Here is a 57671-nt window from a genome sequence, read left to right as displayed (position 1 = left end):
AGTTTTCGGCCTTTCCCGCCCGCTGAAGCCCGAGGTCACCGATGAAGTTCTGTTGTTGGACGCGATCCAACGCTGGCAGGAATGTCACCGCGACATGCAGGCCTTGATAGCGGGAACACCCTCGGTTCGCAGCACTATCAGTCAGATGATCCACGATCATTGGCAACTCAACGCGGAACTGACCGGCATAGAATTCATGGCCACGGCACTGCGCGGCACCTGCCGCATTTCCTTGATCGAAGCCTGCCTGTACATGCAACAACGCCCAGCCATGGACACGACACAGGTGCCCAAGGGCAGCGTGGTCGGCCTGCCGGAAAACCATGTGCTTTCGGGTTATACGCTGTCCATGCTGCTGGATGAGCTCAAGGGGATGGATCTGGAGCAAGCGCTCAAGGACGCATGGACCGGCTACTTCTGGCACACCCGGGCGCCCCTCCAGCCCCAGTCCTGTCGCGCCCGTGCGGCAGAGTTGTACCACATTCATTTCGAAGCCTCGGCCGAGGCCCAGCTTGCCCAAGGCACCCTCAGTGACGAGGCGGTCAAACTGATACGTGCCGTCATCGATCCACCCCAGGCAGGCCAGCAAGAACAAAAAGTCTGCGCTGAACAAATGTTCCTCACGGGCACCACAGCCGATACACGGGTGCTGCCCGGTGCCTGGGTCTTGACCCCGGATACCGATCAGCCGGTACAACAACTGTTGTACTTGCCAGCCCATCAACCGGCCTGGCGAACCTTCAGCAAACGCACGGACATGGAGCGCTGGTTGCTTGAACAGCAAAGGTTGCTGTTCTCTACCCCACAGGATGATCCTTTCGCGCAGATCGAATACCAGGTCAAGCAGCGGCCGCTGGAGACCGGCATCACGCTGTGGCTCGGCCAGTTGGCCGATGCGCAGTACCGCGCAACCATCCATGCCCTGCCCGCACTTGAAATTGAGGATGCCTACCAGGCGCGCCAGAAGGTCGAAGCATTCGACCAGCAGCGACGGGAGCAGTCACCGTTTGCCACGGCGCCCCTGCCGCCCACCTCGCGCGTGAAAGGCACAGGCACGCTTGCGCAGTTTGGCCATCTGCACCCTGGCCTCGGCCTCAGCGAGCGTCAGAGCGCAGTGCAACATCAACGCGACGCGCTTGACGCCCTGCTGACCCACGATACGACCACCACCAGCAGGGAGGCACGCCTGCGACCATTAAAGCAATTGATGGGTGAGCTGCGTGCGCAGCAACAGACCTGCGAGCGAGCGGCGCGGCAACTGCTGCAACGGCGCCCGCTGGATATCACCACCCTGAACACTCAATTCACCGCATTGTACCAGGCCAGGCTTGCGGGGCTGCGGCTGGAGGCAGGCATTCAACGGACGCTGAACCAGATCAGCACCGACGAGTTCAAGTTGATCGAGATTGCCCTGGCTGCCCCGCTGTCCGAAGACCGCAGCCTGGCCGTTTCCGTCTGTTCGATGACGCTGGCAGTGACCGAAAAAAACAACGCCACGAGCAGGATCACCACGAGCGAGCTCAAAGGTCCTTTGGTGATTACCGCATCGCCCAACCTTGAGGTGCCACCGACGAACAACGCCATCCATCTGGTCTACTGGCCGGGTCGCGACGGCGCCCTGCAACGCTTTGCTTCACGCGCTGCGCTGCAGGAAAGCCTGTTCCAGATCAGCGCCGAAGACACTGAGCTGGCTTTGCACCTCACCGAATTGACCGGCAATGCCTTTGAACACAGCCTCAGCCAGCAACAGCTTGATTGCGACGAGCAGATGGCCGAAACCCGCTCAAGGGGGTCGGCCGCTGCGTTGGAAGAACTGCGCGAAACCTTACTCCCAAGCCTGCTGCTGCCAGAGCACAGCGCCCGCGCGGCCGCCCTGCTGGAGATCGAAGAGCAAGACAACAGCAGCCGGATCGCGGAAAAACTGCCGGTCTGGCTGAATGGGCAAACCGCTGAGCAGCGCGAACAGTTCAAAAACCAGCTCAAGCGCTACATCCGAGCACTTGAGCGGGCCGAGGTCCTGAGCGATCAGTCACTGATGCCGCGCGATGAATTCGTGCGCCAACACCTGGATGCGCGCTTGCGCAAAGATTTTTCTCTGACCCAGGCTTTTACCGTGAAGCTGGACCTGCCGGTTTCGGTCAGATCAGAACAAAGGCCAGTACCGGGTGGCAGCGGTGTCGGCGGCACGCCAGTGAGGGTGCACTACACACCCAGCCAAGCGCGCAGCACGTTATCGCTGGATGAATTGGCGTTGAGCAATGTCGACGACGCAACCGACCTGCGCCTGCGATTCTTGAGCGTGGACGTGACGGCAGAGGACGCCGCCGAACAGGCAATCCTCAAGGCCGGCATTACCCGCGAATACCTGATCCGGACAGTGCGAGAGCTGAACCTGGCCGGCGCTTATGAGACAAGAATCTACCAGGCGTTCAAAGGAACCCCGGCAGAATCCATGTTCCAGGTGGATTACCGCCGGGAATGCCTGAGTGCGCCCCTGCGCCTGATGCTGGTGCTGCAAGGCGAAATGGCATTGCGTCAACACCATATCAGCGCCGACGAACACCACCTGTTGGACATCGCCATTCACGCCAACACCCGGGAAGGCTGGGAAACGGGCGACAAGCGCATCGTCTTGTTGCCGGCGATCCTGACCGTCGGTGACGCGGACACCACCACTGAAAGCCCAGTGACTCTGTCGGGCATTACGTTCATTCACGAACGAACCAGTGGCGTGACGTTGCTCTACCTGCCGGACGCGCCGGATGAACGCTACCTGCGGCGTTTCGACAGCCTTGAACAGGCGCGCCAGCGATTATTCGACCTGTGCAGCCTCGATACGATGATCAACTACGTGGCAGGACGCGCAATCACCGGCCCCCTCGACGGGCACATCAGCCGCATCGACCAAGCGGTTGTCAAACGCTATGACGCAATCATCGGCGTGGGTTCCGCCTGGCCCGCCACCACCTCGCTGACCGAGCACCTGCTCGACGCCCACATGGGCCGCTTGATCGAAGCCAACAGAACCGACGCACGCTCCAACGAAGACCTGGCCAGGGAGCGTTATGCATTGAGGAGCGGCCACCTGTTCAATGGCATCAGGATTGCCTTGAGCTTTGTCCCCTATATCGGCACTGCCATTTCGCTGGTCGATGGCGTCACCAGCCTGTACAGCGCCGTCGACGCCTTCAGGCACGGCGAGGTTCACCACGGCATCGAACAACTGGTCTCGGCATTCGACAGCCTGGTGTATGCCGGCATGGATGCCTTGGTGTTCGCCGCTCCGCCCGCGGGCAAAGCGGCCACCGCGCGCACGTTGACCCGCCAGCATCAACTCAGGCACCCCACGCGCCAAAGCTTCTGGCGTAACGTGAAATCTCGCCAGGCCGCGCCTTCTCAAAAGCGTTTCGCCGGTTACGAACACCCTCGCCCCCTGTCGGTCGGCAGTTTGCAAGCGGTGCACGCCGGTCCTTATCGGAATACGCTGCGCCATCGGTCCGGCGATCACTTCATCATCAACGAAGGCCGTTACTTCAAAGTAAAATTCGACCCCACGACCCACGAAATGCGGCTGATCACCCCAGGCAAGTCCTACATGCCAGCCATTGCACTTGATGAGGCCATGCAGTGGGATACCTACGCTGCGGTACATGGCGGCCACCTCACCGGCTATGGCGGCGGCAGTCGGCACAGGCAGCGCGCACGCCGAGGCAGCGATATGCCCGCTGCCGTAGAGCGGCAACTGCCGGCCCCCGTGTCACGGGTAAATGCACAACGCGACGCCCAGCTCGCGGAATATGACCAGTTGTGCAGGACGTTTGACGCTCAATTGGGCGTGACCATGGAGAAACTGGTCAGCTTCCAGCAAGAACATCTTATCTCGCGCAGGCCCCAGGACCGCGTCCGCAGGTACCGCGAGACAAAAGAACTGGATGCCCTGCTGGCCAGCGAAATCGCGGATTGCATTCGTCAACATGAAATGGCCGAAACCCTCGCGCAGCTTCCCGGTGAAACCCTGCGCCAACAGATCAAGCAAAACCAAGTGAGGGTGGCTCACATTATCTCGGAGCGATTGGTTCATCGTGCCAAGCACGCCCAAGCCATCGGCTTGGACTTGCTTGAGGAGATCACAGAAATCAAGGCGCGACTGGCCTCGACGCCACTCTGGAGCGCAGCACACGTTGCGTTGCTGGATGAGCTCAAGCGCGTGCGTCTGCAGTTTGTCAACGAGTGGGATCTGATAGGCACCTCGACCAAATCGTTGCGTACCTGGTACAAACGCGTGACCGAACCCGTCCGACGCAACCTGCTAAAAGAGGATGTGTTGCCACTGCTGGAGAAACACAGCGAGAACACCCTGTTGACCACTCGAATGGGACAACTGCTGGAGACCGTGGGAAGCCGCCCGAAACCCACCGACGTTACGTGGGTACTCCAGGAAAAACTGCTGCACGATCTGAGGATAAAACTGGATATCAGTCTGGCCTCTCAGTTGCAACTGCCCGACGCCAACATCAGTAAGGTCCAGCGCAATCAATTCCTGGAAAACCTGATCAAGGTCTACGAACAGGCTCATCGCGATTTGATCTCCTGGAACGTGCTCTCGCCTGACCATTTCGATCCGACCTGCCTCCAGCCATTGCTCGACGGCCTGACCCAATTGACCCACCAAGCCAGGCGCAGCCTGCGCAAATCCCACACACCGGCGCCTGCCGGACGTAGAACGGTGTTTGAAACCGAAGACGGGCAGTTGCGCCTTGGGGTACAGGAATCCCCCAGGCAGTTTCTCGTCAGTAACGAAAAAGGCGTGACGGTCGAGGTATGGGAGCAAATGTCGGACAGCCACCGCTATCGCTTGAACATCGAAAAAAGTCGGCCCGTGGATGTGCCACCGGCCTTACCCACCGACACCAAGATGCTGGTGGATGAAGCCCGCAAGCGCCTGGATGCCGTCGATGCGTTGGAAAACACTGTCAACAGCTACAAAACCATGGAGCCAGTCAACCTTGAGCACATGTTGGTCAGTGAAGCCCATGCTCTCGAATCCCGCGCCCGCATCGTGCAAAACCATGAGGCCGGTAACCCGCTGGTCGAGCAACTGCTCACCCGCGCCGACCGACTCAAGCGCGCGGGTGAAACCCTGCGCATCCAGCGCACCGTGGAAAGCCAGAAGCCCACGGAGGGCTACCTGGACTACCTGATGAGCAAAGGCCGGCTGGAGGTGCGCAAACTCGGAACACGCAAGAAACTCAGGGATAAACGCCCGGACGGACAGCCAGACTACTTGCAGGAATATGCCCTTCACGACACGACCACGCCGCAGGCGCCTGTGCTCTGGTACGCGCACTTTCACTACGTGGCGGAGCATTCGGCATTCGACAGTTTTGCCAAGGCGCATATCAAGCTCAGGGCCCAACAGTACCTGGGCATGAAATGGCAAACGGCTCAACGAGAGGGTGGCGCCACTTTCGCAGACACAAACATCTGGCGCGGCAACATCGACCTGCCAATCGCCAATCAGTATTTTCTGAGAGTCTGACCGACAGGCATCACCTGCGGGCCAACATGAATTGTCTTCAATGATTTATCATTAAAGACAAATTCTTCTCATGGAGGCGACCGTGCTGGAAATCCGTCATTTGAAAACCCTGCACGCCCTGCGCGAAGCCGACAGCCTGGTGGAAGCGGCCGAGCGCCTGCACCTCACGCAATCAGCGCTGTCCCACCAGTTCAAGGAACTGGAAGAACGCCTGGGCATGCCGCTGTTCGTGCGCAAGACCAAGCCGCTGCGTTTCACCAGCGCAGGGCTGCGCCTGCTGCAACTGGCCGACGCCACCCTGCCGCTGCTGCGCGGCGCCGAGCGGGATATTGCGCGCTTGGCCGGCGGCACCGCCGGGCGCCTGCACATGGCGATCGAGTGCCACAGTTGCTTCCAGTGGCTGATGCCGACCATCGACCAGTTCCGCGATGCCTGGCCGGAAGTCGAGCTGGACCTGGCCTCGGGTTTCGCCTTCGCCCCGCTGCCGGCCCTGGCCCGTGGCGACCTCGACCTGGTGGTCACCTCCGACCCGCTCGAGTTGCCCGGCATCACCTACGTGCCGCTGTTCACCTATGAAGCCATGCTGGCCGTGGCCAATCAGCACCCGTTGGCGAACAAGGCGTACATCGTGCCGGAGGACCTGCTGACCGAAACCCTGATCACCTACCCGGTGGAGCGTGACCGCCTGGACATCTTCACCCGCTTCCTGGAACCGGCCGACGTGGAACCGGCCCAGGTGCGCACCTCAGAACTGACGGTGATGATGATGCAACTGGTGGCCAGCGGCCGTGGCGTATGCGGCATGCCCCACTGGGCGCTGCATGAATACAGCTCGCGTGGTTATGTGAAAGCCAAGCGCCTCGGCGAGAAAGGCTTGTTCGCGACGTTGTATGCGGGGATTCGCGCCGACATGCTGGATGCACCGTACATGCGCGACTTCCTGCTGACGGCCAAGGACACCTCGTTCTCCACCCTGGATGGGGTCAGCGCGGTTCGCTGACCGCCCCCCATCAAGCGGACGTCGCGCAGCCGGCCAGCGATTCGCGGTAGAACGGCAGGATCAGGTCGCGGGTCAACGGCGCCAAGTGCAAGCCGCCGTCGCCCATGGGATCGATCCAGCGTATTTCTTCGATTTCAGCGGCAGGCGTCACCGGTACGTCGATCCGCACCTGGAACAGCTCGGCTTCCACGGTGAAACCCGGCTCGTTGGCGGCCGGCGCCGAGAAGTGCCCCAGGTACAAGGCCTGGCCTGGATCGATATGCAGGTTCAGCTCTTCGTGCAGCTCGCGGGCCAGGGCCTGGGCGGGTTGCTCACCGGCATCGATCTTGCCGCCCGGTTGCATGAAGGCCTGGGTGCCGCGCTTGCGGACCAGCAACGTGTGGCCATCACTGCCGATCAGGAGGGCGGCAGCAATGCGGATAATGGTGGACATGCAATAAACCTCAGGCGCAAAAGCGGCAAGGATCACATGGGCTTGCGTTGCAGGCAATCGCCCCCGGGCACGCGTTCACCCACACACATGCACCGCAACACGTGCAACCGCCAACCCTAGACTCCGAACTCTGATCCAGCCGTGCGCAGCAAGCGCCTTCCATACGAGTTCACCATGTACCAGTCATCGCTTCCCCCCTCAGATGCCCCGGAACCACTCTTGCCGGTCAACGGGCCTGCCAACCTCTCGCAACCCGTGACCCTGCCGGTGGTACCCGCCGCCAACCAGACCCGCGACACCCAGCAAGTGCTGCTTATCCAGGCACTCGGCAGGTTCAATACCCAGACCGACGAACTGCTCCAGCAACAGCCGAATCTTGAAACGGTGTATCAGCAACAGTTGGCTGCCTTGTTTCCTGAATTGCAGCGGCCCATCAATCCGAACCACATTTTCTACAGCCGCTATCGCGAGGACGTACCGGGCCAGAAACAATGGCTGGGCAGCGAACCCCTGGGATCACTGCTGGCCAGGTTACGCGGCCCCGACGCGCAGGCTTATCTGACGCAAGAGAGCGGTGCCTTCTACCGGGAAAGCGGTACCGTGGACGAGGGCAAACGCCTGTCTGCGGCCAGCCCGACCGCCACACTGGCGGGCGTGCTGGAAATCGCCTTCACGGTCAAGCTCAATGAATTCTGGAGAGATCGGGAAGGCAACCAACCGACCCTCGAGGAGCGACTGGTCGACCTGCGCCGGCAGGTCCTGGCCCACCAATTGGCCCTGCGCACGCTGGACGGCACATTGTCGGCCGCGTCACGGACACTGGCGGACACGGTATTGAAATACCCCACCGCCGCGGCGCGCAAAAAGGTGTTTCCCACAGGCCCCAGACCTGCCGTGTACCGGCTGGCGCTGGACAATGGCAGCGAGTTCGCCGCCGCATTCATCCTGAACGCCACCGGTGGCACACCGCCCGTTGGCAGCGTGCTGCTCTTCAGCCCTGGCGAAGGCTTCGAGGAATTTGAAAACCTGGCGCGGTTGAATGAAACCGTGGCGGCACGTCTGCGCGCCAGCGACCCCGCGGGCCAACGCCTGATTGCCAGCCTGCCGCTGGCCGCTCAAGCACACGCGAGTGACACGCCAATATTGGCGAGCGACCCGGCACGGATCGAGGCCGATGTGATCGCCGACCACGTCCGCTCCCTGCGGGTACGGCAGTACTTCAACACCCGGGCGGCTCTGCGCCAACAGACGTTGCCACTGGCCGGTGAGCTCGCTCTGGTTGCCGACCTGGCGCCACACCTGGATGTATCCGCGGCCCTCGCGGCACGCAACCTGCGCCTGGTCGCGCCGCACGACCCCGTCTGGCTGAGCACGGCCAGCCCGGCGGACCAGCAGTTGTACCGACAGCTGGAAACAACCCTGGTCGACAACAATGAGGCGCTGCGCCCACTGCTTGAACAGATTTCGACCCTGCCGGCATTCGCGGAGGATGAAACCCGCAAGGTGCTCAGCCGCCAGAAACCGGAATATGCCAATGTGGACCTGGACGTCCACAAGAGCCTGGTACGACTGCGTGTGAGCACGTCAATGCCAGTCAAGGTCACGGGTTATCGAGACGACGAATCCGAAACGGTCTACATCTGCGAAGACCCACAGCTCGATATTCCCCTGGTGTTGACGGAGCAGACACTGACCTTCGGCACCTGGAACGCCAAAGAAGTCGTGGACCTGCGCACCCTGGGAAGCTACGCCCGGCGCAACGTCGATGCGTGGTCGCCCCATGAATTGCACAGAACGATCACCGCCACTGCCGACCTTTTCGACACGCGAGGAGAAAAAGTCGGCAGGCTCGACAACGCAGACCTGCGCGCCCTTGCCCTACAGGCCGACATTGGCCAGCAGTACGCGGCGTACCTCAGGGCGGCGTTCGCGCCAGACGGTGAAGGCCGCGCTTTCGCCAGCGCCTGGCAGCGCGCGAATGCGGCAAGGATGCGCAAGGACGCCTTGGAGAGCCGGCTCAATCCTGCTGTCAACGACCTGTTTATTTTCAAGACACCCGGCGGTGGACTGGACTGGGTGCAGGCGGTTGCGCAGCATCCCGACCCCACCATCCGGCCCAAGGTCGGCCAGTTCGATATCGAGGTCAATCTCCTGGTCATGGGAGGCGGGCTTGAAGGGGGCCAGGGAGGCCAGGTGATCAACGGCGTGCTGGTCATTCAGCGCAAGGGCACCAGGCCCGGCGGCGTGTGCGTGCTCTACACACCGGAGGCCCCCGATGATGCGCCCTTCAGGGAATTGGTGCTGGGCCTGGCGGAACTCGACACGCTCAAGGCCAAACCCGAATGGCGTGCCTATTTCAGCCAACGGATGGCCACGCACGATGTGCGCGAACTCTCCCGGGTGTTCAATGACACTCGCAGCGTGCACCGTTATGCCCTGCCCCCCGTCACCGCCGAGCTGCATGCCTATTTGTATTCGGCACAACTGGGCTTTCAGCTTTCCCATGCCGATTACCGTTCGCGGACCAACGCGGAAATTGCCCTCGAATCGGCAGTCAACGGCTTTCTATTTTCCGTCGAAGTGGCTGACTTCCTCCTCGGACTGTCCCTGTTCAAGGCCCTGCGGCGCCTGGCCCATCGCTACATCGTCCGAGGGGTGCGCAACGCGCAGAAGTTGGGGCGCAGCATCCCGGGCCTGATCCGCAAAATCGGCGAAGACAAAAAAGCCTCCATCGTTCTCGCCAAACCCGCGATCCGCCCGCTGGACCCGGCCTGGGTCGATGTCGCAGAGTACCGACTGCCCCACTCGATCGACGCTCTTTTTGACGTCGAAGCGTTTGCCCAAACCCACCATTTTCGACTGTCTCGCGCGATGGGCGCGCCCAGTTTCATGGACAGTCGCAATCAGCAATTTGTCGCGATGATGGGCAACGACGGTCGCTATTACCTGTATGCGTCCCATGTGGAAGAAGGTGCGCGCTTTATCAAGCACCCGACGGGGAGTAAGCCGGATTTCATGGTCGTGCCGGGCGATGCAAAAAGCTGGAAGCCACGCTTTGAGCGTACGACACGCGGGGGCGGGTCGGTGTTGGGCGTTCTCGGGGGGCGTACCGCCGAACAGCAAGTGCACGATGACCTGATCGCAGCGATGCGCATCTACTCCTCTGCTACCCATGGCGAAGCGATGCTCAAGGAGGTGACCGCGTCACAGAAACGTCGACTGCTGGACAACGCGCTGGAGCGCCTGGGTGTTGATGAGGCCGCTTTTCGCCGCATTGTCTGGGGGCAGCGGGGGATTCCCGCGCCGCGACTGCGCGAGACGTTATTGAACATTGAATTCGAAGCGAACCTTTATACACACCTGAACAAGACCACCTACTTCCTGTCCGGACAATTCACCCGTTCCAGCGAGGAGATGGAAAATCTGTTTATTAAAATCAAACGAATCGTTGGCCGGAACGACGACTTCTCAAAACACATCAGGGCATCGATCAGTATTATCGACCACGATACCGGCGCCACTTTCGTCGGTTATGCGTTCACCCAGAAACAGCTGAACAGCCTGACCAAGTTCGATAATAAGTTTCACTTGTCCACCTGGCGCCAGGAAACCCTCGAGGCGTTTGTGAGAGAAAAAGGACGCATGAAGATCGTCCAGGACATCGCCACACAACACAACATCAGCTTTAACGAGGCCTTGAAGAAATGGCTCGAGGCCCCGGGTATCCAGGAAGCCTTGAAAACGTTCAGGATCGAACGGCGCCGTGAGCTTTTTGTGAAGCTCGGCGTCGATTCATTTTCAGACGATTTCAAAAAAGCCGGCATTCCCTACATTGCCTTGTCCCACGGCGAAAGGACCGGAGCAGTCTCCAGTTTCAAGGCGGTGGACAGCGTGACGGTCGCGGAATTTGAAAGAACCATTCCCAAATTCTCAACGCCTTTGGAATTTCAACCCGCACACCCGCCACTTCCTCGCGGTGAAAGGCTGCCTCAAAGGCCACAATCCCCTGTGCCACCGAGCGCCGTCACCCCCTCGGGCGACGGGGCGGCCCACATCGTCAGGTTCGACGAGCTGATGGAAACCCAACTGTCTCTGCTGCCAGCCAACGCCAAAAGCAAAATCGACGAAATCGTTCAGGACATTCAAGGAGGACGGGTCAGCGGCAAGAAAATCGGCAGCTACAGCTACGTGGATCTGCCGCAACTGGACCCAGGCGCCGGGCGCGGTCGATGGCGAGTGGCGCTCGAGAAAACCGGGAAAGACGGTGAGAAAGACGTGTACGTACTCAGGGGCATCATCGACTATCACGGCAGCCGGCGTAAAACCTGGGGCCTGTAGGCAAGCCGGGCCCCGTACGGAGCGCACTAGGGGAGTTGCGCCTGCTCCTCGGGCGTCTTGATGAACACGCTGTACTTGGCGCCCTCCATCGCTTCGAACGCAATCAACTTGTCGACCAGCGGCAGGTTCAACACCTTGCCGGCGTTCAACAACAACATGCCGTTGTCGGCATTGAGGTTGCGGGCCAGGACCATGCCGGCCTCCAGCTCTCGAGTGGTGAGGACTTTTACCGTGGGGTCGCCCAGGGTCACGTCGCTCAGGAAGGTTGCGCAGGCCTGCACGAAATCTTCCACCAGGTCCGGATCGTAGAGGCGCCCGGCATATTTGCGGATAAACAGCAGGGCTTCATCGCTGTTCAAGTTGCGCTCGAGGATCAAGCCTTTCTGCAACTCGATGAAGTCCACCGCCAATTTCAACAGCCGTGAACCGGGAGGAATCGACTCGCCCTTGAGGTGGTCGGGAAAGCCCGTACCGTCCCAGCGCTCCTGATGATGGCGAATGATCCGCGCCGCGTCTTTCATCGGTTCAAGGGTCATCAACAGCGATTCACTCTGGGCCGGGTACTCGCGGTAGAGCGTGCGGTCGGTGCTGTGCAATTTGTCCGACGGCGACACCATCATGCTGTCGGTCCAGCTCAGCTTGCCGATGTTGTACAGCGCGGCGGCCATGGTCAGGTCGCGGGTGCTGGCTTCATCCATGGCCTGGGCGGCGCAGTACACGCGGATCAGTTCGATCAGCGCGCGGTTGGTCTGCTTGTCCCTGGGCAGACGCAGGTTGGCCAACAGCGAAAACACCTCGGTGCCGGTCACGTAGCTGCGCTTGAGTTCTTCGTAGGCCAGGTCGAGCATGTCGGCGGTTTGCTGCAACTCGGCGGTGCGCGACGCGACGCGCTTTTCCAGGGTGGCATTGAGCGCCTTGAGCTGGTCGTTCTGCACCTGGGTCAGCCGTTCAAGCCGCTGATGTTCAAGCGCCTGCTGCAGGATCAGCTTGAGTTCATCGTCATTCCACGGCTTGGCGATATAACGGTGGATCTGCCCTTCGTTGATCGCCTTGATGATGGTCGGCACGTCAGCGTAGCCGGTCAGCAGGATACGACTGGTGGCCGGGTACAGCCGGTGGACTTCGGCCAGTAACTGCGCGCCATCCATGCCGGGCATGCGCGCATCGCTCATGATCAGGTCGATGGGCTGTGCCGCCATGATCTCCAGAGCCTGGGCGCCGCTGCCGGCCAGCACTACATCGAAGGCTTGACTGCGCAACAGCCGGCGCAGGCTATTGAGAATCGACTCTTCATCATCGACCAGTAAAACAGTGGGTTTCTCATCCATGGTGACCGCGCCTTCAAATCAAACAAAATTGAGCTAAATTGAACCCTTGTGCCCGGCCAGCTTCCTTCGCCTGAGGCGCGGGGTTGATTTGACGCCAACTGGCCGTCGATATCAAGCGACCTCGACTATGCTGACAGAACAGGTTGGCGCCCCGCTCCGAGGCGAAATCAGGGAAGGAATCGTTATGCCGTCAAACCTTTTGTCGTCACGGAGCAGGCCATGACTGCTGATTCCGCCAGGGCCAACCGGCGCATTCTGATCGTCGATGACACGGCCTCGATCCACCAGGACTTCCGCAAGATTCTCTGCGCCGATGCCAATGGCGAGCCTTCGTTGGAGAACCTTGAAGAAACGCTGTTCGGCACCGCCCCTAAAGTACGCCAGGCCTTCAAGCTGGACTCCGCCTACCAGGGTGAGGAAGCCCTGGAACTGGTCAACCGGGCCCTGGCCGCCAACGCGCCCTATGCCCTGGTGTTCATCGACATGCGCATGCCGCCGGGTTGGGATGGCCTGCAGACCATCGAACAGCTGTGGAACGTTGACCCCAACCTGCAGATCGCCCTGTGCACGGCTTATTCCGACTATTCCTTCGAAGCCATCGAGGCGCGACTGAAGTACAACGACCAACTGCTGATCCTGAAAAAACCCTTCGATCATCTGGAGATCCGCCAGATGGCAAGCGCCCTGACCTGGAAATGGCAGCTTGCCCAGGACATAGCGCTAAAGGTGATCGGCCTGGAGCGCACTATCGAAGAACGTGTGCAGGAGCTGCTCAAAGTCTCGCACCTGCTGCAATACGACACCCTCACCGAATTGCCCAACAGCACGCTGCTGGGCGACCGGCTCACGCAGGCGATTGCGTTGGGCCACCGGCATGACACGCAACTGGCGGTGATGTTTATCGGGCTGGACCGCTTCAAGCGCGTCAACAATGCCTTGGGCTACCCGGTGGGCGATGAGGTACTGCAACAGGTCAGCCACAGCCTGGTGGCGAGCGTGCGTGCATCGGATTCGGTGTTTCGCTACGGCGCGGACGAATTTGTGGTTGTGCTCAGCGATATCGAGCATCCGCAGCAAACCCAGCATATCGCACAAAAAATCCTCACGGCCGTGAGTGCCACCCGACATGTCGCAGGGCACGACCTGAGCGTCACCGCCAGCCTGGGCATCGCGATCTACCCCGATGACAGCGGCAATGCCGTGGAACTGATCAAACACGCCGAGACCGCCATGCGCACCCGCAAGGAACAGGGCCCGGATGGCTTCAGCTTTTACACCGAAGACATGAACCGGCGCGCCCGACACCAGCAAAACCTGGAAAGCGCGATTCGCCAGGCGCTGGACCGCGAAGAGTTTGTGCTGCACTACCAGCCGAAGCTGGACCTGAAATCCGGCAAGATCGTCGGCGCCGAAGCGCTGATCCGCTGGTTCCAGCCACGCTCGGGCTGGGTCAACCCCGGCGATTTCATCCCCGTGGCCGAAGACAGCGGGCTGATCGTGCCCCTGACCCAATGGGTGCTGCGCCAGGCCTGCGAGCAAGTGCAGGCCTGGCGTGCGATGGGCCTGCCACCGCTGTGCATCTCGGTGAACATCTCGGCCATCGACTTCCGTCAACGCGACTTCGTCGACAACCTCGTCGCAATCTTGAAGCAGACCGATATGCAGCCACATCTGCTTGAACTGGAAATCACCGAAAGCGTGCTGATGCAGAATGTCGAAGAAACCGTCAAGACCCTGCACACCATCAAGGCCATGGGCGTGCGCCTGGCCCTGGACGACTTCGGCACCGGTTACTCCAGCCTCAGCTACCTGAGACGCTTCCCCATCGACGTGTTGAAGATCGACCAGTCCTTCGTGCGCGGCCTGAACGTAAATAACCAGGACGAGCAACTGATCAGCGCTATCATCGGCATGGGCAGGAGCCTGGAACTGACCATCATCGCCGAAGGGGTCGAAACCCTCGATCAGCTGAGTTTCCTGCAAGCCCAGCTGTGTGAAGAAGGCCAGGGCTTTTTATTCAGCAAGGCCGTGCCTGCCAAAGACTTCGCCCAGTTGCTGCAAGTGGGCTGCGCGACATTGATGCCCACCCCATAGCCCTATGCTTGCAAGGAGTGCTCGCTTGAGCGATGTCTCAACTTACCGTCTTGGCCTGATGCTCATGCTGGGCCTGGCGGCACCGCTGCTGGCCGCACCACTGGATGAAGCGCTCAAACCGCTGCCTGCGGTTCCGGCGCTGGACCCGGCCAGGGTCGAGCTGGGTCGCCAGCTGTTCAACGAACCGCGCCTGTCGGTCAACGGCACCCTCTCCTGCGCCAGTTGTCATCGACTGGCGTCCGGCGGTGCCGACGACAAGCCGTTTTCCCTTGGCTTCGACGGCAAGCCGGTCGCGATCAACACGCCGTCGGTATTCAACGCCAGCCTGAACTTCAAGCAGTTCTGGAATGGCCGGGTGGATACCCTGGAAGCCCAGGTCGAACAGGTGGTGATCAGCCCGGTGGAAATGGGCAGTGACTGGAAAACCGTGGTGCAGAACCTGTCCGCCATGCCTGCCTACCAGACCGCGTTCAGCCAGGCCTACCCCGACGGCGTCACCGCCGCCAATGTGCAAAACGCACTGGCCACCTATGAACGCACCCTGCTGACACCCAACTCGCGATTCGACCAGTACCTGCTGGGCAACACCGAGATCCTCACGACCCAGGAAAAGTACGGCTACCAACGCTTCAAGGACTACGGCTGCATTGCTTGCCACCAGGGGGTCAATATCGGCGGCAACATGTTCCAGAAATTCGGCGTGATGGGCGACTATTTCAAGGCACGGGGCAATCCGGTGGAGTCGGACCTTGGGCGCTACCTGCTGACCCAGGACGAAGAGGACCGCCATGTGTTCAAGGTGCCCAGCCTGCGCAATGTAGCCATCACCGCCCCGTACTTTCACGACGCCTCGGCCAGGACCCTGGAAGAAGCGGTCGATGTGATGTTCAAGTATCAACTGGGGCGCAACCCGTCCCAGGAAGACAAGGACCTGATCCTTCAATTCCTCAAGACCCTGACGGGCGAATGGGCGGGCAAACCACTATGACCCTGTCCAGACGCCGTACCAGCCAACTGCTGCTCGGCCTGATCACCGTGCTGCTGGCCTCGACGCTGGTCTTTCTGTACTTCAAGTCAGGCCGTGACCAGACAGCCAGTTACACTCACTCGCGGGACCTGATCCGGCAACTCCAGCAACTCAATGCCCAATGGGACAGTGAGGTGCTCAAGGCCAGGATATCTATTACCCATAACTACGACCCCCTGGTCGCGCCACTGCTGGAAATGACCCGACTCTGGACCGAGCTGAAAAGCCGCGGTTCCTACCACGAGGCCACCGACCTGCCCCGCTGGCAGGCCGATCAACAAGCCTATGAGGCGGCCATCCAGGAAAAGGCCCGGTTGGTGGACCAGTTCAAATCCCACAACGCGGTGCTGCGCAACTCGCTGGCCTTCCTCCCGACTGCCGAGGACGATATCCAGGCCCAATTCAACCGGGTGGACGATGAGGGCAAGGCGCAACTGCAAAGCGTGGCCACCGACACCTACGACCTGCTGCTCAGCAGCCTGGAGTTCGCCCAGGTCACCAGCGATGATCGAGCCGCCGACATTCTCGTCGGCCTGGGCAAGCTGGCCGTCAACAAAGAGTTGCTGCCTGTCGAGTTCCAGGCGCCGGTCGATATTCTCAGCAATCATATTTCGCTGATCCTGCGCGAACAGCCTTTGGTCAATAGCCTGCTCGAACGAATCGCGGCGGTGCCCGTGGCCGAACGCCTGGATGACCTGACCACCCATCTCAACCAGGACCAGCAGACGGCCGACCTGGTCGACCATCAATACCACCGTTACCTGCTGATTTTCTCGACCTTGCTGGTGGTGCTGTTGCTCTATCTGGCCGTGCGCCTGTTGCGCAGTTTCGCCGAGATCAACCGGGTCAACCGCGCCTTGCAGGCGGCCAATGAAACCCTGGAGCAACGCGTGGAGCGGCGTACGCGGCAGCTCAAGGATGCCCAGAGTGAACTGATGGACAGCGCCCGCCAGGCCGGCATGGCCGAGATCGCCACCAACGTGCTGCACAACGTCGGCAATGTGCTCAACAGCGTGAACATTTCCGCCGACCTGGTCAGCCGCAAATTGCGTAGCAGCAAGGCCCTGGGCCTGGGCAAAGCCATGCAGTTGATCAACGAACGCCAGGCTGACCTGGGCACGTTCCTTACCGAAGATGAAAAGGGCAAACTGTTGCCCGGCTACTTGAACCAGTTGGTGGAGGCCATCGCCGCCGAACAGCAGGGCATGACCGAGGAACTGGCGCAGTTGAGCAAAAGCGTCGACCACATCAAGGACATCGTCGCCACCCAACAATCCTACGCCGGTGCGTCCACGCTGCTGGAGCCGGTCAACATCAGTGCCTTGATGGAAGATGCCTTGCGCATGAATGCCGGTGCCCTGAGCCGTCACCACGTCACGGTGGTCAAGGAGTACGCACGGGTGCCGGAAATCCTCGGGGATAAGCACCGGCTGTTGCTGATCATGGTCAACCTGATCAGCAACGCCAAGTACGCCATGTCCAACCTCACCGACCGGCCACGACAAATGACCCTGGTTGTCCAGCCGGGTGCCGATGATACCTTGCAAATCAGCGTGAAAGACGAGGGCGAAGGCATTCCGCCCGAGAATATGACCCGGATCTTCACCCACGGCTTCACCACCCGCAAGGAAGGCCACGGCTTCGGCCTGCACAGCTGCGCCCTGGCCGCCGTGGAAATGAACGGCCAGCTCAGCGCACACAGCGATGGGCCTGGCCTGGGTGCGGTGTTTACCTTGACGATTCCTCTCACTCTTGCCGGAAGCCCCCCATGAACCAGCCTCCCAACCGGCGCATTTTGTTGATCGATGACACGCCGTCGATCCATGACGACTTTCGCAAAATCCTGATGCCTGCCGTCGAATCCAACCAGGCGCTGGATGACATGGAGTCGGCCCTGTTCGGCGACACAGCCAAAGCCCAGGCCCAGGTGTTCGAGTTGCATTCGGCATACGGTGGAGAGGAAGGCCTGCAACTACTCGTCACGGCCATGGCGAACAAACAACCCTATGCCCTGGCCTTTGTCGACATGCGCATGCCCCAGGGCTGGGATGGCGCGAAAACCATCGAGGAACTCTGGAAAGTCGCGCCCGACCTGCAGGTGGTGGTGTGCACCGCTTACTCGGACTATTCCTGGGAAGACCTGCTGGAGCGCCTGCACGCCCATGATCGCCTGCTGATCCTGAAAAAGCCTTTCGACAATATCGAAGTCCAGCAAATGGCCAACACCCTGGCCAACAAATGGGACATGGCCCGGCGTGCCTCCCTGCAAACCGCGCACCTGGAACAGTTGGTGGAACAGCGCACCCAGGCGTTGCAACTGGAGATCGACGAGCGCAAGCACCTGGAAAGCCAATTGGTGCAGTCGGAAAAACTCGCGTCGCTGGGGCAACTGGCGGCGGGCGTGGCCCATGAGATCAACAACCCGGTGGGGTTTATCTCCTCCAACCTCAGCACCCTGGATGGCTATTTCAACCAGCTGCAACAGATGTTGGATGCCTACCGGACGGTCGAGCAAACCCTTGCGCCGGGAACACAGCGCGATCAACTCAAGGCGATGCGCGACGAGGTGGAACTGGACTTCCTCAAGGAAGACATTCCGATCCTGATCAGGGAATCCAAGGAAGGTATCAGCCGTGTGATACAGATCGTGAAGGACCTGAAGAACTTCTCCCGGGTGGACAACGACCAGACCTGGCAATTTGCCAACCTGCAACAGGGCATCGACTCCACGCTCAACATCGTCGCCAGCGAACTCAAGTACAAGGCCGATGTGGTCAAGCACTATGCCCCGCTACCGGAAATCGAGTGCCTGGCATCCCAGCTCAACCAGGTGGTGATGAACCTGGTGATCAATGCTGCGCAAGCCATGGGACCCGAGCGCGGCACCATCACCATCAGCAATGGCGTGGAAGGCGAGCATGTATGGCTGGAAGTGGCCGATAACGGCTGTGGGATTGCGCCTGAGACCGTGCAGAAAATCTTCGACCCGTTCTTCACCACCAAACCGGTGGGTGAAGGCACAGGGCTGGGCCTGTCGCTGTCCTACGGCATCGTCAAGAAACACCGGGGCGATATTTCCGTCAGCAGCGAACTGGGCAAAGGTACGAAATTTAGAGTGGTCTTGCCGATCCGGCAGACGGCGGCGTAGGACACGCCGCCATCATGTCGCTCAGGCCTCGGCTTTTTTCGGGCTAGAGCCAAACGACGCGAACCGCTTGTTGAACCCGGCAATGCGGCCTTCGGCCTGGGTCTTGCGCTGTTGGCCGGTGTAGATCGGGTGCGAGGCGCTGGACACGTCCAACGGAATATACGGGTAAGTGTTGCCGTCACTGTGTTTATGGGTGCGGTCGCTGTCGGCGGTGGAGCCGATCAGGAAAAACACGTCGGCGGCGGTGTCGTGGAACAGCACGGTGCGGTAGTCGGGATGGATACCAGCTTTCATAAGGCCTCCGGGGCGTTTGAGTGCATTCGATGCGTTATACAGTAACACAATCCACACACCCAAACGAGAACAGATTGCAATAAGCATATACCTGTCAGAACTCACAGCAGACGTTGTTGGTTGCTAACCAGACACTCCAGGCAAGCGAGTTGCCTCAATTGAGCAGCACGCGCCTCGGCTCCAGCCAGCCCTTGACTGTAACGACCAGCGTCACCAATACCGGCCCACGCGCAGGCGACGAAATTGTTCAGCTTTACCTGCGGGACGCTGTCGCCAGCGTCACCCGCCCGGTACGCCAGTTACGCGGCTTTCGCAAAGTGCATTTAGCAGCCGGCCAAACCCGGGAAGTGGTTTTCACACTCGATGAAAATGACTTTGCCTTACTGGGTGCGGATTTGGCGCCAGTGGTGGAGGCCGGCACCTTTACTGTTTTTGTCGGGGGTGACTCAACCACCGACAACCAGGCCCACGTCGAAGTCACTGATAGCCGCAAGCTCTCTATATCGGGCCAGTCCGTCTCACCCAGCGTGCCAAATTGAATATTCCCACAGGTTGTCTAGGGTTTCCTTACAGGCGCAGAATGCCGTACCGACCAAAAGAGTCTGAACCCAAGGAAACCGTATGAGCCTGTCGTTGTTAAGCCGTTACGCCTTCTTTGCCGTGTGCGTCCTGTTCACCCTTGCCAGCTTGCCCTTTATCGAACACGAATGGCTGTGGCCCATCACGGTGGTCACCGGCGTGTTGAGCCTGATCGGTCTGTTCGACCTGCTGCAAAGCCCCCACGCCGTGCGCCGCAACTACCCGATCCTGGGCAATATCCGTTACCTGGTGGAAGCCATCCGCCCGGAAATCCGCCAGTACCTGCTCGAATCCGACAGCGATGCCCTGCCCTTCTCCCGCGCCCAGCGCTCGCTGGTCTACTCGCGGGCGAAGAACGAAACCGCCGACAAACCCTTCGGCACCCTGATCGACGTGTACCAGTCGGGCTTCGAATTCATCGGCCACTCCATGCGCCCGGCGCCGCTCAGCGACCCCAGCGCATTTCGCGTGATGGTCGGCGGCCCGCAGTGCACGCAGCCGTATTCGGCATCGGTGTTCAATATCTCGGCGATGAGCTTTGGCTCGCTGAGCGCCAACGCGATTCGTGCGCTGAACCAGGGCGCCAAGCTCGGCAACTTCGCCCACGACACCGGCGAAGGCAGCATCAGCCCTTACCATCGCGAAAACGGCGGCGACCTGACCTGGGAACTCGGCAGCGGTTACTTCGGTTGCCGCACCAGCGATGGCCGCTTCGACCCTGAGCGCTTCGCCGTGCAGGCGCAGAACCCGCAAGTGCGCATGATCGAAATCAAGATGAGCCAGGGCGCCAAACCCGGCCACGGCGGGATCCTGCCCAAGCACAAGGTCACCCAGGAAATCGCCGACACGCGTGGCATCCTGATGGGCGAAGACTGCATCTCGCCGTCGCGTCACAGCGCGTTCTCCACACCGATCGAATTGATGCAGTTCATCGCGCAACTGCGTGAACTGTCCGGCGGCAAACCGGTAGGCTTCAAGTTCTGCCTGGGCCACCCGTGGGAATTCATGGGCATCGCCAAGGCCATGCTCGAAACCGGCATCCTCCCGGACTTTATCGTGGTCGATGGCAAGGAAGGTGGCACCGGGGCCGCGCCGGTGGAGTTCACCGACCACATCGGCGTGCCACTGCGTGAAGGCCTGCTGTTCGTGCACAACACCCTGGTGGGCCTGAACCTGCGCGACAAGATCAAGCTCGGCGCCAGCGGCAAGATCGTCAGCGCGTTCGATATCGCCAGCGTACTGGCCATCGGTGCCGACTGGGCCAACTCGGCGCGCGGCTTCATGTTTGCCATTGGCTGCATTCAGTCCCAGTCGTGCCACACCAACAAATGCCCGACCGGCGTGGCGACTCAAGACCCGCTGCGCCAGCGCGCCCTGGTGGTACCGGACAAGGCCCAGCGCGTGTTCAACTTCCACCGCAACACCCTCAAGGCCCTGGCGGAAATGCTCGCGGCGGCGGGCCTGGAGCATCCGTCGCAACTGTCGGCCAAGCACCTGGTGCGACGCATGTCGGCGACCGAGATCAAATTGTTCTCGCAGTTGCATGTGTTCCTCAAGCCGGGCGAATTGTTGACCGGTGAGGTGAATGGCGAGTTCTATTCGCGGATGTGGCAGATGGCGCGGGCGGACAGCTTTGAACCCCACGAAGCCAGCGCCGCGTGATATCAAGATAACGACCCTCACCGCTGAACCGGACCACCGACGGCATCGTTGAAACAAGGAGATTCACATGCCGTTACTGGACTTTTCCGCCATGGCCGCGCAACTACCCGAGAGCTGGAAATCCAAGCGTCTGGGCCAGGTTGGCCCCGCGTGGATCAAGGTGTTGCGTATGGATGAGCAGGCGTACGAGGTAGAAACCCATGACTACAACGAAGGCCTGCTGGTGATCGATGGCCTGTTGCGCCTGAGCATCGGCGACGACGAAATCAGGGTAGGCGCCGGCCAGATGTACCTCGTGGAAGCCGGTATCGCCCACGCAGTGCTCGCCGGCAGCCATGGCACACTGGTCATCATTGATGTCTAGAGACATTCAGTAATATCCAACCTTTGCAATTGCTTACAAATACCGCCAACCTGCGCCCGCCCGACGTGCGGCGTACGACAACGCCCACGCTCACCTGTCCTTGTTAAACCTGACATTCAAGAGCCCGTAGCCATGCCTGACGGACGCGACCCACGCATCGATTTTTTTCGGGGCCTGGCGTTGATCTTCATTTTCTGGGATCACGTCCCCCACAACCCTCTCGGCCAGATCACCTTGCGCAACGTCGGTTTCAGCGACGCGGCGGAGGTGTTCGTGTTCCTCGCCGGTTTTGCCGCCGTGCTCGCCTACGGCAAGATCCTGCAGCGCGACGGTTACTGGCTGGCCAGTTTGAAAATCCTGCGACGCACCTGGGTGCTGTATGTGGTGCATATCTTTTTGCTGGCGCTGCTGATGGGCATCGTGTTCTTCGCCAACAGCCATGTGGAAACCCGCGACCTGGTCGAGGAGATGGGCCTGACGCACTTCGTCACCCACCCCCAGCAGGCGCTGACCGACGAACTGCTGCTGCGCTTCAAGCCCAACCTGATGGACCCGCTGCCGCTGTATATCGTGCTGTTGGGCGGCCTGCCGCTGGTGCTGCCGATGATGATGCGCAGGGTCGAGGCCGTGGTGGCCGTGTCGCTGGCGATCTACTTGATGGCGCCCTGGATGGGCTGGAACCTGCGCGCGATTGCCGACGGCGTGTGGTACTTCAACCCGGTCACCTGGCAGTTGCTGTTCGTGCTTGGCGGCGCGGCGGCGGTGTACAGCCAGCGGCCGAAACCTGTGCAGGTACGCCCGTTGTCGCGCCAGCCGCTGTTTGTCGCATGTGCCCTGTATGTAGTGCTGGCGGCGGTGATCACCCTGTCGTGGCGCTGGCCGCACGTGCATGACGCCTGGATGCCGGCCTGGCTCAGTGATGGGCTGTACCCGATCAGCAAGACCGATTTGTCACCGGTGCGCCTCGTGCACTTCCTCGCCCTGGCCTACGTTACGGCGAAGCTGTTGCCCCACGTCGGTTGGACGCAGAACCGCGTTGCCACTGAGGTGTGCCGCATGGGCCGCTACTCCCTGGAAGTGTTTTGCCTTGGGGTCGTGCTGGCGCCCCTGGCAGACATGATCAACGCCTTGGCCCACGATGCCGTCGCCATGCAACTGGCGACCGCCGTGGCCGGTGCGCTGTTGATGGTCGGCCTGGCTATGTGGCTGGACATGCTCAAGCGCCTGGACTCGGCCCCCAAGCCCGCGCTACATAGGTAGCGCCCGGCAAAACCGGCAGGGTGATTCCATTTCCTTCCACTTAACCCGTGAAAGGAAATGGCCCATGCCAACCCATCAACTGCTCAACGGCCTGTCGGGCAACCTGCAATCGAGTGATGCCTGGGGCCGACAGCAAGCCCTGGAGCAGATCCGTGAAACCCTCACGCGCACACTGAACACCCTGAGCCCTGACCAGCAGCGCGATTATGTGCGGCTGCAACGCAATGCTCTCCAGGCCCTGAAAGCGGTAGAGACAGAAAACAACGCCCTGATCGGCACGTTCAAGACGTGGGGGCAGGCCCAATTGCGCGCACGCATCGGCAACCAGGACCCCAAGCGCGTGTTCCTGCACACCCGCTACCTGGAACAGGTGCAGCCGCCGATGCCCTGGGAACCGCGCACCAGTTCCACCAGCCTCTCCCGGGAACGGCGGCGTTTTCGCCGGGCATACGATGAATGGAAATACCGCTCCCATGTGTCCACCCTCTCGTTGTGGGACGCCGCGTGCCTGAACTTCGACTTCACCACCGGCACACCGCAACGCCAGGGCAGTACCTTCGTCGATGCCTCCTACTTCACGGGCAATGAAAACCCGGTGTTGACCGTCCAGGGTTTTGTCGAGATCGCCCGCGAGCTGGACCTGGGCGGGCAACTGCAACGCACGCTCGATGCAGCCCTGGGCCGGGACGGGAGACTGCAACAGTTGCTGCAGGACAGCGCCCGTGCCTGCCTGCTCTTCGAAGCGTTGGAAGCCTATCGCAACCGCGCCGTGACAGGCGTCACCCTTGAACTCTACCACCGCCTGATCCAGGCCATTGATGGCAGTGGCGCGGCGCTGGAATTCGAAACACTTGGGATGAGCACCGGCATCACGCTGCTGCCGGCGGTGCCGTTCGTGCCCTCCGGCGAGACCATCCCGGTGCCGCTGCTGCTGATCCGGGTGGGCAGCCTCGGGGTAGTGTCCTACTTCCCGTTCCGTCCCGGCGGTGCGCTGCACTATCACATCGACAGCAACGCGGCCCACGCGCACTTCATGCAGCAACTCAAGGACAGCCACCGCCAACATGACCTGGGCTGGTTCGCACGACAACTGCCCGTGACTGAAATGACGGCGTTCAAGCGCCTCGACCAGCAGGAGCGACGCCCGGAGCACCTCAGCGCCCTCGCCGGCTTCCTGTACGACACGTTCCATCGCCTGTTCCCGGCCAAGACCCTGGACAGCCTGCGCTTCAGCCCAGACCCCAAGCACGGGCGTCCCGAAACCCTGGTGCAAGCCCTCACATACCGTCACGTCCAACACTACCAGGCCAATCTCTCCACCCTGGCCACCAGCCGCTCGACCCGCGACTTGCAGGCCGTCATGGACGGCGCTGCCGCCGTCGCCGACGAAATCCTGCAATTGCTGCTGACGCCCATGCCCGGCGGCGTCACCGGCCTGAACCGGGTGATGCAGGCGGCGGTATTCGGCAGCCTCACCTACAGCACGATCGTCGGTATCAATGAAGCCGCGAAGGGCCAGGCCATGGACTTTGCCGCCGCATTGGCGGATGTGATGGACCTGGCAATCAACGGTCTGTTGATCACCACCGCCGGGCGGGTGCATCGGCTACGCATCCAAGGTTTGCTGCAACGCCTGGGCAACCCGCAAAAGCTGATGCGCAACGACGAAACCGGTGTGCTCTGGAAACCGGACATAGGCCCCTACGCCATTCTCGATCAGAACCTGCTCAATGGTCAGACGCCCAATGCCCAGGGCGTGTACCAGATCAACGGGCAGCAGTACGCCTGGTTGAACTACGGTAAAGAGCGACGCGTCGTGGAAATCAGCCATGACGCCAAGACCCTCAGGTTCGTGCTCAAGCAGGAAAACCGCGGCGACGCAGCGCCGCCGATCGTGTTCGACCCCGCCTTGCAAGCCTGGACCCTGGACTTGAGAAACGCCCATGACCTGTCCGACGTGCAACTGATCGAGCGCATGCTGCCCAATGGCTCAAGCCCGGTGCCCAGGCTCGACTTGGAACGCATGCTGCGCAGCATCTCGCCCAGCCGCGCCACCCTGGACAACGTCTGGGCCGGAGAGCCCGCCCCCGTCAACCTCACCGAAGGCGTCAGGCGCCTGCAGGTTGACCGGGTCATAGACCAGTTGATCAGCGACTTTCACCGCCGCGGCCACCTGCCGCCCCATGCCGATGGGGCGGTGCTGTGCCTGTTGCCTCACGTGCCCGGCTGGCCAGCAGATGCGTCCCTCCAGGTGCATGACGCCCAAGGCACGCTCATCGAAACCTATGCCGCCGCCGATACCCCACCGGCCACGGGCGCCGTTATCAAGCTCAAGCGCCGCGACGATGGCACCTATATCGCCCTGGACGGTCCGGACACCACCGTCGTCTCCCAGGAGCCGTTGTTCGAGCTGATCCTTGAGCAACAGCCTTCCGGTTCGGTACTGGGCAAAGAAGGCAGCCCGCATTTGACCACGGCGCAACGCATCGCCCGCGTGCGCCTGCAAATCAGCGAGCTGGCCCAGGCCCGGCGGTTGGCGCTGTTCAGCGCGCTGTACCGCTACGCCGGCCATGCCCGGCATGAACTACCGGCCAGCGATCCCGCGCGCCTCTTTACGCCGCTGAAGGTCGCGCCTCCTTTGGTGGAGGTCACGCCTGTGCTGAAGACTCTGCGCGAGCGATTCGCCCCGTTGACCCCGGCAAACCTGGCACAGTTGCTCAACGACATGCCCTTGAGCGAGCCTGAGCAGGCGCGTTTGCTGCAGACCGGCAAATTGCCGCAGGCCCTGCACGAGCACCTGGAGCATCACCGGACCGCTCTGCGTATCGATGTGGTCATCGACGGCCTCTACCACCGCCGCGCATTCAACCCGGACACCGATCAATGGGCACGGGAGTTCGCCGCCAGCCTGCTACGTGACGCCCTGGGACGACATTTCGTGGTCACCGATATGAGCAGCGGCGATCCCAGGCAACGTTACGAGTCCAGCGGACCCGACGACACCACGGTGGAATTGCTGTTCTACGGCGAAGGTCGCTACGAAGCCTACGACATGCGTAACGGCGGAGCGATCCCGGTATCGCCGGCCGTCGACAGTTTCTACCTGGCCATCGGCTCGGTGCTGCAACCCCACGAACGCTTGAAACTGGGTATGCAATCCGCTTCCGATGCCCAGGGGCTGCGCACCACCCTGGGCGACCTGATGAGCGCCCAGCGCAGCCCCAGCGGCTATGTCAGCCTCCTGGACCTTTCGTTGCACCAGTACGAGCAGAACGTGGTGCTGCCGGCACACTTGCAAGCGGGCGCCAATGGCCTGTATGACCTGGACGGGCAAACCCTGCTGCCGCTCTATGGCTCGCTGTATCCGGTTGTCTATGACAACAGCCTGCGCAAGTGGCGGCTCAAGCACCCGGAAAAAATCGGCGTCGACACGCCCACTCTGGAACACAACCGTCGGGGCGCATGGCGCTTGTCCACCGAGAATCCGATGACCTGGAGCGATCATCGCCTGCTCTACCGCCTGGGAGCCCAGGACTACAACGTGGACGAAACCACCGCCGCGCGTATCCTGAAAATCACCGATACCCCGGCACGGGCCCTGCGCGAGTCGCACAGCACTCAATTGCCGCCACCGCCGTTGCTGGAAGACACCTGCAAACGCTTTCGCATCGAGCGCGACATCCTGCACTTTATCCAGGCGATGACCACCTATTCTGCCCAACAGAATGCGCGACCGTCCTTGCAACTGCAGCTCGCCAGCCACTTGCCTACCTGGCCGGACAGCCACAGCCTGGAGGTTGTCGACGACAACGGCCGCGTGATCAGCCAGTACCGCTACCACCCCACTACCGAGAAAATACGCCTCACGGAGGCCGAAAGCCGCAGTCGCGAACCGTTGAAAAAGCTGGTGCAGAACGATGCCTTGACTCGCGCCTTGCTCGGCGAACTCCCGGCCACCCAGGAAGAACGCCTGTTCAAACTGGCCAAGGCCATCGCCGAATATGCCTACCGCGAACGCGCGCAACTGTTCGACAACCTGTACGCCCAGAGCGAGCAAGGTGGCAACCGGCTGGAACAGCGCTTGAAATCCAGTTTCCCGCAACTGCCCCGTAGCGCGGTCAGGGCCATTCTCGACCAAGCCACCCCACGGGAACTCAAGCAACTGCAGGACCATGGCCGGGTCGGCCTGCGCCTGGTCGAACAGGCCCGGCTCACCGCCGACGATATGCGCCTGAACCGCGCCTACGAAGGCCTTTACCTCAGGACCCTGGCCAACCCCGACAGCGAAAGGATCACCTTGCACCTGCTCAAGGAACTGCCCGGCTGGCCCCGGCAACTACGCCTGGACATCCACGACGGCAACGCCAGGGGCCGTCTGCTGGAGCGCGCAGGTCACCTCGCCGGTATCGATCGGCGCACCCTGGCGCGATTCAACGGCGGATTCCATGCTTATGACAAGCAAGGCCGCTTGCTCAACGACCCCGCCGATGTCGGCAGCGACCTGTTGAGCGCCATCGCCCTGCTGCTGTCGGAAACCGAGTGCCGGGCACTGGGCATTGCCGACAGCGTTGACCTGTCACCCCTGCGACAGGCGATTGCCGAGCTGGCGTTGAACCGGCGCATTGCAATCAAGGGCCTGCTCGGCCTACGGCATATACCGCCGTGGCTGCAACCGCCGATGCAGGTGGACAGCTCATTCATCGCCTATCCGTTTTCATTGAGAGGGCTGTGGCCATTCGGCGGGGACCAACCGGTGGACTTGCTGAGCAAGGTGCGTGAACTCTACCCCAGCTTCAGCCAATTCCGAGCGCAGGAACTGATCGACAGCCTGGGCATGAGCGAACCCGCCGCCCTGATTGAATTGCAACGCCGCAAAGCCGAGTACCAGGGCCTGCAATTCGAATTGCAACGCTGGATCGGTCCCCCCCAGGCCGTCGACGCCCCGCGCACCGATCCGGTCGCTCGGAACTATGGCGTGCGTCGGCAATTGGCCGACAGCATCCTGCGGGCCTGGCGCCAGGAAACACGTGTGGCCTATATCAGCGGTACGGGTCTGTTCGACGCTCACCAACTGGTGCTGCGCCTGGACGGCAACAGCTTGCCTGACGCTGATTTCATCCTGAATAACCGAGGCTTCGAGCACATTGAATACCTGCGCATCGACGGCGACGCCTTCCCGGAGACCGGCAACGCCTTCCTCGGCAAATTCACCGGCCTGACCCACCTGAAAATCGACTGCATGCTCAATGAGCTGCCCGCCAGCCTGACGCAGATGACCCAGCTTGAGAACCTTGACCTGAGCGACAACACTATCGTGCTGACGGCCGAATCTCGCCAGCGACTGGCCGGTATGACGCGACTGGCCGAGCTCCACCTGGATGGTAACCCCCTGGGCCTGACCCCGGATATTTCCCGCATGACCCGCCTGCGCGTACTGTCGTTGCGTCAGACCAACATTGATCAGTGGCCCATCGGCGCCGAAACCCGCAGCAGCCTGCGCACCCTGTTATTGCAGGAAAACCGCTTGACCACGGTACCTGACGCAGTGTTTTCCGACGTGCGCATGGGGCCGACCAACCGCAACACCATCCTGCATGACAACCCATTGAGCGAAACGACCCTGGCCAGGATTCGCGACTACCGTCATCGCACCGGCATCGTCATCGGTGGCGCATTGCCGGGGACCTTGCACCAACAAGCCATGTCCAGGGAATTCAGCCGCTGGCTGGCCGGGGTTCCTGTCGCACAGCACAGTGAACGGCAACAGTTATGGGAGCAGTTGCAACACCACGAGGGGGCGAGGTCGGATGACGCGTTCCGGGTACTGCGCGACCTGATCCAGTCCTATGCCTACACCCACAGCCCGGCCAGCCAGCAAACCCTGACCACCAGGGTCTGGCACCTGCTCGAGGCCATGGGCCAATCGACCGAGCTGCGCGAGCAGATTTTCCTGAACACCTATGTCGCCGGTACGTGCGGCGATGGCGCCATCCTCGCCTTCATCGATATGGAGATTCAGCACAAGGTCCACCAGGCCCGGTCCCAGGCCGGCAGCAGCCAGGCCGACCACGATCTGCTGAGCCTTGCCAGAGGCCTGTTCTACCTGCGCAAAGTGGATGAATTGGCCGATACGCACCTGCAAAAGTTGCGTGAAGAGGAGATAGATCCGGACGATGCCGAGGTGAAACTGTATTACCGGCTGCGTTTTCGCGATGAGTACAACCTGCCGATTCTTCGCGAAGAGATGCTGTACTCCGTGGAGGAGTGGGTCGACGAGCAAGATATTGTCGAAGCCCGCGATAGTCTGGCCGGGTTGGAGAGAACCCAGGCAGTGCAGAACTCGGTGCTGATGGAGGAGTTCTGGATCGAGTACCTGGCCCGCAGTTACCCGGAACCTTTCTCGACCATCGAGAACGTCGTGAGTCACCAATTGAAAAGCCTGAACCTGGAGATCTCGAACAGACGCTCGGAAGCCTACCTGGAACGTCGGCAATCGCTGATGGAGTTGGAGATCGCCGAACGCAATCGGCTGGTGCGCCAGTTGACCGAAGCGGCGCAACTGGCACAACAGCAGGTCAATTGAGCCTCACGCCGAACGCGTGGCCCCCTGGGCAGTGTTCAACGGCTGCAGCTTGAACACGTAGAACAACACGGTCAGCAGCACCAGGAACGCCGGCCCCACATACAGCGCCACGCGAGTGTCCGGGAAGTACGCCATCAGGCCCACCACCAGCACCAGGAACGCCAGGGCCAGGTAGGAACTGACCGGATACAGCCACATGCGGTATTTGAGCCCTGCCCGTTCGGCGGGGCTCAGGCCTTTGCGGAACTTGAGCTGGGCCAGCAGGATCATCAGCCAGGTCCAGATCGCACCGAAGGTGGCGATGGAGGTGACCCACACAAAGACTTTTTCCGGCACCAGGTAGTTGAGCAACACGCCCAGCAGCAAGGCAAAGATCGACAGCAGCAACGCCTTGCGTGGCACGCCATTGCTGGAGGTCTGGCCGAACGTGGCCGGCGCCTGGCCGTTCTGCGCCAGGCTGTAGAGCATGCGCCCGGTGCTGAAGATGCCGCCGTTGCACGACGACAGCGCGGCGGTGATCACCACGAAGTTGATGATGCCCGCGGCGGTCTTGATACCGAGCCGTTCGAAGGTCATCACGAACGGGCTGCCCTGGGTGCCGATCTCGTTCCACGGGTAGATCGACAGGATCACAAACAATGCACCCACGTAGAACAACAGGATGCGCCAGAACACTGAGCCGATGGCGCTGGGAATGGTCTTTTGCGGGTTCTTCGCTTCACCGGCGGTGAGGCCGATCATCTCGACGCCCAGGTAGGCAAACATCACCATCTGCAACGACATCAACACGCCCTGCACGCCATTGGGCATGAAGCCGCCGTGGGCCCACAGGTTGGAAATCCCCAGGGCCACGCCGTCATTGCCGAAGCCGAAGGCGATGATGCCGACGCCGCCGATGACCATGGCAATGATGGTGACGATCTTGATCAGGGCGAACCAGAATTCGAACTCACCAAACGCCTTGACCGCGATCAGGTTGATGGTGCCCATGCTGATCAACGCCGCCAGGGCCCAGATCCAGCGCGGCGTATCCGGGAACCAGACGCCCATGTACACCGCCACGGCGGTGATCTCCGCCACGCAGGTCACCAGCCACAGGAACCAGTAGTTCCAACCGGTGAGAAAACCCGCCAAGGGGCCGAGATAGTCTTGGGCATAACGGCTGAACGAACCGGCGACCGGGTTGTGCACGGCCATCTCGCCGAGGGCGCGCATGATCACCAGGATCGCCAGGCCACCGATGATGTACGACAGCATGATCGCCGGGCCGGCCATTTCGATGGCCTTGGCCGAGCCGAGGAACAGGCCGACGCCGATGCAGGCGCCCAGCGCCATCAGGCGGATATGCCGTTCACCGAGTTCGCGTTTGAGCGGGCCGCCTTGAGCGGTCTCGCCATGGGGCAGCGGGTTGCCGACTGGCATAGGGTACAACCTCATTTTGTTATTGGATTGTCCGTCGAGTCTCCAGGGCGCGGGCCGGTAAGCCGGCACCCTTGCCGAGACCGGGGCCGCCTCATGGACGGGCCCTTCTTGCCAGGCAAGATCAGCGGGGCGTGCAGTATAAAAAGCCCGGAGCAGGGTCTTTCACTATAAAAGCGAGGCAATTTAGTGGAAGTGCTCGCTATCTTGCAATTTAACAGGAGCATCTGACCTGCATTGAGCGGCAAAACGTCGCGGCAGGCCCGCCCCCATAACCGCCGGAAGGTTCTGACTCGAAAAACACATTTCCCTCACAAGCAGCGTCCAGCGACTACGCTTCAAGCAAGTCCGATCAATCTGCGTGAATGGATCAATCGACTATGGGCGCACTGTGGCAAACCGAATCGACCAAGGCTGCGAAACCACAAGGCAGTTCGGACCCAGCGCCTTTACCCGAAAGTAAACCCCGGCCGCGCCATGGGCGTCGCCTGTTCTGGTTGATCGTGCTGATGGCGCTGATCGCCCTGGGCTTTGCCGCCGCCAGGGAGATGCGCACCTCGCACCTGCAGGCCGAGGCACTCAGCCGGCTGGCCCGCGACCTGACTTATGACGTCAGGCCCGGCCCCAGCGATGCGATCGTTTACCCCGGCGCAGGCCCATTCGATCGTCGCCTGGGCTACAGCGACCTCGATACATTCCTGCCGCGCTTGCTCAAGCGCGGCTACGTGATCGAAGCCCAGGCGCGGTTTTCCCCCGCGTTGATGGACTACAGCGCCAAAGGGCTGTTCGTGCCCTACACGGAAAAAATCCAGGCGGGACTTTCCATCACCGATTGTCGCGCCGTGCCGCTGTATCGGTACGACTACCCGCAACAGTTGTACTCAAGCTTCACGGCTATCCCCTCACTGGTCGTGAACAGCTTGCTGTTCATCGAAAACCGCGACCTGCTCGACCCCGCGCAACCCCAGGCCAACCCCGCCGTGGACTGGCCACGCTTCGCCAAGGCAGCCTGGTCGCAAGTCGCCAAACTGCTGCACTTGCCGGGGCAAAGTGCCGGTGGCAGCACCCTGGCGACCCAGTTGGAAAAATACCGTCACTCACCAGACGGCCTGACGGTGTCAGGTGGAGAAAAATTGCGGCAGATGTTTTCCGCCGCCGTGCGTGCCTACCACGACGGCCCCGAGACCCTGGCGGCACGCAAGAATATCCTGCGCGATTACCTCAACAGCGTACCTCTGTCGGCAGTCCCCGGGCATGGTGAAGTGCATGGCATGGCCGAGGGTTTGCGGGTGTGGTACGGCGCCGACTTCAACCAGGTCAACCAGGCCTTGCGCGGCCCAGTGAATGCGCAGCAAGGCCTGGCGTTGCGTCAGGTGCTGTCGTTGATCATCGCGCAGCGTCGTCCTTCCCATTACCTCGCCAAAGGGCGGGACGAACTTGCCGACCTGACCGACAGCCATTTACGCCTACTGGCCCAGAATGGCGTGATCGGACCTGACTTGCTGAAGGTCGCCCTGGCGAGCAAGGTCACTTACCGCGACTGGGCACAACAACCCACGCTTCAACCAATAGAAACCAATAAAGGCATCAGTGTGGCCCGCAGCCGTTTGGCCGCATTACTTGACCGGCCGCTGTACGACCTCGACCGCCTGGACCTGTCCGCCACCACGACCCTGCAAGCGCAGTTGCAGGGCCAAGTCAGTGACTACCTCAAGCACCTCGCCGACCCCGAGTATGCCCGCCAGATCGGCCTGCTCGGCGAGCGCCTGCTCACCCCCGCCAGTACCGCCCAGGTGCGCTACAGCTTCACCCTGTTCGAACTGACCCCGGACGGTTCACGAGTGCGGGTGCAGACCGACAACACCGACCAGCCCTTCGACATCAACGAAGGCAGCAAGCTGGAGCTGGGCTCCACCGCCAAGCTGCGGGTGCTCACCACCTACCTGCAAATCATCGCCGAACTGCACGGCAAGTACGCCGCACAAGCCCCCGCCGCGCTGAAAAAAGTCGCCGTCGACGACCAGGACCGCCTGAGCCGCTGGGCCCTCGATTACCTGATCCAGGCCCCGGACAAATCCCTGGCCGTGATGCTCGACGCGGCGCTGGACCGCACCTACTCGGCCAGCCCCGGCGAGCGCTTCTTCACCGGCGGCGGCTTGCACAGCTTCCATAACTTTCGCAGCCAGGACAACGGCCGCAGCCCGACCCTGCGCGACGCCTTGCGCGAATCGATCAACCTGCCATTTATTCGGCTGATGCGCGACGTGGTGCGCTATGTCACCTATTCGGGCGAGAACAACAGCGCCGAGTTGCTCAAGGACGACAGCGACCCGCGCCGCCAGGAATACCTTGCCGGTTTCGCTGACCGCGAAGGCACCACCTTCCTGCGCAAGTTCTGGAAGAAGTACCAGAAGAAAGACACCCAGGCACGCCTGGACACCTTCCTCGACAGCCTGCGCCCAACGCCGATCCGCCTGGCGGCCGTGCACCGCTACCTGTTGCCCGACGCCAGCCAGGCGAGCTTCAACCTGTTCGTGCGCTCACACCTGGCCGGCATCAAGACCCACGAAAAACTCACCGACGAACGCCTGCAAAAACTCTACAAGGACTACGGCCCCGGCACCTACGACCTGCCCGACCAAGGCTACATCGCCAAGGTGCACCCGCTGGACCTGTGGTTGCTCGGCTACTTGCTCAACCATCCCGAGGCAACGTTCAGCGAGGTGGTCAAGGCCAGCCAGTTCGAACGCCAGGAGGTGTACAGCTGGTTGTTCAAGAGCCGCCACCAGAGTGCGCGGGACAGCCGCATTCGCACCATGCTGGAGATCGAAGCCTTCCTCGACATCCATCAGCGCTGGCAGGCCGTGGGCTACCCCTTCGATCACCTTGTGCCGTCCCTGGCGACGGCGATCGGCAGCTCTGGCGATCGCCCGGCGGCCTTGGCTGAACTGATGGGCATTATTCTCAACGACGGGGTGCGCCCCAAGGTGCTGCGTATCGACAGCCTGTTGTTCGCCGCCGGCACGCCGTACGAAACGCGCGTCGTCAACGACCCGGCACCCGGCAAACAGGTGATCCCGGTCGAGGTCGCCAGGGCCCTGCGCGGCGCCTTGTCCCAGGTGGTGGACGCCGGCACCGCCAAACGCGTCGCCGGCAGTTTCAAGCTGGCCGACGGCACGCCGCTGGCCATGGGCGGCAAGACCGGCACCGGCGATAATCGCATCGAGGCCATCGGCGCCGGTGGGCGCATCCTCAGTTCCAAGTCGATCAACCGCACCGCCACATTTGTGTTCTACCTGGGCGAACACCACTTCGGCACGTTAACCGCGTTTGTCCCCGGCCAATCCGCCGAGCACTTCACCTTCACCTCCGCCCTGCCCGTGCAGGTGCTCAAGGGCATGGCGCCGTTGCTGATGCCGTACTTGCAACCCGGCAGCCAGACCCTGTGCCGGGCAAACGCTGACCTCAGTCGAGGCTGAAAAACAGGCGCCTGGCCACGCCCAGAGAGAGAGCTTGACGTTCGATCTCAGGCACAGGTTGCAACTGACCAGTCTGCCCGCGACGAATACGCGCAAACCTGTCCGCCTCGACTTCGGCCTGGTCCTGGCGGCCCAGGTGTTCCTGTTCGGGACGCTTGAGGTGGGCGGCCACGAAATGATCGTCCAACGCCTTCTGCGTCGGGTAATGGAAATGGGCGACACACAGCGCTTCGCCGTTCGCGGCATCGACGACGGCGTAGACCTGCAGATAGTCGTCGCGGTGCCCCTTGAGCGCCACCCGCCCGCCGCGCCGGGTTATCCGAACCTCGTGGTGGCGATGCAGGAACTCCAGCGTGTCCTGGGTGATGGGCCGTACCTTGCTCGCCTGTATGCGAGCCTCCAGGCCGGCGGCCTCCAGGCTCGCCACCGAGGCGTGCAAGCGGCTGACCATGGCCCGGGCGTTGGCCTGTTGCACCACTGCCAGCCGCGTACTGTCGAGCACACTCAGCTTCTTGTTGATGTCCTCGGCCACCCAGCGTCGACGGGTGGCCTGGGACTCCAGCAGGTATTGCAGGCTCGACGGCTGGTTGACGCCAGGGATCATGGCCTTGACCTGATTGATGGCTTTATCGACCGTCGCCAACAGGGCTTCGCCTTTTTCCATCAGGCTGCTCAATGCCGGATCGGGGCGGCGCCGGGCGGGTGTCGGCCGGGCATCCCACACGCCGTCTTCGGCTTCGGTGAAGGCGGCGATGACTTGGCCCGAAGGGTCACGCAGTTCGGCGGCTGGGTGGTCGGACGGCAGGTCGCTCAGTTGGGCAACATACAGGTCGCGGTTACGCGTGCGGATGATCTTCTTGCGCCTTGCCCCTGGTACGGGTGCGGGCGGCTTGGTCCGTGGCCTGGTCTTGGCGACCGGTTGCGTCAGGTCGTTGAGTTGGCCTTCGATGTACAGATGCAGCTGTGTCAGTAACGCCTGGAGTTTTTGCAGGTAATCCACGTTGAACTTGTCCGGCTCCATGGCCCGCCAGAACTCGATCTGATCGTCGGTTTGCGCGTAGACCTGGTCAACGCTCTCCAGCAATTCGATGCGCTCCTGGTCAGTGACCTCCACGTGACGCAAGTCCGCCATGGAACGGTTGGCCCGACGCGCCCGGTTGATGGTTTCGCTGATGCTGTCGAAGAAGGCGTCCTCCAAAGGCGGCCCCGCCACATCGATGGCGATACCCCATAACGTGGTGAACTGCAGGGCTTGCAGGTCCTGCACCGATGGCCGTGGGGGCAAGCCTGCCGTCAAGGCCTCGGCCTTGTCGCGGCCAAGCCTGGGAACCTGCCGCAATTCGTCCAGGTGAAGGTCCTCCAGGGTTCGCCAGTGAATAGCGTGGTCGTGCAGCGTCGCCAATTCGCGCAGGCCCTGTCCCAACTCCACATGGGCCTGGCGGTTGATGTCGGACTGAGCCTCATCCTCGGTTTCGTCCTCCAACAATTTGAACACCGGATCGAGTCGCGCGTTGGTTGCCACCATCTGGTCGCGGGTCAGGGAGCTGAGCAATTGCGTGCTCAACACAACCGACTCCAGGGCGCCGCACAGCTCTTCTTCATAACGCGTGCGCGGTGCCAACTCGCGCAAGGCGCGCAGGGTGTGCAGTTCCTTGCGGGCGAAACCACAGGCGCGTTCGGCTTCCTGGTGATAACGCTGCCGGGCTTGCACCCGACGTTGCTCATCAATGGCGCCTTCAGGCTGTTCGACCAGTGCACGGGCCACCGCCATCGCCTGGCGGGCCCGCGCCTGGTCCTGGCGTGCCTGCTGGTAGTCGCGGGTCAGGCTTTCACGCCGTGTACTGGCTGCCTGGCGGGCTTCCTGCCGGGCAGAGTCGGCCGCGCCGCCACGCAGGTGCAGGCCCAGGTCGAGGTCCCAACGCCCGTTGCCCAGGTGTTTGAGCCAGGGCCCCAGGATTTCGCCCGTGGCACCGACCACCCGTACCCGCCCCTGTTGGATCTGAACGCGATAGACCCGCCCGCGTACCAGCGCCTGCCAGTACCCGCCGACAGCCGATGCGGGTTTCAACAACCCTTGCAACGGACCGCTGGCTTCAGCCTGTTTCAGATCGTCGGGCGTGGGCTGCGACTCGAGGCTCAAGGCCGTCAGCCGCGCCTGCATGGCCGGGGTCAGGGTATCCCGTGCGTTGGCCCAGCCAAGCGGCGCACTGAACGATGCCGGGGCCACCACCCGCACCGGCGCGGCAGGCAACGGTTCGGCGCGGGCCAATGGCGCAAACGCCGGATGTTCCAGGTCCAGATGGCGCTGCACGTCATGGGGGGCAGCCTGATGCGCTATCACGGCTATCAGGTTGACCAGCATGTCCGTGACGGCGGCGGCTCGCGCCTGGGCATCGGTACTGTGCAGGCTCTGAAGATCCTCTCGTACGCTGTCCGTCAACTGCAGCAGCCACCCGGACAACGCCGCCGGCCCACGCAGGAACGGCAGCAGGTTGGTAAACAGCAGCCAACCGAGTTTTTTCAGGGTGGCCCAGCGCTGTTCGGCATTGGACTGTGACTGACGGTCGGCCAGGGTCACCAGCGCCTCGGCGGTTGCAATGAAAACCTGTTGCGCCGGGTCGCCCTCGACCACCTGTTTGTGCAGTTGTGCGGGAGCCGGTTTGGTGTAGACCGTGAACTCATCCGTCGGTAAAAAATGCCGGATGTGCGGCTCGATGAAACCACCCTTGACATAGATCGCCTGGCGTCGTGCATCTATCCAGCTCAGCACCTGATCCTGCAGTTCGCCAGGGGCCCTGATCGCCTCGAGCAAAGCCGCCAGGCTTTCATACTCCTGCAACGTCGGGCTCAGCAGTGGCCGGTACAACAGGTGCGGCCCTTCGTGCCCGGCCTGGGGCCCGATGATGAACTGGTTGGCAACCACGTCCGCCACCTGATCGGGCGCAGCGCGAAACGCCAGCGGCCACAGGGCCATGCCTTTTCCATCGAGCAGGCGTTGGGCCGGAGTAGCTTGCAACGCGGCCTGCAAGCGCAGGAAACCGGTGCGGGTCAGGCCGTGCAGCCCCTGGATTTTGTATTGCAGAGCCAGCAGCGGCAGTTGGTTACGCAGTTGCCGGCTGAACAACCGCCGGCGGCGCGTGGCTTCAGATTGGTCCTCCACCAGCTTGCGCTTGAGCAACAGCGGATAGGCTTGCCCGATATCGACCTGCTCGATGCAGGTGCTCAGCAGGTTGTACGTCAACCACGTCGGGGCCTTTTCGCCCTTGAGGCTGATCGACTTGGGCGTGTGTGGAAAGCCGGCGAGGTTTTCCAGGGCCAATTGCACCAGTGTCACGGTGACGGGTTCGACTTCCCCGGCAATGAAGCCGCCCGGCAGCGGCACGGCAGCGGCAATCACGCGATCGAACCGCAGGCTGATGTCTTGTGCTTTCAGCTTGGCCGTCAAGGGCTGCTGCTTCAAACACCCTTGCAATTGCTCGATGGCAAACTGCTCAATCGTCGGGATACCTTCCAGGTAGTCGTGTGCGCCCTCGGCATGCCCGGCCAGCACCCAGCCACGCAGCAATTGGGCACAGGCGATACTGTCGGCGGCATCGGCCTGGCTCAGCCACAGCGGCAAGCCAGCACGCAACTTCTGTTGAAGAGAACTCAGGCGCGCGACAAACCAGTGAAAGGGGTCAGTGATGTCGTTCAGCAACTGTTGCAAAGCCTGGGGCGTGCGTGGCACCCGGCGGTCGATGCGGTCGAGGTCGCGCAACTGCCGCTCCAGGTAACTGGCCGCCAAAGCATCGAAGGGGTCCCCCTCCACCGGCTGGGAAAACCACTGTGCGACTTGCCCTGACGGTGACGGTTCCACCTCGGCAGCCAGCAAAGCCCCTATATCGTCTATAGCTTCAATGGGGGTGATTCCCGAGGCCGGGTTGTAGACCAACAAAGACGAACGCCCCAGCGCCAGGGTCCGCTCAAGCAACAGCCAAGGCAGCGTGCGCAGCTGGTTTTGCTGCAGGTGCAGCGTTTGCACGCGCAATGCCGCGCTGTGCAGGCTCCACTCACGGTCGGGCCGGGTCGCACGCAACAAGGTTTTCGGAAACAGCTCGGCAAAGCGCGCCGAGCTCATGCCAGGCGGCATGGGGGCATCGTAGAACAGCGCCAACAACTCATCGGACAAATACCCCCAGCGCACGCTGTCCACGGGCATTGCCTCATGCCACCACGCCTGCAATCGCTGGGAAAAAGCCTCCAGCAGAAAGCTACCGCATTCGTTGATCAATACCTCCAGTTCGGCAAGGCTCGGCCCACCCGGCTCAATCACCTCGCGTACGCGTCGGACCACCTTTTGATAGTCCTGCACCAGCAACACTGGCCGAGCAGTCGCCAGGCGCTCCACCACCATCTGCGCCAATGAGGCATAGCGCCAGGCGCCTTCATCGGGGTGATCTTCAGGGGTTGCGATATGGAGCCATCGCGCGTGCTCGTTACGCGCGCTGAAATGACGGTCCAGGTAAGCCTGGGCACTGTCCAGGGCGACTGCCAACAAGGAGGGAGGGTCGTTGAACAGGGTTTCGATCTGTTCAATATGAGCTTGGCGCAGGGCGCTGGCAGCGAGGGGCATCCAGGTCTCTCCATGGGGTGGGTCCACTCAAGCTAATCCCTTGCGCCACCTCCGAAGACGTAGACAGTTAACACCGCCGACCGAGCCCCAGGAATAAAGCGCAGGCGACTTCAACTATCTACTGCCTCGCCCCCACCCCAGGGCACCTAGGCTGACGACCTTTTCTACACCTCAAGGTCATCTGCCATGCACCCGCCACCGCAGCCCGCGCCCGCGTCGTCCCTCCACTCAGACAAAGGCCCGCACTATGAATTGATCAAACAGAAGATCCCGCCATGGCTGCTCGCAACCTCGCCGGCCAGAGCTGAAGCCTTGAGCAAGGCCCGCCTGGACCTCGCGTCCTGGTATCACAGCGCGCCCCCTCAGGCTCACGCCAGCCTCAAGACGGCCAACGCCCAGGCATGGGTCACCCAGAACACGGTGGATGAGCGCCTCGAACAGGTCCAGGACGTCTATGCCTTCGCCGAGCCGTTGCTGACCCAGGCGCTCAAGACAACATACGGCGTGGACGCCAGCGTCCGGGACACCTTCCTGTTCCTGTACAGCGTCAAGGGCACGTTCATCCAGGGTGTCACCAGCCGCAGTGTGTCTCTGCTGGACGCCGCCCTGCACAACTTTGCCAAGGATGAGCACTTCACCGACGACTCCAGCTACACCAGCCGGCCCGACGCCCGCGGTCACTTCACCCTCAAGCCCCTCAAGCAGCAGATGAGCATTGCGCAGTTCACCGCCCTGTGCCGACAACTGGATCTGGGTGCCCAGTACCAGCGCCACCTGCAACAGCACCTGCTGCCCACCGACGAAACGCAACTGGCCGCGCTGCACGATGCGCTCATCGCCAGCCAGAAAGCCGCCCTGAACGCCGCGGCCCACCACGCCTTGCTCACGCACGCCATCGACGCCGCCAGTTTCCATGTGCTGCAACGCGCCCTCAACGGCGAGCGAGGCGTGCTGCAGTTTTATGAGTTGCAGATGATGGACTCGCGCCTGACCGGCATCCTGCTGATCGCCGCCGACCTTGAGCGCGCAACGGTCACCGTGCCGGTACTGGCGTATATCCCCCATGACCCACAGGCACCACTGATGGCATACCCCAGCAGCGCGGCGTTCATGCAAGCGCTGACCGATAAGTTGCGCACCGCCGCGTACCGCCAGTTCTTCAGCCAATTCATCGACCAGCAACAGCGCGGGCACTTTTTCGCCAACCTCGAACAACGCCTGAACCGCGTCCAGTGGTATCGCCGCACCGATCCGCTGGACACGCGCCCTACCTGGCGGGACACGCCGGTGGACCAGCCGCGCCTGCAATACGCCGCCGTGCCCATCGACGGCGACCTGTGGCGCCATCGCCTGCAACGCGGCCTCGACAAGATCTTCAATGACGCCCGCGACATCGTGGTATCCACCGCCGACAGCGACAGCCGCGCCCGCTGGGCCTGGTGGGATAATTTCAGCCGCGTGCTCAGCGAGATCTTCAACGCCGCCTTGCTGGTGATCACACCCTTCGTGCCGTGGCTGGGTGAGCTGATGCTGGCCTACACCGCCTACCAGTTGCTCGATGAAGTGGTCGAAGGTGTGGTGGACCTTGCCGAAGGCCAGGCCAGGGAAGCGGCCACGCACCTGGTCGGCGTGGTCAACGAAGTGGTGCAGTTGGGTGCGTTTCACATCGGCGGTCAACTGGTCAAGCTCATCCCTTCGCCCTTCGTCGATCAACTGCAGGCCATCGAACACAATGGTCAACCGCGCTTGTGGAACCCCGACCTGCGCCCCTACGCGTTGAAGGCCCCCGGCCTGCCCGGCGATTCGGCACCCGACGCGCTGGGCTTGCACACCCACGCAGGCCGCAGCGTGCTGCCCCTGGACGGCGAGCACTATGAAGTCAGGCTCGACGACGCCGGCCACCGTATCCAACACCCCAGCCGCCCCGACGCCTACGCACCGCGTTTGCAACACAACGGCCAGGGTGCCTGGACCCACGAGGCCGAAGACCCCAGGACCTGGGACGACCCCCAATTGATGCGGCGCCTGGGTCACAGCGTCAATGACCTGGACGCGGCGCAACTGGAACAACTGCGCCAGACCAGTGGCACCGAGTACAACGAACTGCGTGCGCTGCATCGCGACAACGCAGCCCCCTCTCCGCGCCTGGCCGACAGCCTCAAGCGCTGGCGGCTGAGGCAGCACACGGAGCGCCTGGCCCAACGTTTAAAGGTCGGCGAGGCGGTGGATGATGACACCTACTGGAGCCCTCACTTGGCCACCGAACTGCCGCAATGGCCAGCGGACCAGGCGATTGACGTGTACGAAGAAGATGACCTCGGCGGCGCGCCCCTGCGTTACGGCGCCACCGACGCCAACGCCGTGCTGCCGATCAGCCGCCAGGCCCTGAACAGGGGCGAGCTGGCGCCGCGCCTGCTCGACGTTCTCAACGAAGCGCAACTCCAGGCCCTCGCCGGCCCCTTGCCGCAGACACGGGCGGCGCGTATCGATGCATTGCGCCAGCGCCTGGCCGATCAGCTCGCCGTACGTCAACGGGCAGTGTTCGACTACCTCTACCAGCACAGCGAGAGCGTGAACCAGGCAACGGCGCTGCGGGTCCGCGAGGCGTTCCCCGAACTGCCCAAAAGCCAGGTCGAATATCTGCTGGAACAAGCGCGCCCGGACGAACGGGCGCTCATGACCCACGGCCATCACTTGCCCCTGCGCCTCAAAAGCCTCGGGCGCGCACTCCAACTGCAAGCCCGGGCCACTCACGCGTATGAAGGCTTCCACGCCGCGCCGCTGCTCAACGAGCACAGCGAGCGCATGATGCTCGGTGCGCTTGAGCAACACAGCCCGGCCCTCGCCGCGCTGCACTTGCAAGTGCGCAGCCAGTCCACCGGCGGTGCAGTGCGCGCCGAGGCGGGTCGCGGCGACGCCCGGCGTATCCTGGTACATCGCGAAGACGGCCAGTACGCGGTCTACGACGGCGCTCACCAGAGCCTGCACCCCGCCAGTGACTTTTACAGCGCATTGCTCAACGCCCTGCCCAGGCCAACGCGTACCGCGATGGGCGACGCCGCCGCCGACGGCCCGGCGTTGCGCAACTGGTTGATGGAGCGCCTGGTACCGCTGGAGGATCGCTGCCGAGTGCTCGCCGACCCCATCGGCGCGCCGCCCGAACGCGAGACCCTGCGCCTGGTGCAGGCGCCAAGGTTCAAATGGGCGAGCAAGCTGCTGGGGCTGTCGCCAGGCTCGGTGGAAGAACGCGTCAAAGCCTTGTACCCGGGATTGAGCGCGGCAAAGGTGCAGGAACAGGTGCAAGCGCTTGACTCACCGGATGGCCTCACGGCGCTGCGTGAGCTGGAGCGGGAGAAAAAGCACCTGGCCAAGGACCTGAAGAAATGGGTGGAGGCCCCCACAAGCCGGCATCAGGGCAACATCGAAGAACAAACCGCCGAGCGACTGGTGCGCTCTCAACTGTCCCAGGCCTTGCGGCGCAGTTGGGAGAAATCGGCAAGTGGCTACCGCGACGGGTTTGGCGAGCGCCAGCCAGGCAGCCGCCTGGACCTGGAAGGCTGGCCGCTGGGTACCTACCTGTTGCATATGCCGACACTGCGCACACCGCTCAAACACATCACCAGTCTGAACCTTGGCGACACCGGACTGGGCGATGCGCAGGCCAGGTTCCTGGAATTGTTTCCCAACCTCATCACTCTGGAGCTGGCGCAGAATCGCCTGACGCGGCTGCCGGAAACACTCACCACTCTGCCACGCCTGACCCAACTGGGGCTGAGCGCCAACCCCTTGCAATGGGACGCCCACTCCCTGGCCCAACTCAACACCCTCAGCCGCCTCAAGGTGCTGGACCTGTCCTACAACCGCCTGCTGCGCGAGCCACCGGACATCAGCGGCATGCCCGACCTGCGCGAGCTGTACCTGACGAATACGCAGTTGACGCAGTGGCCGCAAGGGTTGTTCGAACAGCCACGGCCCGAGGATTTCCTGCTCGACCTGCAAAACAGCCCGATCAAGAGCGTGCCGAAGTTTCTGCCCTGGCAAGCCGAGGCGCTGTTGGTGGCGCGCACGCGGTTGGACCGCAACCAGCTCGGCCTGGACGACGAAGAACGCATGGTCAGCTATCGCCTTGGCGCCGGCCTCGACCCTTATCGCACCTACCCGCCGCGTGGCGAACAGGACAGCGCGTTCTGGCTGCAGGACCTGCCGGCCGAACAGGGTCCATCGCGTCAGCGCCAATGGGACGAGCTGGAACAGGAACACGGCTCCCAGGGTTTCTTCGAAGTGATCCGCAGCCTGCAGACGCCCAACTACTTCGAGACCGAGGGCGATCGGGCCGCGTACCTGGCCAACCGGCGGGCGCTGAGCCTGAACGTCTGGCGCATGCTCGACGCGATGCACGCCGATGAAGCGCTGCGCAGGCGCTTCTTCACCCTGGCCAGCGCGCCCGCCAACTGCGCCGATGCGGGTGCGCAGGTGTTCAATAGCCTGGGCGTGCAGACCCTGGTGTACGAGGCCTACGCTGCGCGCCCGGCCCTGGAAGAAGGCGCCTTTGCCCGGCGACTGGCGCACCTGGCCTGGCAGGCCGCACGCCTGAGCCGCGTCACCGCCCTGGCCCGCCAGGAAGTGGCGCACCGACTGGCGCCGATTGACCAGGGTGGGCTCGGGTTGCGACTGACCAGCGAAGTGATCGATGGCGTACCGGGCAGCGTGGATGAAGTGCAGGTGCACACGGCGTTGCAGACCGCCCTCAAGGCACGCCTGCACTTGCCCTGGCTGGCAGAACATATGGTCTATCGTGTCACCGCGTCGGTGAACCCCGCACTGATCGAGACGACCTACAAGGCCGTCATCGAGAGCGAGGCCGGCGACGGCCGGGTGGATGCGTTGTTGAACGTCGAGTTCTGGGACCGGTACCTGGAAGCCACTCACGCCGAAGCGCTGGCGCTGAACACCCAGGTCCATCAGGACAAAGCCGCACGCCTGGACGACTTGCTGCAGGCCCAGCACGCCTGGGTGCAGGGCCAGGGTTCGCGGCAAAGCGTTGAGACCCTGGCCGATGCGCTGGGCGTGCCCCGTGCCAGCGTGCTGACCGACGCCCCCGTCAGCCAGGCAACCTATGAACGCTGGCTGGAAGACGTGGCGCAGGCCCACAAGGCCCTGCGCCGGCAATTGACCCGTGAGGCGCTGGGCCCGCTGCAAAGCGAGGCCGCGCCCTCAGACTTCGGAGTCCCAGACCACCGTAGCCGTTCCTGAATAGGTGGTGCCGCTGCCGTGTTCGAGCATCTGTGCCACACCGTCGGCCAGTACCGAAAAGTGCAAGGTGCTGGGTTGCCGGTAGATGTAGATGCGCGGCTGGAAGCGCTCGGTGCCGCTGCCGTCCAGGCGCAGCGGCAAGCGGTTGACCGGCCGCCCGGCACTGTCATACAAACCCGCCGGGAGGCTGACGGCCACCTCCAGCGGCACCTGGTGCGTGCCGTTGCTGACGCTGCAGGTGTTGCCCAGCGGCTGCCCGCACTCCAGGGTCATCTTGAAGGGGCCGCCCGACCACAGGCTGACGGTCTGGTCCCTGGCCAGGCGCGTCGGTTTGCGCCCGTTCTGCAGCCAGTTCTGCCAGCCGCCCTGGGGTTCCAATTGCACCCGGTTGCCGCCCGGCGGCACCTGTACGCGCAGGTGATGGTCCACTGTCAGGGTGAAGTTGAACGTCAGGACGTTATCGTTGGGGATCATCACATCGCCGAAATCGAAATCCCCACCCGGGCCTAGCACATAACTGATGCTGCCCGTGTATTCACCCGGCGCCATGGCCAACGGGTTCGGGGTTTTCAGGCCGTAGGCATACTCCATATTGCTGTAGTTGAACCAGTCGATGGTGGTGGAAGGCACCCGGTGACACACGCCAGCGTTTTCCGGGACCAGCCAGAAGAACAACACGAAGTTGGTTCCAGCGGCAAAATAGTTGATGCCGCGACAAGGGCTGGGCGCATCCCGCCACGCGCTGCTCCAAGGCAAGCCGGGTTGCCCCCAGGCACTCACGCCGGGGCGGCTGTTCCAGCGATGGCCGATGCCTGCGATGCGCATCTGTACCGTATCGGTCTGCCCGGTTTCGGTATGGGTGACCTGCACCGCACGCCACTCCGAAGGCACCTTCCACATGGCCCCCTGGCGGGGGCTGGGGTGGTTTGCGGGAATGGGCCCGTTGGCCTCGGCCGTGAAGGCGTTGGTGCGGATGGTGAAGATCCCCAGCGCGTTGCAATGCCCCGGGATATGCCCCGGGCAAATGCCGCTCTGGGGCGTGGTGTTGACGAACTCGTTGACCGTCGGGTTGGACGGGTCGGGGCGGAACTTGGCGGTGATGTCCTGGGTAAGTGCGCTGGCCAAAGGGCTGATCAACGCGGCCGTCAGCCCGGATGCCAGGATCAGTCTGCTGATCCAATAGTGACTCATTTAAACCTCCGAATCCCAGATCACGGTGGCTGTGCCTGTATAGGTACTGCCGCTGCCGTGTTCGAGCATCTGCGCCACCCCCTCGGCTTGAATGGAAAAGTGCAGCGTGCTGGGCTTGCGGTCGACAAAGCGGGTCGGTTTAAACAGCTCGCTGCCACTGCCGTCAAGGCGCAGGGGCAAGCGGTTGACCGGACGTCCGGAGGCATCGCTCAAACCTGCGGGCAACGTGACAGCGATGTCCAGCGGCACCTGATGCGTACCGTTGCTTACGCTGCAGGAATTGCCCATGGGCGCCCCGCACTCCAGGGTCATCTTGAACTGAGTACTGGTCCACAGGTTGAGGGTCTGGTCGCGGTACAACCGGGTCGGTTTGCGCCCGTTTTGCAGCCACGCCTGCCACCCCCCTTGAGGCTCAAGCTGTACGCGATTGCCACCGGGGGGCACCTCGACCTTGAGGATATGGTCCACATCCAGTACGAAGTCCAGGATGGCGACGTTGTCGAACGGAACCACGCGGTCGCCGAAATCGAAGTCCATCCCCGGGCCTACGGTGTAGAGCTGGCTGCCACGGTAAATCCCGGCGGGCATATCCAATGGGTTGGGCGTACGCAGCTCGTAAGTGAAATACAGGTCGGGGAAATCCATATAGGGCAGATCAAACAGCGCCTGGGTGGCGCAGGCGCCCGCATTTTCCGGCACATGCCAGAGCCACTGGACCCAGTAAGCGGTGCCATTGATCATTCCGGTGGGGATACACGGTGCCGGCGCTTTATGCCAGCGTCCGGTACTCCACAATTGTTCGTAGTCTCCACCATTGGTGATCAGCGTCACATGCCCGCCGTGACGCTCGGTGCCACCGATCCCCGAGATACGCACCTCCAACTGACTGCTGTCGCCAGCAGCGCTGGTGACCGTGATGGTTCGCCATTCGGACGGAACCTTCAGGTATACGCCCTGACGCGGGTCGGCGTGGTTGGCGGCAACCGGTCCGCCAGTGGTTTGCGGCCTTGGGCCGATGGGCATGTCCAGACTGAACCAGCCTCTAGGCTCGCAGTAATTAACGAAGTGCTTACAGAACCCCGTACTGGGCGTGACGTTGGTAAAGCGGTTGACCATCGGGTTGCTGGGGTCGGGACGGAATTCGGCACGGACCTCGGCGGAACCGGCCTGGGCTGCACTCGCAACCAGCGTGAGAACCAGGCCAAGGCCCCATTGGATATGACGTAAATACCTCATGGATTCGCCCCCGGCGCCAGCGCATCGAACACCATGTGCACCGTGCCGTAATAGTTACCCGGGGCGTAGTCATCCGCCGCTTTGATCGCGGCGATTTCCAAAGCCACGCGCTTGCCCGGCGCGGCATCGGTGCTGGACACCACTTCGCTGGAGGTCAGGCCCAGCTCTTGATTGTTGAAGGTCACGCGCAGGTCGATACGCTCCCTGCCGTTGAACAGAAACGGTTCGGCATCCAGCCGTGCGCCAATGGCGCCGCTGACGTTTTTCACATCGAATTGCGCACGCAGCGGCTTGAGTTGCGATGACACCGGGTTGTAATCCAGCGGCTGGTCGCGCTGCACCAGGGTCGGGTCCACCGGGAGCACATAAAACTGCGCCGTGGGGATTTCCACGAACACCTCGAAGGTTTCCCGCTCTACCGCAGCCCGGGCCGAGGGCAACACGCAAATAGCACTGAGCGAGGCGAATGCCAGCGTCTTGAAGAGTGTGATCACCCCTTGACCTCCATCGGTTTTTTCTCGCTGCCTTCGATCAGGCTGAAGCGGTAGGAGCGGCCAGGCTCTTTATCGAATCCATAGGAACGACCGGCCATGATGTGGTGCTTGACCGTCGGCCGGCATTCCAGGGTATTGGCCGCCGAGCAGTCCTTGAATTCATCGACCACCACGACACTGTTGCCCTTGTTGACCAAGGTGTAGCGCTTGCCTTCGTCACGCACCTGGGTGTCAAACCGCACGTTGCTGGGGCGCACGAAAAACACCGTGCCGTAACCCGCCAGCACGCGCACGCCAGCGGCCAGGCTGTCTTTGTATTGCTTGCGCTCTTCTTCGGTGACGGCGAACTCGTCTTCGGTCTCGGGCACCACCGGTACGAAGCGCACGCGGAAGTAGCGTTCCTTGTCACGGTTGCCCATGAACAGCAGGCGCGTGCCCTGGGTGCCGTTGGCCGGTACGATCAGCCGCGCCGGGCTGGCCATCAGGCCATCGCGCGCAGCGGCGCCGGGCTGGTTCTGCAACGGTACTTCACGGTAGGAGCCATCGGCGTCGTAGATCATTTCCAGGATGTTGACCTTGACGAACGCCGTGGAGGTGCCGCCATTGAACACCCGTTTCATATAGGTGCTCTTACCCGCCTCCAGGTAGTCGTACACCACGCCTACGTTGATCTGGGGGCCCGCCTGGGCCCCCAGGGAGAAAAGACATACGCATAACAACCAAAAACGTTTCATGCCACAACCTCATGTTTTGCAAGCGGCCAAGCGCGGCCATTTATCCAGGAACTATTCAACCCGCCGTTGCCGTGCCCAGGGTGGCCTCGGCCAGGGTGTCAGGGGTACAGCGCAGGTCACCGATCATCAGCACATCGCTCTCCTGGCGCGCCTGGCTGGGGTCAAGGCGGAACTGGCAGAGCAACTGGTTGGCGTAGCGCACTTCCAGGGTGGGCGAGCTGGCGTTCATCTCCATGGAGAAGAACCCGTCGACCTCGCTGACCCCGCGACTGGCGTGATTGATCACGTGGTGCCCCTTGAGCGGCCGGCCCTGGGCATCCAGCAGGCGACCGAGCACCGTGACGGTTTTCATCACGCTGATCTTGCGGTAGCCCACCCCGCCCTTGTTCAAGTGGTAGCTGGACCGCGCCGGCTGAATGTTGGCCGCCGGTGGATGGTTGCCCTCGAAGTCGAAACTCAGGGTGCTGTTCTTGTAGGCGGTGATGGGCACGAAGTTGCGCCCCGGCCGCAGGGTGCTGCTGCCGCCGGTAAGGTCGTCGGCGCGCAGGGTGATGTCGTCCAGGTCGGTCTCCACGTCCACGATCATCCCGGCGCCGTGGCCTTGGGGCTGGCTGCTCAGGGCAACTTTCTGCCCGCCCACCGCGACGGTGCTGCTCAGGTTCAAGCCACCGGTGATCTTGTTGTTGAAGGAGGAACGCTGGGCAAAGGCATCGCCGTACAGCGCATCGGTCTGGAAGCTGGTACGACCGGACAACCCGACGCCGTAAGTATCGGCAATCGCCGTGGCCGACACGCTTTGCAGCACGTGATCGTCCAGGGTGCGCTGGTAGGTCAGCGAGCCATTGTTGTCGCGGCTGCCGTCACGGGCAGTGCGCGTACCGAGGCTGGCGGACCATTGCTCGTTGGGCCCGCCCAGGGCCAGGCTGACGCTCACGTCGACGCCCACGTTGCGTTTGTCGCCGGTGCTGGAGGTGGCCGGGCGATCGAACACCGAAAAACGCCAGTTGGCGTCGCTGCCGAGAAGCTTGCCGCGCTGGTTCCAGCCCAGGTCCAGGCCCAGCCCTTCGATGTTGCCCTGGCTGTAGGACAGGCGCGAGTTGATCGAACTCTTGTTGCTCAATCGATGGTTGATCGACAGCGACGAGTTGCTGGTCTGGCCGATAAAGGCGGTCCGCGGCCGCAGCCGTGTGCCGTCGGGGAGGATCTCGTAGGTGCGGCGGGTGTCCAGCCAACTGCGGTTGTGGCTGAGTACCACGCTGCCGTGCCCGTAGCTGTAGAGGCCTTGCATATCCAGGCCGGTGCCGTGGTCCTGGGTCTGGTAGACGTTGGCATACAGGCTGGTGCTGTTGGCCAGGGTCCAGTCGATGGATGTGCCGTATTGCATCATTTCGCGCACTTTGCGCGCGGACAGGCCCAGGATCACCCGTGGATGGGCCAGGTAGTTGGCGCTGGCGCCGTAGGTCACGAACCCGGTGGCCTGTTCGTCCCAGTTACTGAGCAGCTTGGTTTCCCGACCGACGAAGGTGTTATAGCGCCAGCGTTCGTCGGCATTGCGCCAGTTGTTGGGTTTGTACACCAGTTCCTGGGTGGTGGCCGTGGTCAGCCCGTCTTCGATCAGGCGCACTTCGACTTCATAGATGCCCCCCGGCAGCGGGCGCGTGTCGAGGGTCTGCAGCCCCGCCGCCACCGGCTGGCTATTGATCAACAGGCCATTACGGTAGATCTCCACCGACGCCTGGCGGCTGGCGGTGACGTAAATCGGGTACACGCTGGGCTTGGGGTTGTTGATCAGCAGGCTGTCGGAGCTGCCGTACATCAGGCCCACGGCGGTGTCGGGGTTGGCGCCGAATGAGCGGACCTGCCGCGTGAGGCCATCGGAGCCAGGGGTGAAGTAACCCAGGCGCAGGAAGTTGCCTTCCATTTCACGCTGGCTGTAAAGCTCATGCACGGCGTGGTACAGCGTGGTATCGGTGCCGCCGAAACGCGACAGTTGCAGGTTCAGTGCCTGGGTCCAATTGCCGACGCTGGCGCTGGCTTCCAGGCCGTAACGGCCGCCCAACGCTTCATCCTGCCCACCATTGAGGTTCAATTGGTTATTGACGATCAGGCCCAGGCTTCCGGCCTCCGGCTGGTCGTAATAACGCTTGGTCTGCGTGGTGCGCTCGACGTTCTCGGTGAGGATCGAGACCAATGAGTTTTCCAGGCTGTAGTGCATCGCCAGGAGTTGCTCTGGGCAACTTCTTTCGCAACTTCCAAGGGTCATGCCCTGTTGCAGGAGTTGCTGCCACTTGGCCCGTTCTGAAGCCGCGAAGGGACTGTCGTTGGCGTCTGTGAATTCCAGCAAGGTAATACGGTCATTGCGGTCCAGCACAATCATGGCCTCGCCGAGAAACTGTTGGTCCAGTTCCACGCGCACGGCCAAGGGCACGTCAAAAAAGTGCTCTTCGAAATCGTTTGGCAATCCCTTGGACTGTGACAGCAAACTGCCCGGCGTCGTGCCAGGCGCTGTCGGCGCGGCCAGGGCGCCGGCGCACATCAATAGTGCCAGCGCGCCCGCAATAGGCGTCTTCGAAAACATGAACGGAATACTCGTAAATACGCACAGTCAGGGCTGCTTGACAAGGTCGGCAGCCATTGCCGGCAACCGACCTTGGGTCAATGCCCGCGTGATCGTCGCGATCACGGGGCCAGGGGTGCTCCGCGTCGGTTACGGATTCGGCGTACGCGGCACGGCGTCGAAGATCACCGTGTAACTGGCGGTGTACAGGCCATTCTGGGTGTCTGTCGGCTTGGCCGGAGTGATCACCAGGTCGGCCTGGGTGCCCGGGGTGGATTGAGGGTCGTCCACCACTTCCTGCGGGGTGCCAGTCAGGGTGACGCCGTTGAAGGTGTTGGTCAGCGCAATGCTGTTGGAACCGTTGTACAGCGCGGCCGACGTCGGGCCGCCTTCGATGTAGGCATGCACCGAACCGTCGGTGTTTTTCACGTCGAACGTGGCGCGCAGGGAACTCAGCTCACCGCTCACCGGGTTGTAGTTCATGGTTTCGTCTTTACCGAAGTTCGGGTCCCGTGGCTGCGCATGAAACTGCTTGGTCGGGATGTCGGCCTTGATGTTGATGGCGGTGCGCGCGTCATCGGCGGCAACGACCAGGGACGAATTCAAGGCGACCGCGACCAGAGCGGCCGCGACGGAAAGTTGTTTCAACATAGCGATATACCTGTTGGTTAAAAACAATTTAGTGAAGTCATTAAAAACCTGCATTACGCAAACTTTTCAACAACTTGCATTGACGAACGCACCGTCTCGCCTTATGCCAAACAAGTATTCTCAAAATAAAAGTTCAAGTAAGCAGTCCGCTTCTCTACTTCATGTAGCCGAGACACACCTAGTAATATGGGAAAAAAGTGGCATTTTGCCAAAACTTTAAAATCACCTGTAAGAAAAAGACTACTTGATAATAAACGAGAATAATTACGCACCGAACAAGTATGTAAGAACAATACGACATGCGCATAAAAACTCCAACATTCGCGTGCCGACAACGCGTGTAAGAGAACACCACTGACTACTTGAGTAGTTACTCTATTTATACAGAGTTGAATAACTCGAAACTTTCAGCCTGCTTTTCAGGCTCGTAATGCCTTGCGTGCCGTTGGTCGGGTGCGTTTGCCCTAGTCACAAGATATATCTTACGTTGTATCTAACCACGACAGGAGAAGCGCAATGAGAGGACACCCTCACCACGACAGCCACGACGGCTTCGAAAAACGCGGCGGTCGCGAACGCGGTGGCCGCGGCCCGCGGGTCTTTGCCCCAGGCGATCTGAAATTGCTGCTGCCGGCGCTGATCGCCGAACAGCCCTGCCATGGCTATGACCTGATCCGTCAGATCGAAAGCCTGTTCGACGGCGCCTACAGCCCCAGCCCCGGGGTGATCTACCCCACGCTGACCTTTCTTGAAGAAAGCGAGTTGATCAGCGGCGACACCGAAGGCGGGAAAAAACGCTACACAATCACCGACGCCGGTCGTCTCTTCTTAAGCGAGCAGACGGTTGCCCTCGACGGTATTCGTCTGCGCATGGACGTGAGCAAGCGCGCGCTGCGCGGCCAGGACCGACCGCCGGAAATCCACGAGGCGGTGCACAACCTGCGCCATGCCTTGCATTCGCACCACGGGCGCTGGAGCCCGGAAGAAATCGTGCGTGTCGCGGCACTGCTCAACAGCACCGCCCAAGCCATTGTCGACGGGAAAAACCAATGAATACGCAAACCATCCATCGCGTTACCCACGAAATCAAACGTCGCCGCCTGCACGTGCTGCGGGTGGTGGACATCACCCCACGCATGCGCCGCATCACCCTGGGCGGGCCCGAATTGACCGGGTTTGTCAGCCTGGGCAGTGACGATCACATCAAGCTGCTGTTCCCCCAGAACGCCGCCGAACAGGCCGCGCTGGAAAGCCCGACGTTCGCCATCAAGGGCGACGGGCCGCAACCGGCCATGCGCGACTACACGCCGCGGCGTTTCGACCTGAGCATCGGTGAACTGGATATCGACTTCGTGCTGCATGGCGACGGCCCTGCGTCGACCTGGGCCGAGCAGGCGCAGGTCGGCCAACACCTGTACATCGGTGGGCCACGGGGCTCGATGATCGTGCCGGATATCTTCGACAGCTACCTGTTGATCGGCGATGAAACCGCCATCCCGGCCATCGCTCGCCGCCTGGAAGAATTGCCGGCAGGGCGCACCGTGCTGGCCGTGATCGAGATCGCCAATACAGCCGAAAAGCAGGCGCTGCAAAGCGCGGCCGACGTCCAGGTGATCTGGGTGATTCGCGGCCAGGACGACCTGCTCGACACCGTGCGCGAACTGACGCTGCCGAGTGGCTCGCTGTACAGCTTTGTCGCCACCGAAACCAAGCTGTCGCGCCAGGTGCGCCGCGTGCTGCTGGACACGCACCAGGTCAAGGAGGAGTTCCTCAAGACCGTCGGTTACTGGCGCGCCGAAGGCAGCGACGAAGAATGAATCAGGGCTGGGGCTTGATGAGCTTGTCCAGCCCCACCACTGCCCCTGCTATCGCGACAAACCCCGCCAGAATGCCCCCCGCATTCACGAACACCTGTGGATAACCAAGGGTGCCCACATCAATGAACGGGTACTGATACTGCCCGAGCAAATCCCCCCGCAGCAGCACATAGGCAAAGTACACCAGCGGGTAAATCACCCAGCCGGCGATGTGCCTGAGGTGCAGGTTGCCCTTGGGCACGCACTGCCACCAGTAAATAAAAAACAGCACCGGCATTACGTCGTGCAGCAACTCGTCGGCGATGAACTGGAAGCCTTCGGGTTGCCACAGATGCCGCAGCAACAGGTTGTAAGCCAGGCCCACCACCAGGATGCTCACGGCGATCCCACTGCTGATGCCGGGCGCGAGGAAAAACCGCTTCGCGGGTGAATCGCGCTTCACCAGCGCATAGCTCAACACCACCACCGCGAGGGTGTTGGTGAGCACGGTGAAGAAACTGAAAAAGTTGACCAGCCCGCCCATCAGGCTGGCGCCGGATTCCCAGCGCGAATAGAAAATCAGGTATTGCTGAATCACCAACCCCACCCAACCAGCAAGCGCCGCCGCAGCCACAAACCGCTTCATGGGATCAGTCCAGCGGACGTTTGGTACGCATCAGTTTCACGTACAACCCTTCGACTTTTTCCCGCGCCCACGGGGTCTTGCGCAAGAACGTGAGGCTTGACTTGATGCTCGGGTCGCTCTTGAAGCAGCGTACGTCAATGCGTTCGGCCAGGCCGGCCCATTCGTAATGCTCCACCAGGGTGGTGAGGACGTGTTGCAGGGTCACGCCGTGGAGAGGGTCGTTGCTTGTCGCGGTCATGCCAGGCCTTTAGAAAAGAGAACACACAGCTGCGCACTTTAGCACGATCAAAAAAGTTCCCGTTTTCAGCGAAAAAGAGATGTTATATTGTAACCATACATCTCAAATCTTTTCGTTGCTTTACAAAGGAATGCCCAATGCTCTTCTCTTCCCTATGGCGCCTGTCCCCGCTCGCCGCCGCCCTCCTGATCGGCTCCGAAGCCCATGCCCTGGAGCTGCAACCCCAAGTCATCACCGGCAACCCGCTGGGCAGCGAGCAGCTCGCCTCGCCGACCACCGTGCTGGAAGGCGATGACCTGACCCTGCAACAAAAGGGCAGCCTCGGCGAAACCCTGAACAAGCAGCCAGGCGTGTCGTCGTCGTACTTTGGCCCGGGCGCCAGCCGGCCGATCATCCGCGGGCAGGATGGCGACCGCATTCGCATCCTGCGCAATGGCGTGGGTGCGCTGGATGCGTCATCGCTGTCCTACGACCACGCGGTGCCGCTGGATCCGGTCAACGTGGATCGCGTTGAAATCGTGCGCGGCCCGGCGGCGCTGTTGTACGGCGGCAGCGCCATCGGTGGCGTGGTCAACACCTTTGACAACCGCATCCCCACCGAAGCCATCGAAGGCATCCACGGTGCCGGTGAATTGCGTTACGGCGGCGCCGACACCACGCGCAGCAGCGCCGGCAAACTGGAGGCTGGCAACGGCACGTTCGCCTTGCACCTGGACGCCAACGCGCGGGAATTCAACGACCTGAAAATCCCCGGTCAGGCGCGCAGCCGCCACGCCCCGGCAACCGACGACGCCCCCGGCAAGAATGGCCGCCTGGGCAACAGCGACGGGCGCCAGGACGGCGGTGCCGTGGGCGGTTCCTACACCTGGGACGACGGCTATGCCGGGTTGTCCTACAGCAACTACGACGCCAACTACGGCTCCCCTGCCGAACAGGATGTGCGCATCCGCATGAAGCAGGATCACTACGCCTTCGCTTCGGAGATCCGCAACCTGCAGGGTCCGTTCACCTCGGTGAAACTCGACGCGGGCTACACCGACTACGAGCACCGCGAAATCGAAGGTGGCGAAACCGGCACGATCTTCAAGAACAAGGGGTATGAAGCCCGGGTAGAAGCCCGCCACCAGCCGCTTGGCCCGTTCGATGGCGTGGTGGGCGCGCAAGTGACCCGCAACGAGTTCTCCGCCCTCGGCGAAGAGGCCTTCGTGCCGCAGACCGACACCAACGCCGGCGCGCTGTTTATCCTCGAAGAAATGCAGGCCACCGAGCGCCTCAAACTCAGCCTCGGCGGGCGCCTGGAACACACCAGCGTCGACCCGGATGCCAAGGGCAACGCGCGTTTTGCCAATGCCGACAAATCCAATGACTTCACCGCCGGCAGCTTGTCTTCGGGTGCGGTCTACACCCTCACACCCGTGTGGTCCCTGGCCGCCACCCTGGGCTACACCGAGCGCGCACCGACCTTCTACGAGCTGTATGCCAACGGCGCCCACGTCGCCACCGGCACCTATGAGCTGGGGGATGCCAACCTGAAAAAAGAAAAGGCCGTGTCCAGCGACCTGGCGCTGCGCTTTGACAATGGCACTCACAAGGGCAGCTTCGGGGTGTTCTACAGCCGCTTCTCCAACTACATCGGGCTGTTGGGCAGCGGTCGCACGCTGAACGATGAAGGCGAAGAAGACGCGGGCGGTATCCCTGAGTACAAGTACTCTGGCGTGCGGGCACGCTTCGCCGGCTTTGAAGCCCAGGATCACTGGAAACTTGGCGAAAGCGCCTACGGTAAGTTCGCGCTGGAACTGTCAGGCGACTACACCCGTGCGACCAACCTCGACACCGGCGAAGCCCTCCCGCGTATCGCACCGTTGCGCTTGAACAGCGGCTTGCTGTGGGAACTGGACCGCTGGCAGGCACGTATCGATGTGGAACACGCGGCGGGCCAGGGTCGCGTGCCGGATAACGAAAGCAGCACCGATGGCTACACTACGCTCGGCGCAAGCATGGGTTATCACTTCAATATGGGTGGCAGCCAGTGGCTGGCGTTCGTGAACGGCGAGAACCTGACAAACCAGACCGTGCGCTATGCCAGCTCGATCCTGCGCGATATTGCCCCGGCGCCGGGTAGAAGTGTGCAGTTTGGCGTTCGAACCACCTTCTAAAAATTTCCCCCCAGCCTGTAGGAACCCGCTTACTGTGGCGAGCGGGCTTGCCCCCGCGTTGGGCTGCGCAGCAGCCCCAAAACCAGTCACTGAGTCTTTCTCAAAGACTGTGGTGAATTGACAGGGGGCTGCTTCGCAGCCCAACGCGGGGCAAGCCCGCTCGCCACAATCACTGTTACCAAATCTGAAATGATGCATCTTGCGATTTACGCTTTCTCTCGACGCCCTCTCCCTTTATCCTTGCCGCAACAAACTGAAACGTTTCACGCCCCCGGTCGACCTCATCTTGCTGATTATTCCCACCTGCAAAGACAGCGCTGTCTTACCTCGAGCTGCGCCTGGGGATAAATCGCCCCTCTGTGGATAACCCCACTTATCCCCAGAAAAACCGAATTAACGCTGAACCAAGCCCGTGCCGAATCGTCATCTACAGTGAAGCACGGGGTCACATAATTCCAACGTCACGGAGAAACACACTATGAGCACTGATGGTGCTTCGAGCCGAAGCCGCCTGCTGCCCAGGTTGCTAGGCGTCTTGCTGCTGATCATGGGCCTGGCCTTGCTGGCCGGGGGTATCAAGCTGACGATGCTCGGCGGGTCGCTGTACTACCTGCTGGCCGGTATCGGCATCACCCTGACCGGCATCCTGTTGCTGGCCACCCGCCGCGCCGCGCTGGGCCTGTACGCACTGGTGCTGTTCGCCAGCACCGTATGGGCGCTGTGGGAAGTCGGCCTGGACTGGTGGCAGTTGGTGCCGCGCCTGGCGCTGCTGTTCGCCCTGGGCATCGTCATGCTGCTGCCGTGGTTCCGCCGTCCGTTGCTGCGCGGCCAGCCTGCCCCACTGGGCACTGGCGCGCTGAGCGTCGCCGTGGTGTTGGCAGGTGCTACCGCCCTGGCCAGCCAGTTCACCAACCCGGGTGAGATGGTCAAGACCGGCCAACTGGACCGCGACGCGGTGCCAGGCATGGCCAGCGCCGCGCCGTCCCAGGCCGATGGCGACTGGAACTCCTACGGCCGTTCGGCCTACGGTGACCGTTACTCGCCGCTGGCGCAGATCACCCCGGAAAACGCCCATAAGTTGGTGCCGGCGTGGACCTACCGCACCGGTGACATCCCTGGCCCGAATGATCCAGGCGAGACCACCGCGGAAAACACCCCGCTGAAAGTCAACGGCATGCTCTACGTGTGCACCCCGCACAGCCAGGTGATTGCCCTCGACCCGGACACCGGCAAGGAAATCTGGCGCTTCGATCCGAAGATCAGCAGCCAGGGTGCCGAGAACTTCAAGGGCTGGGCGCATATGACCTGCCGTGGCGTGTCGTATCACGATGACGCCGTGTACGCTTCCGAGCAAAGCCCGACCGGCAGCGCCAGCCCGGCCGCCGCACCGAACGCCTGCCCGAAACGCATCTTCGTGCCAACCGCCGACACCCGCCTGATCGCCCTCAACGCCGACACCGGCAAGATGTGCGAAGACTTCGGCGACAAAGGCCAGGTCGACCTGCGTGCCAACATCGGCAGCTTCGCCCCAGGCGGTTACTACTCCACCTCGCCACCGGC

At 62.1% G+C, this 57671-nt stretch carries 31 protein-coding genes (2 of these 31 only partly in view); 18 read left to right on the top strand and 13 right to left on the bottom strand.

Annotated features, from left to right (window positions below):
- Positions 1-5539, top strand: partial view of a dermonecrotic toxin domain-containing protein gene (locus AC3WP7_RS02335; RefSeq protein ID WP_256579908.1) — the 3' portion only. Its footprint begins 29 nt before the window's first position; the window shows 5539 of its 5568 coding nt (coding positions 30-5568); its start codon lies off the left edge, out of view; its stop codon occupies positions 5537-5539.
- A gap of 82 nt (positions 5540-5621) precedes the next feature.
- On the top strand, positions 5622-6539 hold the full coding sequence (gene metR, locus AC3WP7_RS02330; protein ID WP_071488687.1) for a transcriptional regulator MetR: 918 nt from the start codon (positions 5622-5624) through the stop codon (positions 6537-6539).
- A 10-nt stretch (positions 6540-6549) separates the two neighbouring features.
- Here metR and AC3WP7_RS02325 read toward each other — a convergent pair whose 3' ends face one another.
- On the bottom strand, positions 6550-6972 hold the full coding sequence (locus tag AC3WP7_RS02325; protein ID WP_071488686.1) for an NUDIX hydrolase: 423 nt from the start codon (positions 6970-6972) through the stop codon (positions 6550-6552).
- 174 nt (positions 6973-7146) lie between these two features.
- Here AC3WP7_RS02325 and AC3WP7_RS02320 point away from each other — a divergent pair, with 174 nt between their 5' ends.
- Positions 7147-11310, top strand: coding sequence for a DUF6543 domain-containing protein (locus AC3WP7_RS02320; protein ID WP_146012904.1), 4164 nt, complete (start codon positions 7147-7149; stop codon positions 11308-11310).
- Positions 11311-11336: 26 nt separating this feature from the next.
- On the opposite strand, the gene nosR is transcribed toward AC3WP7_RS02320, so the two are convergent.
- Positions 11337-12638 (bottom strand): response regulator c-di-GMP phosphodiesterase, NosR family, encoded by a 1302-nt coding sequence (gene nosR, locus AC3WP7_RS02315; RefSeq protein WP_093512296.1) that lies wholly within the window; start codon positions 12636-12638, stop codon positions 11337-11339.
- 219 nt (positions 12639-12857) lie between these two features.
- Between nosR and AC3WP7_RS02310 the strand changes: the two genes are divergently transcribed.
- From AC3WP7_RS02310 to AC3WP7_RS02295, 4 genes are read left to right on the top strand one after another with little or no spacing between them, the layout of a single operon-like run.
- The gene (locus AC3WP7_RS02310) at positions 12858-14732 is read left to right on the top strand and encodes a putative bifunctional diguanylate cyclase/phosphodiesterase (RefSeq protein ID WP_093119483.1); all 1875 of its coding nucleotides are present in this window, start codon (positions 12858-12860) and stop codon (positions 14730-14732) included.
- 58 nt (positions 14733-14790) lie between these two features.
- Complete coding sequence (locus AC3WP7_RS02305) at positions 14791-15720, top strand: cytochrome-c peroxidase (protein ID WP_371917386.1); 930 nt, start codon at positions 14791-14793, stop codon at positions 15718-15720.
- Positions 15717-17531 (top strand): DAHL domain-containing protein, encoded by a 1815-nt coding sequence (locus AC3WP7_RS02300; protein ID WP_093119487.1) that lies wholly within the window; start codon positions 15717-15719, stop codon positions 17529-17531. The genes AC3WP7_RS02305 and AC3WP7_RS02300 overlap by 4 nt, the downstream gene beginning before the upstream one ends.
- Entirely contained in the window at positions 17528-18907 is a 1380-nt protein-coding gene (locus tag AC3WP7_RS02295) for an ATP-binding protein (protein ID WP_102591712.1), read from the top strand. The genes AC3WP7_RS02300 and AC3WP7_RS02295 overlap by 4 nt, the downstream gene beginning before the upstream one ends.
- 21 nt (positions 18908-18928) lie before the next feature.
- On the opposite strand, the gene AC3WP7_RS02290 is transcribed toward AC3WP7_RS02295, so the two are convergent.
- Entirely contained in the window at positions 18929-19201 is a 273-nt protein-coding gene (locus AC3WP7_RS02290) for a type B 50S ribosomal protein L31 (protein WP_071488679.1), read from the bottom strand.
- Between the two features lie 158 nt (positions 19202-19359).
- Between AC3WP7_RS02290 and AC3WP7_RS02285 the strand changes: the two genes are divergently transcribed.
- The 5 genes from AC3WP7_RS02285 to AC3WP7_RS02265 all read left to right on the top strand — a co-directional run bounded on the left by AC3WP7_RS02285 (position 19360) and on the right by AC3WP7_RS02265 (position 29649).
- Complete coding sequence (locus tag AC3WP7_RS02285; RefSeq protein WP_256572924.1) at positions 19360-19740, top strand: fibronectin type III-like domain-contianing protein; 381 nt, start codon at positions 19360-19362, stop codon at positions 19738-19740.
- An 82-nt stretch (positions 19741-19822) separates the two neighbouring features.
- The gene (locus AC3WP7_RS02280; protein WP_071488677.1) at positions 19823-21442 is read left to right on the top strand and encodes an FMN-binding glutamate synthase family protein; all 1620 of its coding nucleotides are present in this window, start codon (positions 19823-19825) and stop codon (positions 21440-21442) included.
- Positions 21443-21509: 67 nt separating this feature from the next.
- A complete protein-coding gene (locus AC3WP7_RS02275; RefSeq protein WP_092241017.1) occupies positions 21510-21806 on the top strand; it encodes a cupin domain-containing protein in 297 nt (98 codons plus the stop codon).
- Between the two features lie 132 nt (positions 21807-21938).
- Complete coding sequence (locus AC3WP7_RS02270; RefSeq protein WP_071488675.1) at positions 21939-23066, top strand: OpgC family protein; 1128 nt, start codon at positions 21939-21941, stop codon at positions 23064-23066.
- Between the two features lie 64 nt (positions 23067-23130).
- Positions 23131-29649, top strand: a complete 6519-nt coding sequence (locus AC3WP7_RS02265) for an NEL-type E3 ubiquitin ligase domain-containing protein (RefSeq protein ID WP_102591713.1) — start codon at positions 23131-23133, stop codon at positions 29647-29649.
- 3 nt (positions 29650-29652) lie between these two features.
- Here AC3WP7_RS02265 and AC3WP7_RS02260 read toward each other — a convergent pair whose 3' ends face one another.
- Positions 29653-31071: an amino acid permease gene (locus AC3WP7_RS02260; protein ID WP_092241013.1), complete on the bottom strand. Its 1419-nt coding sequence runs from the start codon at positions 31069-31071 to the stop codon at positions 29653-29655.
- Between the two features lie 377 nt (positions 31072-31448).
- Between AC3WP7_RS02260 and AC3WP7_RS02255 the strand changes: the two genes are divergently transcribed.
- Entirely contained in the window at positions 31449-34547 is a 3099-nt protein-coding gene (locus AC3WP7_RS02255; protein ID WP_102591714.1) for a transglycosylase domain-containing protein, read from the top strand.
- Here AC3WP7_RS02255 and AC3WP7_RS02250 read toward each other — a convergent pair.
- A complete protein-coding gene (locus AC3WP7_RS02250) occupies positions 34534-39159 on the bottom strand; it encodes a hypothetical protein (protein WP_102591715.1) in 4626 nt (1541 codons plus the stop codon). The genes AC3WP7_RS02255 and AC3WP7_RS02250 overlap by 14 nt on opposite strands.
- 186 nt (positions 39160-39345) lie before the next feature.
- Here AC3WP7_RS02250 and AC3WP7_RS02245 point away from each other — a divergent pair, with 186 nt between their 5' ends.
- Positions 39346-44412, top strand: coding sequence for a dermonecrotic toxin domain-containing protein (locus AC3WP7_RS02245; RefSeq protein WP_102591716.1), 5067 nt, complete (start codon positions 39346-39348; stop codon positions 44410-44412).
- Here the strand turns inward: AC3WP7_RS02245 and AC3WP7_RS02240 are convergent.
- From AC3WP7_RS02240 to AC3WP7_RS02215, 6 genes are all read right to left on the bottom strand, one after another.
- Positions 44374-45603: a hypothetical protein gene (locus AC3WP7_RS02240; protein ID WP_092241005.1), complete on the bottom strand. Its 1230-nt coding sequence runs from the start codon at positions 45601-45603 to the stop codon at positions 44374-44376. The genes AC3WP7_RS02245 and AC3WP7_RS02240 overlap by 39 nt on opposite strands.
- On the bottom strand, positions 45604-46839 hold the full coding sequence (locus tag AC3WP7_RS02235; protein WP_172963314.1) for a hypothetical protein: 1236 nt from the start codon (positions 46837-46839) through the stop codon (positions 45604-45606).
- Positions 46836-47330 (bottom strand): CS1 type fimbrial major subunit, encoded by a 495-nt coding sequence (locus AC3WP7_RS02230; RefSeq protein WP_102591725.1) that lies wholly within the window; start codon positions 47328-47330, stop codon positions 46836-46838. The genes AC3WP7_RS02235 and AC3WP7_RS02230 overlap by 4 nt, the downstream gene beginning before the upstream one ends.
- On the bottom strand, positions 47330-48067 hold the full coding sequence (locus tag AC3WP7_RS02225) for a pilus assembly protein (protein WP_071488668.1): 738 nt from the start codon (positions 48065-48067) through the stop codon (positions 47330-47332). The genes AC3WP7_RS02230 and AC3WP7_RS02225 overlap by 1 nt, the downstream gene beginning before the upstream one ends.
- 55 nt (positions 48068-48122) lie before the next feature.
- Positions 48123-50645, bottom strand: coding sequence for a CS1-pili formation C-terminal domain-containing protein (locus tag AC3WP7_RS02220; RefSeq protein WP_102591717.1), 2523 nt, complete (start codon positions 50643-50645; stop codon positions 48123-48125).
- Positions 50646-50774: 129 nt separating this feature from the next.
- Positions 50775-51275, bottom strand: coding sequence for a CS1 type fimbrial major subunit (locus AC3WP7_RS02215; RefSeq protein WP_092241001.1), 501 nt, complete (start codon positions 51273-51275; stop codon positions 50775-50777).
- A gap of 516 nt (positions 51276-51791) precedes the next feature.
- Between AC3WP7_RS02215 and AC3WP7_RS02210 the strand changes: the two genes are divergently transcribed.
- On the top strand, positions 51792-52328 hold the full coding sequence (locus AC3WP7_RS02210; RefSeq protein ID WP_092240999.1) for a PadR family transcriptional regulator: 537 nt from the start codon (positions 51792-51794) through the stop codon (positions 52326-52328).
- Positions 52325-53092, top strand: coding sequence for a siderophore-interacting protein (locus tag AC3WP7_RS02205; RefSeq protein ID WP_092240997.1), 768 nt, complete (start codon positions 52325-52327; stop codon positions 53090-53092). The genes AC3WP7_RS02210 and AC3WP7_RS02205 overlap by 4 nt, the downstream gene beginning before the upstream one ends.
- A gap of 1 nt (position 53093) precedes the next feature.
- Here the strand turns inward: AC3WP7_RS02205 and AC3WP7_RS02200 are convergent, their stop codons facing one another.
- Both AC3WP7_RS02200 and AC3WP7_RS02195 read right to left on the bottom strand, forming a co-directional pair.
- Complete coding sequence (locus AC3WP7_RS02200) at positions 53094-53717, bottom strand: Pr6Pr family membrane protein (RefSeq protein ID WP_092240995.1); 624 nt, start codon at positions 53715-53717, stop codon at positions 53094-53096.
- Positions 53718-53721: 4 nt separating this feature from the next.
- The gene (locus AC3WP7_RS02195) at positions 53722-53955 is read right to left on the bottom strand and encodes a VF530 family protein (RefSeq protein WP_048720273.1); all 234 of its coding nucleotides are present in this window, start codon (positions 53953-53955) and stop codon (positions 53722-53724) included.
- A 137-nt stretch (positions 53956-54092) separates the two neighbouring features.
- Here AC3WP7_RS02195 and AC3WP7_RS02190 point away from each other — a divergent pair, with 137 nt between their 5' ends.
- Together AC3WP7_RS02190 and AC3WP7_RS02185 are read left to right on the top strand one after the other, a co-directional pair.
- The gene (locus tag AC3WP7_RS02190) at positions 54093-56111 is read left to right on the top strand and encodes a TonB-dependent receptor (protein ID WP_102591718.1); all 2019 of its coding nucleotides are present in this window, start codon (positions 54093-54095) and stop codon (positions 56109-56111) included.
- A gap of 478 nt (positions 56112-56589) precedes the next feature.
- Positions 56590-57671, top strand: partial view of a glucose/quinate/shikimate family membrane-bound PQQ-dependent dehydrogenase gene (locus AC3WP7_RS02185; RefSeq protein ID WP_093119528.1) — the start only. Its footprint extends 1336 nt past the window's final position; the window shows 1082 of its 2418 coding nt (coding positions 1-1082); its start codon is at positions 56590-56592; its stop codon lies off the right edge, out of view.

Source organism: Pseudomonas sp. FW305-3-2-15-C-LB1, assembly GCF_058787615.1.
The sequence above is the reverse complement of the archived record's forward strand: the minus strand, read 5'-3'. Positions and strand labels throughout refer to the sequence as shown.

Bases quoted from the DNA above. Each gene is read 5' to 3' on its own strand.
- AC3WP7_RS02325 (WP_071488686.1), bottom strand. From the start codon at position 6,972: ATGTCCACCATTATCCGCATTGCTGCCGCCCTCCTGATCGGCAGTGAT.
- AC3WP7_RS02320 (WP_146012904.1), top strand. From the start codon at position 7,147: ATGTACCAGTCATCGCTTCCCCCCTCAGATGCCCCGGAACCACTCTTG.
- nosR (WP_093512296.1), bottom strand. From the start codon at position 12,638: ATGGATGAGAAACCCACTGTTTTACTGGTCGATGATGAAGAGTCGATT.
- AC3WP7_RS02310 (WP_093119483.1), top strand. From the start codon at position 12,858: ATGACTGCTGATTCCGCCAGGGCCAACCGGCGCATTCTGATCGTCGAT.
- AC3WP7_RS02305 (WP_371917386.1), top strand. From the start codon at position 14,791: ATGCTCATGCTGGGCCTGGCGGCACCGCTGCTGGCCGCACCACTGGAT.
- AC3WP7_RS02300 (WP_093119487.1), top strand. From the start codon at position 15,717: ATGACCCTGTCCAGACGCCGTACCAGCCAACTGCTGCTCGGCCTGATC.
- AC3WP7_RS02295 (WP_102591712.1), top strand. From the start codon at position 17,528: ATGAACCAGCCTCCCAACCGGCGCATTTTGTTGATCGATGACACGCCG.
- AC3WP7_RS02290 (WP_071488679.1), bottom strand. From the start codon at position 19,201: ATGAAAGCTGGTATCCATCCCGACTACCGCACCGTGCTGTTCCACGAC.
- AC3WP7_RS02280 (WP_071488677.1), top strand. From the start codon at position 19,823: ATGAGCCTGTCGTTGTTAAGCCGTTACGCCTTCTTTGCCGTGTGCGTC.
- AC3WP7_RS02275 (WP_092241017.1), top strand. From the start codon at position 21,510: ATGCCGTTACTGGACTTTTCCGCCATGGCCGCGCAACTACCCGAGAGC.
- AC3WP7_RS02270 (WP_071488675.1), top strand. From the start codon at position 21,939: ATGCCTGACGGACGCGACCCACGCATCGATTTTTTTCGGGGCCTGGCG.
- AC3WP7_RS02265 (WP_102591713.1), top strand. From the start codon at position 23,131: ATGCCAACCCATCAACTGCTCAACGGCCTGTCGGGCAACCTGCAATCG.
- AC3WP7_RS02260 (WP_092241013.1), bottom strand. From the start codon at position 31,071: ATGCCAGTCGGCAACCCGCTGCCCCATGGCGAGACCGCTCAAGGCGGC.
- AC3WP7_RS02255 (WP_102591714.1), top strand. From the start codon at position 31,449: ATGGGCGCACTGTGGCAAACCGAATCGACCAAGGCTGCGAAACCACAA.
- AC3WP7_RS02250 (WP_102591715.1), bottom strand. From the start codon at position 39,159: ATGCCCCTCGCTGCCAGCGCCCTGCGCCAAGCTCATATTGAACAGATC.
- AC3WP7_RS02245 (WP_102591716.1), top strand. From the start codon at position 39,346: ATGCACCCGCCACCGCAGCCCGCGCCCGCGTCGTCCCTCCACTCAGAC.
- AC3WP7_RS02240 (WP_092241005.1), bottom strand. From the start codon at position 45,603: ATGAGTCACTATTGGATCAGCAGACTGATCCTGGCATCCGGGCTGACG.
- AC3WP7_RS02235 (WP_172963314.1), bottom strand. From the start codon at position 46,839: ATGAGGTATTTACGTCATATCCAATGGGGCCTTGGCCTGGTTCTCACG.
- AC3WP7_RS02225 (WP_071488668.1), bottom strand. From the start codon at position 48,067: ATGAAACGTTTTTGGTTGTTATGCGTATGTCTTTTCTCCCTGGGGGCC.
- AC3WP7_RS02220 (WP_102591717.1), bottom strand. From the start codon at position 50,645: ATGTTTTCGAAGACGCCTATTGCGGGCGCGCTGGCACTATTGATGTGC.
- AC3WP7_RS02215 (WP_092241001.1), bottom strand. From the start codon at position 51,275: ATGTTGAAACAACTTTCCGTCGCGGCCGCTCTGGTCGCGGTCGCCTTG.
- AC3WP7_RS02210 (WP_092240999.1), top strand. From the start codon at position 51,792: ATGAGAGGACACCCTCACCACGACAGCCACGACGGCTTCGAAAAACGC.
- AC3WP7_RS02205 (WP_092240997.1), top strand. From the start codon at position 52,325: ATGAATACGCAAACCATCCATCGCGTTACCCACGAAATCAAACGTCGC.
- AC3WP7_RS02200 (WP_092240995.1), bottom strand. From the start codon at position 53,717: ATGAAGCGGTTTGTGGCTGCGGCGGCGCTTGCTGGTTGGGTGGGGTTG.
- AC3WP7_RS02195 (WP_048720273.1), bottom strand. From the start codon at position 53,955: ATGACCGCGACAAGCAACGACCCTCTCCACGGCGTGACCCTGCAACAC.
- AC3WP7_RS02190 (WP_102591718.1), top strand. From the start codon at position 54,093: ATGCTCTTCTCTTCCCTATGGCGCCTGTCCCCGCTCGCCGCCGCCCTC.